Here is a 57,441-nt window from a genome sequence, read left to right as displayed (position 1 = left end):
TCGCCCGCCCCGGCGTCGCTCCACAGCCGCTTGGGCTTACGGGAGGTGTTCCGGTCGATCACCGCGTTGGCCGCGTTGAGGATGGTCTGGGTGGAGCGGTAGTTCTGCTCCAGCAGGATCGTCCGGGCGTCGGTGAAGTCCCGCTCGAACTCCAGGATGTTGCGGATCGTCGCGCCCCGGAACGCGTAGATCGACTGGTCGGCGTCGCCGACCACGCACAGCTCGGCCGGGGCGATCCCCTCGGTGCCGGCGACCAACTCCTTGATCAGGGTGTACTGCGCGTGGTTGGTGTCCTGGTACTCGTCGACCAGGACGTGCCGGAACCGGCGGCGGTAGCTCTCCGCGACGTGCGGGTGCGACTGGAGCAGGTGCACCGTCGTCATGATCAGGTCGTCGAAGTCCAGCGCGTGCGCCTCCCGCAGCCGCCGCTGGTAGAGCGTGTACGCCTCGGCCAGCGCCCGCTCGTTGGGGCCCTTGGCCCGGCCGGCGAACTCCTCCGGGTCGACCAGCTCGTTCTTCAGGTTGGACACCTGGGCGGCCAGCCCCCGGGCCGGGTAGCGCTTCGGGTCGAGATCCAGCTCCCGGGCGACCAGTTGCATCAGCCGGCGGGAGTCGTCGGCGTCGTAGATGGAGAAGGTCGACTTCAGGCCGGCGTGTTCGTGCTCGGCGCGCAGGATGCGCACGCAGGCGGAGTGGAACGTCGACACCCACATCAGCCGGGCGCGCGGGCCGACCAGGTGGGCCACCCGCTCCTTCATCTCACCGGCGGCCTTGTTGGTGAAGGTGATCGCGATGATCTCGCCGGGGTGGACGTCCCGCGCGGCGAGCAGGTAGGCGATCCGGTGGGTGAGCACCCGGGTCTTGCCGGACCCGGCCCCGGCCACGATCAGCAGTGGCGAGCCGGCGTGGGTGACGGCGTCCCGCTGGGGACCGTTCAGGCCCTCCACCAGGGCCTGCGGGTCGAGGCGGTGGGTCGGGCCCGGCCGGCGCGGCGGAACCGACGCGGACTCGGGCGCGGGCGGGGACGCGGGGATGTCGAAGAGAGGATGCATCGCACGGCGAGTCTATGCCGTCGGCCGGACACTTCCCGCCCGCGCGCGCCCGACGGGACACCGAGCACGCACCCACCAGCCGGAGTCCGCCCACCACCGCACTCCGCCCACCACACCACCGGGCCACGGACCGGGCCGGGGCCCGTACCGGGGCCGGAGCGGTCTCCTTCGTGGGAAACACATCCAGCGACGTCTTCCCCAATTATCCCATGAGCACAGTTTGCGACAGCCAGGGGTTACGGCAGCGACCCGGCCCGGCTGTCGCTACGGTGCCCGGCATGCCCGCTGGTGACGAAGAGAACGTGGTGATCGTGGGGGGCGGCCCGGTCGGGCTGTTGCTGGCCGGTGAACTGATGCTCGCCGGCGTGCGCCCGGTCGTGCTCGAACAGCTACCCGAACGCAGTACCGCGTACAAGGCCAATGCCCTGATCGGCCAGGTCGTCCGCTTCCTCGACCACCGGGGGTTGTACCGGTCCCTCGGTGGTCGCGGCGACCGGCCGCAGCCCGCTGCGGCGTTCCTGTTCGGTGCGTTGCCGTTGGACCTGTCCGGCCTGGACGGGAATCCCCTCCACGGCCTGCAGATCCGTCAGGAACTCCTCGAATCGTCGCTGGAACAGTGGGCGCGCGATCTCGGTGTGGAGATACGACGCGGGCACCGGTTGCGGGAACTGCGGCAGGACGACGATGCGGTGACCGTGCGGGTACAGGGCCCCGGCGGCGGTTACCAGCTACGCGCGGGATATCTGGTCGGCTGCGACGGTGCCCGCAGCGAGGTGCGCCGGACGATCGGTGTGCCGTTCACCGGCCACACCGATCCGAACGTCGTCTCGCGTGCCGCACACGTCACCGTGCCCGGGTCGTCGGTCGACGCCGAGACCGCCGAGATCGTCCTGCCGGACGGTGACCGGATCGGCCTGTACGCCTGGCACCGCACCGAACGCGGCACCTACGTCGTGGTGCCGCACGGGCCCGGCGTGTCGATGGTGTCGGTGATCGAGTGGGACGGGCCCCCGGTCGCCGACGAGATCCCGGCCGGCGTCGAGGAGGTGCGCGCCAGCCTGTGCCGGGTCCTCGGCCGGGAGCTAGCGCTTGCCGCACCGGCCACCGCGGGGCCGCATCTGCTGCGTCGCCGGTACGCCGCGAACGCCCGGATCGCGGACTCCTACCGACGCGGCCGGGTGTTCCTCGCCGGAGATGCCGCCCACGTGCATCCCGCGGTCGGCGCGCCCGGCCTCAACCTCGGGCTCCAGGACGCGGCCAACCTCGGGTGGAAACTCGCCGCGCAGGTGCACGGTCGGGCGTCGCCCGGACTACTCGACAGCTACCAGGCCGAGCGCCGTCCGGCCGCCGAGCGGGTCACCATGCAGACCCAGGCCCAGTTGGCGCTGATGGCCCCCGGCCCGGCGGTCACCGCCCTGCGTCAGGTCGTCACCGAACTGCTGGAGAACCCCGCCGTCACCGGACAGCTCGCCGACCTGCTGGCCGGCGCCGACGTCCGGTACCTGATGCACCCCGGCCCCCCACATGCGCTGACCGGCCGGTTCGCCCCCGACCTCACGCTGCGGGTCGGGTCCTCCGACACCCGGCTGGCCGAACTCCTGCGACCGGGCCGGCCACTGCTGGTGGACCTCACCGGCGGCGGCCGCCTCGCCGCACCGACCGGCCCGTGGCGCGACCGCGTCGACCTCGTCACCGGCAACGCACCCGCGTCCCCCGCCGACGCCCTGCTCGTCCGACCGGACGGCTACGTCGCGTGGGCGGGCCGGGCGGACGGTGACGACCTGCTCGTCGCCGCGCTGGAAACCTGGTTCGGCGCACCGCAGGGCCACCACCCGCCAGCCGGAGCGCTTCCGCCGAGGGCCGACGACAGCGTCGGCCGGGACTGAGACGAAGCTGTCACGGCAGCCCCACTGGCATCTTCCGCCCCGAGGCGCGACGATGACCCGGGAAATCCCCGCCTGCTCCCCCGTAGACGACTTGGGAGAACAACCATGAGTCAACCGCGCTCGCGCGGTCGGGCCGTGCTGCGTCACCTCGCCGCGCCGGCCCTCGCCCTGGCCGTCGTGGCCAGCCTGCCCATCACCGGCCGCGCCACCACGCCGCCCGCCGACGCCGCCCCCGGGGCCGGCCTCGCCCCGGTCGCCGTCTCGTACGCCACCGCGACGGGTGGCGAGGTCAAGGGCCAGTTCCTCTCGTACAACGACTTCCACGGCGCGATCGACCCGCCCGGCGGCAGCGGCGCCACCGTCAACGGCACCCCGGCCGGCGGGGTGGAGTACCTCGCCACCTGGCTGAAGAAGCTGCGGGCCGAGGCGAAGGCCGAGGGCCGGGTCACCACCACCGTCGGTGCCGGCGACCTGATCGGGGCCACCCCGCTGGTCAGCGCCGCCTTCCACGACGAGCCCACCATCGAGCTGATGAACCAGGTCGGCCTCGACGTCAGCTCGGTCGGCAACCACGAGTTCGACGAGGGCGTCAAGGAGCTGCTCCGGATCGACAAGGGCGGCTGCCACCCGGTCGACGGCTGCCAGGACGGCGACGGCTTCGCCGGCGCGAAGTTCACCTACCTGGCCGCCAACACCATCAACAAGAAGACCAAGCTGCCGATCCTGCCCCCGATCGACGTGAAGTTCGTCGGCGGCGTGCCGGTCGGCTTCGTCGGAGTCACCCTGGAGGGCACCCCGGGCATCGTCAACCCGGCCGGCATCAAGGACGTCACCTTCACCGACGAGGTGCAGACCGCCAACAAGTGGGGTGGCCTGCTCAAGCTGTTCGGCGTCAAGGCGATGGTGCTGCTGGTGCACGAGGGCGGCGCGCAGTCCGCGCCGCCGGCCACCCCGGGCGTCTCCGACTGCGCCAACTTCTCCGGCCCGATCGTCGACATCGTCAAGGGCCTGCGGCCGGAGTTCGGTGTGGTGGTCTCCGGGCACACCCACCGCTTCTACTCCTGCTCGCTGCCGAACTCCTCGGGCAAGCCGAGCGTGGTCACCAGCGCCGGCAACAACGGCCAGCTGGTCACCGACATCGACTACTCGCTGGACCGGCGTACCGGCCGGTTCACCGGCATCACCGCGAAGAACGTGATCGTGGAGAACGGCGTACGCAACGCCGACGGGACCTGGCAGCAGACCGGCGGGGTGTTCGCCAAGAACCCGGCGCTGGTCGACGCGGGCGCGAAGGCGCTGGCCGACAAGTACCGCACCGCGGTCGCCCCGATCGCCAACCGGGTGGTCGGGAAGATCAGCGCCGACATCGTGCGGGACGCCCGGCCCAACGGGGAGAGCCCGCTGGGTGACGTCATCGCCGACGCGCAGCTGGCGTACACGAAGGGCGACGGGGCGCAGCTCGCGCTGATGAACCCGGGTGGCGTGCGGGCCTCCCTGGCGTACGCGGCGTCGGCCGGTGGCGAGGCGCCGGGCGAGGTGACCTACGGCGAGGCGTTCACCGTGCAGCCGTTCAACAACCTGGTGGTCACCCAGACGTTCACCGGCGCGCAGCTCAAGGACGTGCTGGAGCAGCAGTTCGTCGGCTTCAAGGGGCAGACCACCCAGCGCATCCTCCAGCCGTCGGCCGGGCTGACCTACTCCTACGACAGCACCGCGCCGGCCGGCTCGCGGGTCAGCGCGCTGGCCCTGAACGGCGTCCCGGTCGACCCGGCGGCCAGCTTCCGGGTCACCACGAACGACTTCCTCGCCAACGGCGGGGACGGGTTCACCGAGCTGGCGGGCGGCACCGGCCGGACCACCGCCCCCGGCTTCGACGTGGACGCCCTGGTGGCGTACCTGGGTGCCGGCGCGCCGGTCGCCCCCACGGCGGCGGACCGCATCACCCGGCTGGGCTGACCGGAGGGAAGGGCCCCCGTCGGCGCGTGGACGCGGCGACGGGGGCCCTTCCCTCCGCCGTCCGGGTGCTTGCGCGGCCGGTCACCGGTCGGCATACTCGACGACGTGATCGAGCGGCGGTTCTTCTTTTACTACGGCACCGGGAGTCCGGCAGCCGTGGGTCGCGCCTGATCGACAGACCTACGAAAGCCCCGGGCTCGGAGAGCCCGGGGCTTTTTCGTCCCGGGATCCGAACACCGGGCCCGAGACCCGAGGGGTACGACGATGATGACTGACGTGGTGGAGTCCAGCGGTGGCCCCGCGCGGCACGACGATCCGGCCGGGGCGGACCCGACCGGGGCGGCGGCCGCCCGTACCGGCACCGGCGACACGGTGGCGGCGGAGCGGATCGTGGCGATCAGGGAACGGATCGACGAGATCGACCGTACGCTGATCGCGCTCTGGCAGGAGCGCGCGGCGCTGTCCCAGGAGGTCGGGGTGACCCGGATGGCCTCCGGGGGCACCCGGCTGGTGCTCTCCCGGGAGCGCGAGATCCTGGAACGTTTCCGCAGCGAGCTGGGGGCCGACGGCACCCAGCTGGCGCTGCTGCTGCTGCGGGCCGGGCGCGGGCCGCTGTAACGGCGACCCGGCGGGCGTGGGCCGTGGCGGACGACGAACCGCCTGCCGCCGTCGGGTGGACGGTGGCAGGCGGCCCGGGTCGTGTCACGCCTCGTGCGTGGCGACGATCTCCCGCTTCTCGGCGAAGTGGCAGGCGCTCGGGTGGTCCGAGCCGGGGCGGATCTCCAGCAGCGGCGGCTGCTCGGCGCAGACGTCCTGTGCCTTCCAGCACCGGGTGCGGAACCGGCAGCCCGACGGCGGGCTGATCGGCGAGGGCACGTCACCGGTGAGCCGGATGATCGCCTTGCTCTCGCGCAGCGTCGGGTCCGGCACCGGCACCGCCGACAGCAGCGCCTGGGTGTACGGGTGGGTCGGCCGCTCGTAGATCTCGTCCTCGGTGCCGATCTCGACGATCTTGCCGAGGTACATCACCGCGACCCGGTCCGACAGGTGCCGGACCACCGACAGGTCGTGCGCGATGAACACGTACGACAGGCCCAGCTCGTTCTGGAGCTTTTCCAGCAGGTTCATCACCTGGGCCTGGATCGAGACGTCCAAGGCGGAGACGGGCTCGTCGCAGACGATCACCTCGGGACGCAGGGCGAGCGCGCGGGCGATCCCGATGCGCTGCCGCTGGCCGCCGGAGAACTGGTGCGGGTACCGGTTGATGTGCTCCGGGTTGAGGCCGACCAGGTCGAGCAGTTCCTTGACCTTGTCCCGGCGGCTGCCGCGCGGCGCGGCCTCCGGGTGGATCTCGAACGGCTCGCCGATCAGGTCGCCGACGGTCATCCGCGGGTTCAGCGAGGTGTACGGGTCCTGCATCACCAGCTGGATCTGCCGGCGCAGCCGCCGCAGCGCGCCACCGGAGAGCTTGGCGATGTCCTGGCCCTTGTAGTGCACCGTGCCGGCGGTGGGCTTCTCCAGGTTCATCAGGACCCGGCTCAGCGTCGACTTGCCGCAGCCCGACTCGCCGACCACGCCCAGCGTCTCGCCGGCCTTGAGGTCGAACGAGACGCCGTCGACGGCCTTGACCTGGCCGATGGTCTTCTTGAACACGATGCCCCGGGTGACCGGGTAGTGCTTGACCAGGTCACGGACTTCGATGATGTTGTCAGTCACGGTTCACCAGCTCCTCGGCGAAGTGGCAGGCGCTGGCCCGACCGGTGCCGATCTGCAACAGCGGGGGGACGGTCTCCCGGCACACCGGCTGCGCCATGGGGCAGCGCGGGTTGAACGGGCAGCCCGGCGGGATGTTCATCAGGTTCGGCGGGAGGCCCTTGATGGTGCGGAGCTGCTGCCCCTTCTCGTCCAGCCGGGGGATCGAGTTGAGCAGGCCGAGGGTGTACGGGTGCGCCGGCTTGGCGTACAGGTCGTAGACGTCGGCTTCCTCGACGATCCGGCCGGCGTACATGACCGCGATCCGGTCCGCGACGTCGGCGACCACGCCGAGGTCGTGGGTGATCAGGATCATGCCCATCTGGCGTTCCCGCTGGAGTTCGCCGAGCAGGTCCATGATCTGGGCCTGCACGGTCACGTCCAGCGCGGTGGTCGGCTCGTCGGCGATCAGCACCTCGGGGTCGAGCGCCAGCGACATCGCGATCATCGCGCGCTGCCGCATGCCGCCGGAGAACTGGTGCGGGAAGTTGCTGAACCGGCCCTTGGCGTTCGGGATCTTGACCTGGTCGAGCATCTCGATCGCGCGCTTCTTGGCGTCGGAACGGCTCATCCCGCGCCGGACCCGGAACTGCTCGGCGATCTGGAACCCGACGGTGAAGACCGGGTTCAGGGCGGAGAGCGAGTCCTGGAAGATCATCGCGATGCCCTCGCCACGGATGCGGCGACGTTCCTCGGCGGACATGGTGAGCATGTCCTTGCCGTGGAAGCGGACCTGGCCACCGGTGACGAAGCCGGGCGGCATGTCCAGGATGCCCATGATGGTCTGCGCGGTGACGCTCTTGCCGGAGCCGGACTCGCCGAGCACGGCGAGGGTCTCCCCCGCGTCGACGTGGTACGTGACCCCGTTGATGACCTTGGCGACGCCGTCCCGGGTGCGGAACTCCACCCGCAGGTCGTCGACCTCGAGCAGCCGACCGGAGGGGCGGCCGGATCCGTCGGCGCCGGGCGCGGACTGCTCGGACACGAGAATGTCGGACACTTCGGTCTCCCCTATCGGAGCTTCGGGTCGAGGGCCTCGCGGACCGCCTCGCCGAGCATGACGAAGCTCAGCACGGCGGTGACGAGGAACGCGGAGGGGAAGAAGAGCAGGAAGGGCGAGACCCGGAGGTAGTTCTGCGCTTCATTGATCATGATGCCCCAGGAGACCACCGGGCTCTGCAGGCCGATACCCAGGAAGGAGAGGGTGGCCTCGGCGCCGATGAAGGAGCCGATCATGATCGTCCCGTAGACCAGCAGCGGTGCCAGGCAGTTCGGCAGCAGGTGCTTGAAGATGATCCGACCGGTGCTGGCACCCATCGCGCGGGCCGCCACGATGTAGTCGGCCTCCTTGGTGGCGAGCACCGAGGAACGCATCAGCCGCATCACCACCGGCCAGCTCAGCAGCACCAGCGAGCCGATCACCAGGAACTTGATCTCCCACTCGCTGTTGTTGGAGCCGGCGCCGTTGAACGTGGTGAGGATGACGATCGCGCCGAGTACGAACGGCAGGCCGAAGAAGATGTCGGTGATCCGGGAGAGCAGGCCGTCGATCCAGCCGCCCTTGTAGCCCGCGATGATGCCGATCGTGCCACCGATCAGCAGGGTGCCGATCGTGGAGAGCAGCGAGACCACGATCGAGGCGTTGGCACCGTAGATCACCCGGGCGTAGACGTCACGGCCCTGCACGTCGTAGCCGAACCAGGCGTCGGACGACGGCTCGACCCGGCTGCGGGCCAGCACACCGTCGGTCGGGTCACCGGAGGTGAACAGCGACGGGAAGGCCGACATCACCACGAAGAGCACGATGAAGGTGGCGGAGATCCAGAACAGCGGCTTGCGACGCAGGTCGATCCAGGCGTCGCCGAGCAGGCTGCGCGGCTTCTCCTTCTTGCCGGCGGGGCCGGCGGTGGCCGGAGAGCTTGCCTCGGTCAACTGCTCGGGACGGGGCGTGCTCACGATCGAAGCGGCACTCGGGTCGCTCATGCCTGCACCTCGCTGCGCTCGGCGCCGGCCTGGTTGCCCGCGCACACTGCAATGACGGTTCGTTCGCTGCTGCGCTCACTCATAGCGGATCCTCGGGTCCAACGCGGCGTAGAGCAGGTCCACCAGCAGATTCATCACCAGGTAGACGAGCACCAGCACGACCACGATGGAGACAACGGTAGCGCTCTCCTTGGTGACGATCGCCCGCAGCACGGTGCGGCCGATGCCGTTGATGCCGAAGATGCCCTCGGTGATGATCGCGCCGCCCATCAGGGCGCCGAGGTCGGTGCCGAGCAGGGTCACCACCGGGATCAGCGAGTTGCGCAGCAGGTGGATGCCGACCACCCGGCGCATCGGCAGCCCCTTGGCGATCGCGGTACGCACGTAGTCGGCCCGGCGGTTCTCCGCGATGCTGGTGCGCGACACCCGGGCGATGTACGCCATCGACGCGCTGCCCAGCACGAAGCCCGGTAGGAGCAGTTCGGAGATCCGCATCTCGTTGGAGACGGTCGGCTTGACGATGCCCAGCTTCACACCGAAGAACCACTGGAGCACGAAGCCGACCACGAAGACCGGCAGCGCGATCAGGAAGAGCGTGGAGACCAGGACCAGGTTGTCCAGGAAGCCGTTGCGGCGCAGGCCGGTGAGCACACCGGCGGTGAGGCCGATGACACCCTCGATGATCAGGGCCACCAGGGCCAGCTTGAGGGTGTTCGGGTACGCGGTGGAGATGATCTCGCCGACGTCGCGCCCCGACCAGGTGGTCCCGAAGTCGCCTTGCAGGAGGTTCTTCATGTAGGTGGCGTACTGCACGAACCAGGGCTGATCCAGCTGGAACTTCTCGGTCATCATGGCCCGGTAGTTGTCCGGGCAGCCACGGTCACCGCACTTGCCGGCGAACGGGTCCCCGGGGACCTTCCACACCAGCAGGTAGATCATCAGCGTCGTCCCGATGAACACCGGGACGAGTTGGAGCAGCCGTCTCACCAGATAACGGCCCATGGGGTGGTCCTCCTGACAAGGGGTGTGCCGGGGGCGGGGGTGCGGCCGACACGGGTGGCGACAACGTGGCGAGGGGTGGGGTGCACCCACTCGCGGAACGGCCCCGGGTCGGGCTCACCGGTAGGCGAGCCCGACCCGGGGTCAGACCGTTCGGATCAGAGCTCGACGGAGGTGATGTCGAGCTCGCCGACGTTGGTCAGCTCCATCTTCTTGATCTTCTCGGAGTGACCGGACTGCTGGCCACCGAAGTAGATCGGCATCGACGGAACGTCCTGGTCGATCTTCTCGACCGCCTTGGCGAACAGCTCGTGCGAGGCCTCCAGGCTCGGGGCGGAGCTGGCCTGCTTGGCCAGGGCGTCCACCTCGGGGTTGCTGTAGAGACCGTCGTTCGAGGAGCCACCGGTCACGTAGAGCGGGTTGACCCAGTTCTCGACGTCCGGGTAGTCCTGCTGCCAACCGGCGCGGTAGGCGCCGTCCATCTTGTGGGCGTTGATGTTCTGCCGGAAGACCGCGAAGGTCGGCACACCGACGGCGACCGCGTCGATACCCAGGTTGGTCTTGATCTGCTGGGCGACGGCCTCCATCCAGTCCTTGTGGCTGGCGTCGGCGTTGTAGTACATCTTCATCTGCCCGGTGAAGCCACCGGCCTCGGTCAGCAGGGTCTTGGCCTGGGCCACGTCGAAGGCGCACGCGGTGCAGTTGCCCGGCTTGGCACCCGGGGTCAGCGGGTTGGCCCAGCTGTCGGCCGGCTTGCGGTTACCGAAGAAGATCTTGTCGGTGATCTCCTGCCGGTTGATCGACAGCGAGATCGCCTTGCGCAGCTTGGCGTTCTGGAAGCGCTTGTCGTAGATCGGGAAGGCGATGATGCCGGTGGACGGCGTGGTCGACGGGATCGCCCGGTCGGCCAGGTCGGCCTTCCACTTGTCGCCGGCCAGCGAGGAGACCGGAACCTGCTGCTGGAAGTCCAGGTTGTTGGAGACCAGGTCGTTGTAGGCCGCCGTGTCGTCCTGGTAGATCTTGACGGTGACGTCCTTGATCTTCATCTTGTCGCGCAGGTTGTAGTCGTCGAACCGCGTCAGCTTGATCGCGACGTTGTTCTCCCACGAGACGAAGCTGACCGGGCCGTTACCGATCGGCTTCTTGCCGAAGGCCTCGGCACCCTGCGAGAAGAAGGCGTCCGGCAGCGGCATGAAGGTGCTGTAGCCGAGCTTGGTGGGGAACACGGCGGTCGGCGCGGCGAGCGTGACCTCGAAGTTCCAGTCGTCGACGACCTTCAGGCCGGACATCTCCTTGGCCTTGGGCTCGGGGGCCTTCTTCGGGCCGTCGCCGTCCGGGTCGGAGGTGTTGACGTCGGCGAAGCCGGCGATGTCGGCGAAGAAGCTGGCGTTCTGCGCGCCGTTCGGCGAGTACGCGCCCCAGTTCCAGGCGTCCACGAAGTTCTTGGCCTTGACGACGGTGCCGTCGTGGAACTTCGTGTTCTGCTTGATCTTGATCTTGTAGACCTTGGAGTCGCTGGTCTCGATCGACTCGGCCAGCGCGTTCTGCGGCGCGCCACCGTTGTTCGGGTACTCGACCAGGCCGGTCCAGAGCCAGTCGATGATCTTGCCGCCACCGGTCTCGGTGGTGTTCGCCGGAACCAGGGGGTTCTCCGGCTCGGTGCCGTCGACGACGATGGCACCGTCCGAGCTGCTGGCGCTGCCGCCTTCGTCGTCGTTGCCGCTGGAGCAGCCGGACGCGATGAGCGCGAACGCCGCACCCATCGCGATGGCGCCGCTCGCCCGCTTCGAGACTCTCATTCCGAGGGGCCTCCTCTTTCTAACCTGGTTCCGTCGTGGGTTTCACGCACGTTGGGGGGTGACACCGCACGGCGATCCTGTGTTGCGGATCACCGGTTACCGCAGAGAAATCGGGACACCCCAGGGGGACCGATCCGCCGGGCCACCACACTCCCGCACTCGGCCCCCGGGCAGGCTCGACGACCACGATCCGCGCCATGGGCAGCGGTGACGTGGTCGGTCGGGACACACGGGTGCCTCACGTCAGGGGTGAGGTGCTGCCACTGTGACACCCACCGGCCCATTACGTGAAGGTGCCGTTATCAAGCCGTTAGTTGCCCGCCATGTTGCCGATACTTGAGAAAAGATCATGAGATGCCCTGGTCGTACCGCTCTGAGCAGGAAAGACAGCAAGTCCGCCGCACCGGGTGGTGACCGGCGGGTAGCAGGTGTGAGCTTTCCCGCCGTCCGGTCGAGGCGGTTCGACGTCCACCGAGAGTTGGCCGATTTCGACCATCCGGATGATGGCGACTTCCGCCGGGCGGAGCCAAGTCCCGCCCGGCCGGCCGACGACACCGGCTCGCCGGTGCGCGCCGGCCCACCCACGGCCGGGTGAGATCGGGAAGGACCGGCGGAGACGGGCCGGCCCCGGCACCGTCGCGGTGCCGGGGCCGGAGGTACCCGTACCTCAGACGGTGAAGCGGATCCGGCGGCGGCGGACCAGCAGCACGGCCACCGCGCCGAACGCGAGCAGCGCCATCCCGGCCAGGGCGGCCAGCGCGATCGGCGACCCGGTCAGCGGCAGACCACCGCCGTTGCTGGCCGGCGAGGTCGACGGCGCCGGGCTGGCCGGCGGCGACGAGGACTCCGCCGGGGTCGACGGCGACGGGGACACCTCCGACGGCGACGGCGACGGCGTCGGCGACCCGGACGGCGAGGCCGACGGCGACGGCGAGGCCGGGGCGGCGGCGAAGGTCGCCGCCGCGTCGGCGGTGACCGAGGTGCCGGTGCTGCCGCCCAGGATCAGCTTCTGCTTGGCGTTCTTGCCGCCGGAGAAGAGGAAGACCCGCCCGAAGGAGACCGAGTCCGGGGCGGAGACGGTCACGGTGACCCGGCCGGCGGCGGTGGCGGTCAGCCAGAACCGGCCGCCGTTGGTGGTCGTGCCGACCGGACGCCCCTCGGCGTCGACGGCGCTGCCGCCCTCGACCTTCAGCGCGATCTCCCCGGCCGGCCCGTGCACGGTGAACGGTCCGGCCCGCCCGCCGGTGGTCGCGGTGGCCGAGGCCGGGTCCAGGCTCAGCTCGGCCTTCGGCTCCGGCTGGTCGGTGGCGTTGCGCACCAGGTAGTCGTGCACCCGGCGGATCACGTCGTACTCGGCGGCGGCGGTCAGCCCCCGCTCCCAGTCGCCCAGGGTGACGCCGTCGCTGAAGTGCCAGACGGCCGTCTGGGTGCCGAAGTAGAGCAGCGTGTCGCGCCGGGAGTCGGGCAGCCCGGCGGGCAGGGTCGCCCCGGCCGCGGCGAGCAGCTTCGCCCGGTCGGCGTTGGGGTAGCCGTGGGTGAGCACCCACTGCACCCGGCCGAGGTTCTTCACCTCCGACTCGTCCCAGCTGCCCTCGGCGTACTCGCCGTTGCGGGCCACCGGGGTGTGGAAGTCGATGCAGAAGACCGGCACGGTGCCGTCCTTCAGCTCCAGGGCCAGCGCCGAGGTCTTCTGCGCCCGACCGTCCAGCTTCAGCGTGACGCTGGTGCCCGGCACCGCCCGCGCCACGCCCTTCGTCGCCGGCTCGGCGGCGGCCGGACCGGCTGCGGCGAGCACCAGCGCGCCACCGGTGACGAGCGCCGTGGCGATACCCGCCCAGCGTCGTCCTCGTTCTCCGAACATCAGTTCCGTGCACCTCTCCCCAGGGGTTGGCCCGCTCCCGGCGGGCCGGTGTGCGTCGCCCCCGGGCGGGGTCGTGACACCACCCGCACGCGCGAAGGCGACGGGGCATTATGCGACACGAATTGATCTCTTGTCAGCCCTGGGGTGATGCTCCCGGAATGGGAGGTGTCAGACGAGTCGTCGGTCCGCCGCCCAGCGGGACAACTCGTATCGGTTGGACATCTGGAGCTTGCGCAGCACGTTCGACACGTGCGTCTCGACCGTCTTGATCGAGATGAACAGCTCCTTGGCGATCTCCTTGTACGCGTACCCCCGGGCGAGCAGGCGCAGCACCTCGCGCTCGCGGTTGGTGAGCTGGTCCAGCTCGGGATCGGCGACCGGGGCGTCCGGCCGGGCGGCGAAGGCGTCCAGCACGAACCCGGCCAGCCGGGGGCTGAACACGGCGTCCCCGTCGGCCACCCGGCGGATCGCGTCGGTCAACTCATCGGGGGAGATGGTCTTGGTCACGTAACCCCGGGCACCCGCCCGGATCAGCCCGATCACGTCCTCGGCGGCGTCGGACACGCTCAGCGCGAGGAACTTCACCTGCGGGTGGGTACGGCGCATCGCGTCCAGCACCGCCCGCCCGCCGCCGTCGGGCATGTGGACGTCGAGCAGCACCACGTCCGGCCCGGTGGCGGCGATCCGGGCGACCGCCTCGGCCACCGTGCTCGCCTCCCCCACCACCTCGACGTGCGCCCCCAACTCGGCCCGGACCCCGGCCCGGAACATGGCGTGGTCGTCGACCAGGAAGACCTTCAACCGTTGCGCCCGGTCCGCCGAGCCCGTCCCCGGTTCCATCGACTGTTCCGCCATCTCAGCTGTCCCTTTCCGCCGTGGAGCCGGTGCCGGTGATGGGCAGCATCAACCGGACCTCCGTCCCCTCTCCGGGCTCGGAACGGATCTCCGCCCGGCCACCGTGCCGCTTCATCCGCCCGATGATCGACCCTCGGACCCCGTGCCGGTGATCCTCCACGGTATCCGGGTCGAAGCCCTTACCCCGGTCCCGGACGAAGACGCTCACCTGCTCCGACTCGACCTCGGCATAGAGCGACACCGTCTGCACCCCGGCATGCCGGGCCGCGTTGACCAGCGCCTCCCGGGCCGCCGCCACCAGCGCGCCCACCCGTTCGTCGGTCTCCCGGTCGCCCACCACCACCGCCTCGACGGTGATCGCGAAGGTGTCCTCCACCTCGGCGGCGGCCTGCTCCAGCGCCGCCGCGAAGCGCTCGGTCGGCGAGGCGGTCGGCTTGTAGAGCCAGTTGCGCAACGACCGCTCCTGGCCCCGGGCGAGGCGCTGCACCGTCTTGACGTCGCTGGCGTTGCGCTGGATCAGGGCGAGGGTGTGCAGCACCTGGTCGTGCACCATGGCGGCCAGCTCGGCACGCTCCTGCTCGCGGATGCGCCCCTCCCGTTCCGAGCGGAGCTGGTTCCACGTCCGCCACAGCACCGGCCCGGTGACCACCCCGACGCCGGCCAGCCCGACCAGGGCGAAGATCACGCCGTTGACGACCGCGTCGAGGTTCTGCACCGGGGAGTAGACCGCCGCCACGCCGATGATGCCCACGGCCACCAGCACCGCGCCCCCGGCGAAGCGGAGCACGAGGGCCCGCCGGTCGGTCTCCTCCACCACCGCGCCGAGCCACGGCACCGACATCGACCCGCTCCACTGCCGGCGGCGCTCCGGCGCGGACTGGTGCCAGATCACCCCGGCACCGACCGCGATGATCGCCACCAGCCAGCCTGCGGTGCCCGCCGCGCCGACCGAGTCGAAGAGCATCACCTGGACCAGCAGCACACCGAGGCCGATCGCCACGAACGGCAGGAGCTGCCCGGGGTCGCGCCGGGGCGGCGTGGCGGTGTCACCCGGTCGCAGCGGCACCACCGCCCAGAACGCCGCGTACAGCAGCAGGCCCAGGCCGCTGAGCCCGAGCAGCACCATGAACGCGACGCGCACCCGCAGCACCGAGATGCCGAGGTGGTCGGCGATGCCGGCGGCCACCCCGGCGGCCAACCGGTGCTCGGGCTCCCGGTAGAGGCGGGGTGGCGGCGGGGTCACGACGCTGATCGGAGGCTCCCTGGTCACGGTGGGTGGTGGCGGGACACCGGGCGGTACGGTGCCGCTCCGATCGTCACACGCCCGGGACGTCGCCGACCACGGGGACGCCCCCGACATCCGCCCGCCGGGATCTCAGGGTGGGGTCAGGGTCGGTTCCGGAGGCAACCCGGCCCGACGACGGCGCAGGATCGAGTCATGACCGAGGACCCCGCCCTGCCGCCGTACCCTCCGGTGGCCGCACCGGGTGGTACGCCGCCGCCCGGTCCCGCCGCCGGGCCGGACCCCACGGCGTCCGCGTCGCCCACGGGGGGCGACGACGCGCCACCACCGCCCGGTGGCTACCCCCCGCCGTCCGGCGGGGCCAGCTTCACCTCCCGGTACGGCCTGGTCCGGCCCCGCGACGGCCGTTACCTCGCCGGGGTCTGCGCGGCGATCGGCCGGGCCACCAACACCGACCCGGTGCTGTGGCGGGTACTGCTCGCCGTGCTCGGGTTCTTCGGCGGGGTGGGCATCCTGGTCTACGTCGCCGCCTGGTTGATCATCCCGGGCGAGGGCGACAGCGCCTCCCCGCTGGAGTCGATGCTCGGGCGGGGCCGGTCGAGCATGTCCCCGGTCACCGTGATCATGCTGACCATCCTGGTCGCGGTCAGCTTCGGCTACATCGTCACCGACGCGTTCCGGGCGGTGCTGCTGGGCGCGGCGATCCTGATCGGTGGCGCGCTGCTGCTCAACCGGGACGGCCGGTCCGGCTTCGCCGCCGCCGTGCCGGCACCCGCACCGGCCGGGCCGCCCGGACCGGTGCCCCCGGTCGGCTACCCGGCGCCCGCCCCGTTCACCCCGCCCGCGCCCGCCGTGCCGTTCCCGGCCGGCGTCCCGGCGGCCCCCCGGGCCGGCGGTGCGGCGGGCTGGCCCGCGCAGGGCCCGACCGCTGCGCTGCCGCCCTGGCCGCCGGCCCGGCCGATGGAGATCACCGCGACCCGGTCGGAAGCGCCGGGCTGGCCGCCCCGCCCACCGGTGCCCGGTCGACCGGCCGCCGCACCGGCCGTGGTCCCGCCGTCACCCGGTACGGGCTACCGGCCGCCGTTCGCCCCGCACGGCCCGTACGCCCAGGCGGGCCCGCCGCCCCCGCCCGCGCCCCGGGTCAGGCCGCCGAAGAAGCCGAAGGAACGCTCGGCGCTGGGTGCCGCGACCTTCTCGCTGATCTTCCTGGTCCTCGGCGTGGTGGCCATCCTGGACCTGCTGGACGTCTTCCCGATCGGCGCGGCCGGCTACTTCGCGGCGGTGCTCGCCACCATCGGGCTCGGCCTGCTGGTGGGCACCTGGTTCGGGCGGGCCCGCTGGCTGATCGCCCTCGGTCTGGTCGCCGCCGCCGCGCTCGCCGTCGCCACCGTCGCCGAGTCCTACGACCGGGTCCGGGGCGTCGACGGGGCGGTCACCTGGGCACCGACCAGTTACCGGGAGCTGGCCGACCGCTACGAGAACAGCTTCGGCGACACCACCCTGGACCTGCGCGCGGTGGACTTCGACAAGCGGGACACCGACCTCACCGTGGTGGTCAACTTCGGAGAGGCCACCATCGTGGTCCCGCCGAACGTGGACGTCACCGTGGTGACCAACGTCAAGGCCGGGGAGGCGACCGTGTTCGGGCGACGTAGCGCCGGATTCGAGGGACAGGCACGGCAGGTCACCGACCTGGGCCCGGACGGGGCCGGCGGCGGCACGCTGCGGCTCACCGTCCAGGTCAACGCCGGCAACCTGGAGGTGACCCGGTGAAGGCCCACCGCACCGACCTGGTGTCGTTCGTCTTCGGGCTGCTCTTCGTCGGCCTCGCCCTCTGGTGGCTGCTGGCCCAGATCCTCGGGTTGGCCCTGCCCGCGGTGGGCTGGTTCCTGGCCGGCGCGCTGGTGCTGATCGGGCTGCTCGGCCTGGTCGGCGCGGTGCGGTCGGCGCGGACCACCGACGTCGGGCCGCCGGCCGGCGGCAGCGGCCCGACCCCCACGCCGGCCGAGGGTGGCGGCCCGACCCCCACGCCGGTCCCGGCCGGCCCGACGACCGACCCGGCGGGTCGGTCGGTGAGCGGCCCGACGGGCAGCCCGCCGGGCGGACCCGCGGGCGGGTCCGACGACCGGGCCGGCTGGCGGGACACCGCCGAACTGCGCCTCGGCGACCCGGCCGACGAGCCGGGACGGCCGGGCACCGTGGAGCGTCGCCCCGGGCAGGACGAGCCGACCCGGATCGGCGACGGGAACACCCTGCGGCGGCCGGCCGACGACCCGGTCACCGGCCCGCCCGGCACCCCATCCCGGCCGCCGAGCTGACCGCGCCGGTGCGGGCGGCCTCCGCCGGCTCGTATGCTGGCCGGGGAGAATCCGCCTCCGTCGGCCGAGCCCCGCCGGTGGCCGCGCGCCGGGCGGCCGGCCCGGGTACGCCTCGTCCGGGCACCCGAGGCGGTCCCGCCGCGAGTCCGTCTACCCCGTCAGGAGCCCGCCCGACATGACCCAGTCCCCCGCCGTGCGCCCCTCCGGTCCGTCCGGTCCGGTCCGCATCGGCGAGCGTGCCGCCCGTACCCTCGTCGCCGAACTCGCCCGACGCAACGACCCGAAGGCCGCCCTGCTGGTGGGTGCGGTCCCCGGGGCCGCGGTCCTCGCCGCGGCGATCGACGCGCTGCTGCCGGGCGACACGCTGACCGTCGTGCCGGACCCGACGACCGACGCCGCCACGCTGCGCGACCACGTGACGGCCCAGGGCCGCTGGGTCGCCGACCGGGTACGGGTGGTCGACTCGCTGGCCGAGGCGGACGCCGCCGAGCTGGTCATCGCCGCCGAGCCGTTCACCGGCACCGGTGAGCAGACCCGCGACGCCATCGACGGCCTCACCAAGTACCTGACCGACGGCGCGGTGCTCAGCGTCGCCGCGCCGGTGTTCCGTACCGAGGGGGCCGCCGCCGAGCTGGACCGGCACGGCGTGCTGCACGGTGTGCGTTCCGACCTGGTGCTGCGCAACTCCCCGCCGGTACGGGTGCACCACCTGCGGTTCACCCCGGCCAGTGCCGCGTCGGCCGCCCGGCTCGCCCCGGCGTACCGGCCGTCGAGCGTGCCGCTGACCCGGGGCATGCACATCGACTCGAACGGGGTCGCCGCGGCAGGCATCGCGCTCGGTCTGGCCGCCGTCGCCCGGGTCGCCCGGCCGAAGTCGAAGCTGTGGCTGGTGCCGGCGCTGGCCGCCGCACCGGTGGCCGCGTTCTTCCGGGACCCGCAGCGGGACGTGCCGGAGGACCCGTCCGCGGTGGTCGCCGCCGCCGACGGTCAGGTGCTGTCGGTGCAACGGCTGCACGACGAGCGGTTCGGCGACGGCGAGTGGCTGCGGATCGCGGTCTTCCTGTCGGTGTTGGACGTGCACGTCAACCGCTCGCCGGTGGCCGGCAAGGTGGTCGACTACTTCGTCGCCGACGGCGGCTTCGTCAACGCGATGAAGCCGGACGCGGAGCACAACGTCGCCGCCTACACGGTGTTGGACACCGCCCACGGCACGGTGGTGGTGGCGCAGCGGACCGGGTTGATCGCCCGGCGGATCGTGCAGCGGGCTCCGGTGGGGGCGCTGCTGGCCCGGGGCGAGCGGTTCGGGCTGATCCGCTTCGGCTCCCGGACCGACGTCTACCTGCCGGCCGACGCCGCCGCCCCGCTGGTCGGCCCCGGCGACAAGGTGGTCGGCGGTTCCTCGGTCATCGCCCGCTGGAGCTGAGCCGACCCCGGCACCGACACGGAACAGGGGCGCCGCGGTCGCGGCGCCCCTGTCGTGTAGCTGTTGGACGGGTCAGACGGTACGGCGCTGGTGCAGCCAGAGCAGCGGCCCGCTGACCAGGTAGCCCACCACCACGAGGGCGAAGGTGAGCCGGATGTCGACAAGTGCGCCGACGGCCGGGGCCAGCCACAGCCACGGCGGCAGCTTGACCAGCCGGGCCAGCTTGGCGTACGGGAAGCTGGAGACCATCGCGAAGGCGAGCAGCGCCACCCCGCCGATCTGCACGGTCGCCGGCAGCGGCAGTTCGATGGCCACGCCGAGCGCGAGCACGGCCGCCGCCATCGTGGTGGGCACGCCGCAGAAGAACCGGCCGTCCTTGGGGGAGACGTTGAACCGGGCGAGCCGGATCGCGGCGCACGAGGCGACCAGGGCTGCGGCGACCGCCGCGGCGGCGGTGGGTGCCGATCCGGCCAGCGAGGCGTAGACCACCACCGGGGCGGCCAGGCCGAAGGAGCACATGTCGGCCAGCGAGTCCATCTGGGCGCCGAACGGGCTGGCCACGCCGAACCTGCGGGCGAGCGCGCCGTCGAGGCCGTCGAACACGACGCAGGCGATCAGCAGCAGGGCCGCGATCCGGGGCTGGCCGTTCATGGCGATGAAGATGGCGTTGATGCCGAGCACCAGGCTGGCCAGGGTGCAGGCGTTGACCAGCGCGAACTTCATCCGCCGGGCGGGGGTACGCGCGCCGGGGAGCAGCGGGATGGCCATCGCGGGCGACTCGTCGACTCCGGCGGTGGGGCCCAGGACCGGGCTGACCGGGGCGACCGCCTCGATCTCGGCGCGGTCGAGGGTGATACCGCGACGGTCGAAGCCGTACCGGCGACGCTGGCGGTCGACGCGGTGCTCGGGAAGGACCAGATCGGTGCCGCTGAGCTGGTCACCGTCCCGGCGACCCACCCGGACCAGCAGTACCTGGCGGGCGAATGTGCTGCTGCGGCGCAACCGGCCGGCCCAGCGACGCCCTGCGGGGCGCGGACTGTCAGTCGTACGACGCCGGCGCCATGGGGCTCTCGGCACGTTTCCTCCATCACCGGATCGGCTGGCCGCCCGTGCGGGCGGGTGTCCGGCTGTCTCGTGCCGGACCGCTCTTGGCCCGGCAGCCGTTCAAGCGGAGTACACCATTGCACAGCGGCGTGGTGGTTGGCGATAGCTGCCGGCGGTACTTATAACCTCGTTAACCGCGCAAACCGCTGTCTTGTTCCCATCTCGGACTTCTGGGTCCGTTTTTCGGGCTTCCCCGCCCGTTTTCTTCGCCAACCGCAGGGCCGACTTTACCGGAGCACCACCAGGTCGGCTCGGCGAGCGTCCGTCAGCCGACCGCCCACCCGGTCGCCAACACCGCCACGTCCGTCATCGCCAGGCCACTGAGCTGGGAATACGTGAACCAGGCAGCGCTGGCCGTCGATCCGCCGGCCTGCTCGGTCACCACCGGCCCGGTCGGCTCGTCGACCAGCACCCGGTAGATCACCCGCACGCCGTGCCAGTCCAACGGACGCCCCTCGGGGCCCACCGCGCCCGGATTGTGCAGATTGTCGGCCAGAATCAGCCGGTCCACCCGACCCCGCTGACCCGTTTCCTCGACCAGTTCCCGTAACAGACCGTCGACCGGCTGCTCACCGTGATCGGTCCCACCGCCGGGCAGGTGCCAGAGTCCGGCACCCGGATAACCGGGCGCGATCATCGTGAGCAGCACCCGCCCGTCGGGATCCGTGACCAGCCCGTACGCGGCGAACCGCTGCCGCCGGTCGGCCGACTCCGGCACCGCCGGCTCCACCGGCACCCCGGAGGGCGGGCCGGCGGGAGGCGGCGGGACGGGCAGGCCGAGCAGCTCGGCGGTGAACGGCACCAGCGGCAGCGTCGCCGCCTCCTGCGGGGTGCACCAGGCCAGCTCACCGGGGCCGTCCCCGCCGCAGGCCCCCGACGGGGGCGCTCCCCCGGCCAGCGGCAGGTCGCCCGGGACCGTGACGTCGAACACCAACCGGTCGGTGTGCACCGGCCCGGCGGCGTCCGCCGGGTCCACAGCGGTCAGGTCGGCGACGGCGGCGCGTATCCCGGCGACCGCCACGGCCAGCCCGGTCCGCCCGGCGCACTCGCGGACCACGGTGTCGGCCGGATGCTCCGCGTGCCGCACGACGCCCCCGGGCAGCCGCCAGAACCCCGCCGCCGGATCGGACGCCGGATCGCCGGTGGGGTCGCCGGCTGCACGCCGCCCGCGTACCAGCAGCACCCGGCCGGCCTCGTCCGCACACCAGCCGTACGCCGCGATCCGTCGTCGCTCCTGCACGTCACTCCCCCGCCCGCGCGATCCGCCGTCGATCATGAGGCTAGCGGTCGTCCGGGCGGGGCGGGTGCCGTCGTGCCGGGCCGCCGGTGGTGCCACCGACGGGCCGGCGGGCAGGCCCGGTCAGGCGGTGAGCCGGGCGGCCTGGACGGCCTCGGCGGTGACCTCGGTGAGCCGGTCGGTGGGCAGCGCGCCCAGCTCGTCCCGGGCGAACCAGCGGGCCTCGCAGGTGGAGCCGCCCACGTCGGTGACGGTCGGCGGGGCGGGCTGGTCGACCATCACCCGGTAGAACGCGCGCACGCCGTGCCAGTCGATCGGGTAGCCCTCCGGGCCGAGCGAGGCGGCGTCGCGGTGGCTGGCGACCCCGAGCAGCTCGACCAGCCGGCCGGTCTGCCCGGTCTCCTCGACAAGTTCCCGGATCAGCGCCGCGCCCGGCTGCTCGCCGTAGTCGGTGCCGCCGCCGGGCAGGTGCCAGCAGCCCGCGCCCGGGTAGCCGTCGGAGACCCGGGTCAGCAGCACCCGGCCCTCCGGATCGGTGGCCACCGCGTACGCGGCGAAGCGCTGCGCCCGGTGCAGCCCGTCCGGGCCGGGCACGGCGTAGAAGGAGGGGAACTCGGGGGCCTCGTCGGGGACCACGTCGGCCGAGGACGCCGGCAGTCCGAGCGCGCGGGCGGTGAACGCCCGCAGCGGCAGCTCCCGCGCCTCGTCGAGGGTGTACCAGCGGGCCAGGTCGGTGGAGCGGTCCACCCGGTCGGTGAGGGTGCCGCCGCGCACCGACACCTGGTAGATCAGGCGGTCGGTGTGGATGGTGATGCCCCGCTCGGGCAGGGCGCGCATGTCGGCCAGGACGTCCGCCAGGCCGGCGACGGCGACCGAGAGGCCCGTCTCGGCGGCGGTCTCCCGGACGACTGTGTGGTTCGGGTCCTCGCCGTGGTCGACCGCCCCACCGGGCAGGGACCATACGCCGGGGGTGCCGGAGCGCTCCGATGCGCGGACCAGCAACACTCGGCCGACTGAATCTGCACAGACTGCATATGCCGCGATCCTGCGGAGCGGCTCCAGCAAGGTGGTCACGGAGCCAAATTCTCCCCGGGTCGCGTTACCGACGCGGAAAAGAGTCGGATTCCTGACTCAGGGCTGGCCACTCAGGGATCGATCAGGGTAGGACTCCGGGCGGTCACCGAGGTCGACGGGGCGGCCGGCGCGGACCGTGGAGACATGACCTCGACGAGCACCCCCCACGCCCCGTACAAACAACTCCGCAGGCCGACCACCGACCGGATGGTGGCCGGCGTCGCCAGCGGCCTCGGTCGCTACTTCGCCGTCGACCCCACCCTCGTCCGGGTGCTGTTCGCGGTGGCGACCCTGGTCACCGGCGGTGTCGCCGCGCTGGCGTACCCGGTCATGTGGTTCCTGATGCCCGAGGAGCCGGCCGGCGCGCCGGCCTGGCCGCACCCGGCCGACCCGACGGCGCAGCCCCGGCCGACCTGGCCGCAGCAGGCGGCCCCGACGGCCCGGCCGACGTCGGCGGAGCCGGCCACCTGGCCGCAGCCGAGTGGACCGCAGGCCGGTGCGCCGACGTCGCAGCCTCAGCCGCCGGCGACCCCGCCGACGGCCGGCTGAGCCCCGCTCACTCCCACTCGATGGTGCCCGGCGGCTTGCTGGTCACGTCCAGGACCACCCGGTTGACCTCGGCGACCTCGTTGGTGATCCGGGTGGAGATCCGGGCCACCACCTCGTAGGGCAGCCGGGACCAGTCGGCGGTCATCGCGTCCTCGCTGGAGACCGGGCGCAGCACCACGGGATGCCCGTAGCTGCGCCCGTCACCCTGCACCCCGACGCTGCGCACGTCGGCCAGGAGCACCACCGGGAACTGCCACACGCCCCGGTCCAGGCCGGCGGCCGTCAACTCCTCCCGGGCGATCAGGTCGGCCTGGCGCAGCAGCGCCAACCGCTCCCGGTCGACCGCGCCGATGATCCGGATGGCCAGCCCCGGCCCCGGGAACGGGTGCCGCCAGACCATCGCCTCGGGCAGCCCCAACTGGAGCCCGAGCGCCCGGACCTCGTCCTTGAACAGCGTGCGCAGCGGCTCGACCAGGGCGAACTTCAGGTCCTCGGGCAGCCCGCCGACGTTGTGGTGGCTCTTGATGTTGGCGGTGCCGGTGCCGCCGCCGGACTCGACCACGTCCGGGTAGAGGGTGCCCTGCACCAGGAACTCGACGTCGCCGTGCGCGGCGATCTCCCGGGCGGCGGCCTCGAACACCCGGATGAACTCCCGGCCGATGATCTTCCGCTTCTGCTCCGGGTCGGTCACCCCGGCCAGCGCGCCGAGGAACCGGTCGGCCGCGTCGACCACCTTGAGCGTGATGCCGGTGGCCGCGACGTAGTCCTTCTCCACCTGCTCGGCCTCGCCGGCCCGCAGCAGGCCGTGGTCGACGAAGACGCAGGTGAGCTGGTCACCGACCGCCCGGTGCACCAGCGCGGCGGCGACCGCCGAGTCGACCCCGCCACTCAGGCCGCAGATGACCTCCTTGTCGCCGACCTGGGCCCGGATCCGGGCCACCTGCTCGTCGATGATGTTCTGCGGCGTCCAGGTGGGCTCGATGCCGGCGATGTCGTAGAGGAAGCGGCGGAGCATCTCCTGCCCCTGCGCGGTGTGCCCCACCTCGGGGTGGAACTGCACACCGGCCCGGCGGCCGGCCAGGTCCTCGAACGCGGCGACCGGGGCACCGGCCGACTCGGCGGTCACCGTGAACCCGGCGGGGGCCTCGGTCACCGCGTCGCCGTGGCTCATCCAGACCGGCAGGTCCGCCGGCAGGTCCCGCAGCAGCACCCCCGGGTCGAGCAGCCGGGGACGCAGCGGGGTGCCGCCGTACTCCCGGTTGCCGGTCCGGGCGACCGTGCCGCCGAGCGCCTGGGCCATCGCCTGGAAGCCGTAGCAGATGCCGAAGACCGGCACGCCCGCGTCGAACAGCCCGGCGTCGATCTGCGGGGCGTCCGGGGCGTAGACGCTGGACGGGCCGCCGGACAGGATGATCGCGGCCGGGTCCTTCGCCAGCATCTCGGCGACCGGCATGGAGTGCGGGACGATCTCCGAATAGACCTTCGCCTCGCGCACCCGGCGCGCGATGAGCTGGGCGTACTGGGCTCCGAAGTCCACCACGAGGACGGGGCGAGGCGTGCTCATGTGGGCAAAGCCTACCGACAGTCACACCCGCCCCCGGCACGGGCCGCCCCCGGGCGTGCCGCGCCCGGTCAGCGCCGGTCAGCCGCGCAGCGCGCCGGGGGCGTCCGCCGGGACCGCCGGGTGCCGCGGGGGCACCGACGCCACCGGGGTGTACGCCGACCCGAGCGGCGGCCGGGGGTCCGCCTCCCCCCGGTTCGGCCAGTACGACATCGCCCGCTCCGCCTGCGCGGTGATCGTCAGCGACGGGTTCACCCCGAGGTTCGCCGACACCGCCGCCCCGTCGACCACGTGCAGCCCCGGGTGGCCGTACACCCGGTGCCAGGGGTCGACCACGCCGTCGGCCGGGGTGGCACCGATCACCGCTCCGCCGAGGATGTGCGCGGTCATCGGGACGTCGAACGGTTCGGTGAGCGCCCCGCCGGGGGTGCCGCCGATCTCCTCGGCGAGCAGCCGGACCGCCCGGTTGCCGGCCGGGATCCAGGTCGGATGGGGTGCGCCGTGCCCGGGGCCGGACACCAGCCGCCGCCGGCCCAGCGGCCCCCGCCGCCAGTGGGTGGTCAGCGAGTTGTCCGCCGACTGCATCACCAGGGCGATCACCGTCCGCTCGGACCAGTGCCGCACCGAGAGCATCCGGGCGGCCAGCCGGGGCTGCCGCACGATCGCGCCCAGCCAGCGCCGGACCCGGTGCGGGCCGCCGTCGACCAGCAGCGACTGGAGCAGCCCCATCGCGTTCGCGCCCCGGCCGTAGCGGACCGGCTCGACGTGGGTCTGCGGGTCGGGATGGAACGAGCTGGTGATCGCCACCCCGTCGGTGAAGTCCAGCCCCCGCTGCCGGGCCTGCCGGCGGTCGACCGACGCGCCGAGGATCGCCTCCGAGTTGGTCCGGGTCAACGCGCCGAGACGGTCCGACAGGTGGGGCAGCGCGCCGGTCTGCCTCATCGCGTGCAGCAGCCGCTGGGTGCCGAGCGCGCCGGCCGCGAAGACCACCTGGTCGGCGTGGAACACCTGACGACGTCGGCGCAGCCAGGCCCCGGTACGCCCGGCGTGCACCAGGTAGCCCCCGCCGTCGGCCGGCCGTACGGCGGTGACCGTGGTCAGCGGGTGGACCCGCGCGCCGAGCCGTTCGGCAAGCCACAGGTAATTCTTGACCAGGGTGTTCTTGGCGCCGTGCCGGCAGCCGGTCATGCACGACCCACAGTGCGTGCAGCCGGTGCGTTCCGGCCCCGCCCCGCCGAAGTACGGGTCCGCCACCCGTTGCCCGGGGCGGCCGAGGTGCACCCCCACCGGGGTCGGCCCGAAGGTGTGCCCGACCCCCATCCGCTCGGCCACCGCCCGCATCGCCCGGTCCGCGCCGGTGTGCCGGGGGTACGGGGTGACCCCGAGCATCCGTCCGGCCTGGTCGTAGTGGCTGGCGAGTTCGGCCCGCCAGTCGGTGACGTCACGCCACTGCGGATCGGTGTAGAAGGCGTCAGGCGGCTGGTAGAGGGTGTTCGCGTAGACCAGGGAGCCACCGCCGACGCCGGCACCGGAGAGCACCAGCACCCCGCTCGCGGCACCCCGGGCGGCCGGACGGAGCAGGGTGATCCGTTGCAGCCCGTAACAGCCCAGGCGGGGGGCCCAGAGGAATCGGCGCAGCCGCCAGGAGGTCTGCGGGAACTCGTCGTCGGCGAACCGCCGGCCCGCCTCCAGCACGCCGACCGTGTAGCCCTTCTCGGCCAGCCGCAGCGCGGCGACGCTGCCGCCGAAGCCGGACCCGATGACGAGCACGTCGTACCGCATGACCGCATCATTACCGGCGGGTAGCCATCGCGCCAGTGCCGGATTTCGCGCGATCATGCTGACCGTCGCCGACCGCAACCCGCAGGGCCGGTCGAAGCGTTGTGCAGACGGGGGTGGCGAGCGATGACTCAGGAAACCGGAACAGGACGACCACGCTGGGTGTGGGGGCTGGCCGCCCTGGCCGTGGTCGTGCTGGTGGGGGTGGCCGCCCTGGTGGTGACCCGAGTGGTCCGCGACGACGAGCCACGGCGTACGGCCGGGCCGGCCGCCACCACCACCGGCCCGACGCCGACGCCGAGCCCCACCCCCAGCCCGACCCCGCCCCCCGGGGCCTCGATCACCGGCCCGCTCAACCTGCTCCTGGTCGGGGTGGACACCCGGGTCAGCGTGCCCGGCTGGGAACCGCACGGCGACGCGGTGCTGATCCTGCACGTGCCGGCCGGGCTGGACCGGGCGTACCTCTTCTCGCTCCCCCGCGACCTGGTGGTCGACATCCCGAAGTTCCCGAAGTCGGGCTACCGGGGCGGCCGGACGAAGCTCACCCACGCGATGAGCTACGGCAGCCGGGTGCCGGGCAAGCCAAAGAATCCCAGCGCCGCCCAGGGGTACGAGCTGCTGCGCAGCACGGTCAGCGGGTACACCGGGCTGCGCTTCGACGCCGGTGCGGTGGTCACCTTCAACGGCTTCGACCGGCTGGTCGACACCCTCGGCGGGGTCGACCTCTACGTCGACCAGCGGGTCCCTTCGCTGCACCGGCGGCCGGACGGCAGGTACCGCGAGCCGGCCCCGGGCGGCGGCGGGTACACCGGCCCGCAGATGGTCTACGAGAAGGGCGAGCGGCACCTCAACGGCTGGCAGGCGCTGGACTACGCCCGGCAGCGCTACATCGCCGGCGGCGACTACGCCCGGCAGCGCCACCAGCAGCAGCTCCTCCGGGCGCTGGCCGCCAAGATCCTCAACGAGAACCTGGCCCGCCAGCCCGACCGGGTCGAGCAGGTGGTGTCCGCGCTCGGCGACACCCTGGTCTACGCGGGCGGCCCCCGCATCGTCGACCTGGCGTACGCCCTCGGCGGGCTGAGCGCCGACCGGATCACCCTGGTCGGGCTGCCCGGCGACGGGGTGGGCAAGGGCAGCAGCTACCGGGGCGAGCAGCTCACCGGCGTCGGCAAGGGCTTCCTGCCCGCGCTCAAGGCCGGTGACGCCGAGGAGTACCTGGACGCCCACCCCGAGCTGCGGGTGAAGAACTGACCGTCTTGGGACGTGATCAGCGGCGGGTGGGTGGCGCTGGACGTTCGGTGCCGTACAGCCAGCCGGCGAAGAGGTCGTCGAGCTGCTGCCCGCAGACCCGCTCGGCGGTCGCCACGAACTCGGCGGTGGTGGCGTTGCCGTTGCGCTTCTCGGCCGCCCAGGTCCGCAGCAGGCGGAAGAACGCGTCGTCACCGACGGTCACCCGCAGCGCGTGCACCGCCATCGCGCCCCGCTGGTAGACCGACTCGCTGAACAGGTTCGCCGCCCCGGGCGCGGCCGGCGGCACCCGCCACACCCCGTCGTCGGAGGCGGCGTACTGCTGGTCGAAGGTGGCCTGCGCGCTGTCCCGGCCCTCGTGCTCGGACCAGAGCCACTCGGCGTACGTGGCCAGCCCCTCGTTGAGCCAGATGTCCTCCCAGCGGGCCACCGAGACGCTGTCGCCGAACCACTGGTGGGCCAGCTCGTGCGCGACCACCCCGGTGTTCTCACCGCCCCGGAAGAAGTTGGCCGAGTAGACCGGCCGGCTCTGCGTCTCCAACGCGTACCTGATCCGGGGCTCGTCGACCACCACCCCGCCGTACGCCGCGAACGGGTACGGCCCGAAGACGCTCTCCAGGTAGTCGGCGACCGTCACGGTGCGGGCGATCGACTCGTCGGCCGCCCCCCGGGGCAGGGTGTCGGCGACCGCGCTGAACACCGGCCGGCCCCGGTGCTCGCCGGTGGTGGTGCGGTACTTCCCGATCACCACAGTGCTCAGGTAACTGGCCATCGGGGCGGCCTCCGACCAGCGCCACGTGGTGTAGCCGCCGGCCGCCGGGCGCTGCCCCCTCGGCACCCCGTTGGCGACCGCGACCAGCCCCTTCGGCACGGTGATCTCGAAGTCGTAGGCGGCCTTGTCGGAGGGGTGGTCGTTGACCGGGAACCAGGTGCTCGCCGACTCGGGTTGGCCGAGCGCGACCGCACCGTCGGCGGTGTGCAGCCAGCCGCCCTCGCCGATCGTCTCGTTACGCAGCGGCTCCGGCCGGCCGTCGTACCCGACCTGGACGGTGAAGGCCGCCCCGGCGCGCACCGGCGCGGCCGGGGTGACCACCAGCTCGGTGCCCTCGCGGGTGTGCCGGGCCGGGTTGCCGTCCACGGTCACCCGGCGCACCGTCAGCCCGGCCAGGTCGAGGTGGAACAGCGGCAGGTCGGCCCCGGCGGTGGCCCGGACGGTGGCGTCGCCGCGCAGCTCGTCGCTGGCCGGGTCGTAGCGGACCTTGAGGGTGTACCGCTCGACGTCGTATCCGCTGTTGCCGGCGGTCGGGAAGTACGGGTCGCCGACCCCGGCCGGGCCGGGGGTCACGCCAGGGGTCGCCCCGGGCGTCGGGGTCGACCGGGGTTCCCGCCGGGGTTCCGGGTCGGCGGTGCAGCCGGCCAGGGCGAGCGCCACGGTGACGAGCAGCGCGAGGCCGCGCCGGTTCCGGCTCATGGCCACCTTCGTCCCCCGTTCGCCGCCACCGTCCGCGCAGCCTACCGAGCCGGCCGGCCCCGCGTGCCCGCAACGCCGCACGACGAGCGGGGCGACGGTACGGCCGGCCGGCCCCACGGTGGTGGAGCCGGCCGGCCGCAGCGGACCCGGGTCAGCGGTCGAGGACCAGCCCGACCCGCTGGAACTCCTTCAGGTCGCGGTAGCCGCACTTAGCCATCGCGCGACGCAGCCCACCGAACAGGTTGAGCTGGCCGTCCGGCTCGTCGGCGGGGCCGAACAGCAGCCGCTCCATCGAGCCGAGTGGCTCACCGGCCACCTCGAACGCGCCACGCGGCAGGGACGGGTGGCTGGCCGCCGAGTGCCACCAGGCACCGCCGGCCGGGGCCTCCTCGCACAGCGACAGCGGTTCGCCGAGCATCACCGCGTCCGCGCCGCAGCCGAGCGCCTTCGCGATGTCGCCGGAGGTCTGGATGTCGCCGTCGGCGATGAGGTGCACGTAGCGTCCACCGGTCTCGTCGAGGTAGTCGCGGCGGGCCGCGGCGGCGTCGGCGATCGCGGTGGCCATCGGCACCCGGATGCCGAGCACCGACTCGCTGGTCGACCAGTCGTCACCGCCGATGCCGACGATCACCCCGGCCGCGCCGGTACGCATCAGGTGCAGCGCCGTCTTGTAGTCGGTGCAGCCGCCGACGACCACCGGCAGGTCGAGGTCGGCGATGAACTCCTTGAGGTTCAACGGCTCGTCGGTGGTCGAGACGTGCTCGGCCGAGACGATGGTGCCCTGGATGACCAGGATGTCGACGCCCGCGTCCAGGATCACCGGGGCCAGCGCGAGGGTGTGCTGCGGGGACACCCGGACGGCCACCGTGCTGCCGCCGGCCCGCAGCTCGCGGACCCGCTCGGCGATCAGGTCGGGTCGGATCGGCTCGGCGTAGACCTCCTGGAGCCGCTTGGTCGCGCGGGCGTCCTCGCCCAGCCCGGCCAGCTCCTCAAGCACCTTGGTCGGGTTCTCGTAGCGGGTCCAGAGGCCCTCGACGTTGAGCACGCCGAGGCCGCCGAGCTGCCCGAGCCGGACGGCCGAGGCGGGGCTCATGGTGGCGTCCGACGGGTGGCCGACGCAGGGGATGTCGAACTGGTAGGCGTCGAGCTGCCAGCCGGTGGAGACGTCGTCGACGTCCCTGGTCCGCCGGCTGGGCACGATGGCGATGTCGTCCAGGTGGTAGCCGCGCTGCGCGGTCTTGCCCAGCCCGATCTCGACCACGTCACGCATGAGGGACTCCAGGTGGTTTGGGGTGGTGGGTCAGCGGGTGTGGTAGTTGGGGGCCTCGACGGTCATCTGGATGTCGTGCGGGTGGCTCTCCTTGAGCCCGGCCGCCGTGATCCGGATGAGCTGGCCCCGGTGGTGCAGGTCGGGGATGTTCTCCGCCCCGGCGTACCCCATCGCCAGCCGCAGCCCGCCGACGAGCTGGTGGGCCACCCGGGACAGCGGCCCCCGGTAGGGCACCTGGCCCTCCACGCCCTCCGGCACCAGCTTGTCGTCGCTGAGCACGTCCTGCTGGAAGTAGCGGTCCTTGCTGTACGACTTGGCCTGCCCCCGGGACTGCATCGCGCCCAGCGACCCCATCCCCCGGTACGCCTTGAACTGCTTGCCGTTGACGAAGATCAGCTCGCCGGGGCTCTCCTCGCAGCCGGCCAGCAGGCTGCCGAGCATCACCGTGTCGGCACCGGCCACCAGGGCCTTGGCGATGTCGCCGGAGTACTGGATGCCGCCGTCGCCGATCACCGGGACGCCGGCCGGCCGGGCCGCGCGGGCCGCCTCCATGATCGCGGTCACCTGCGGCACCCCGACCCCGGCGACGATCCGGGTGGTGCAGATGGCACCCGGGCCGACCCCTACCTTGACGCCGTCGGCACCCGCGTCGACCAGGGCCTTCGCCCCGGCGTAGGTGGCCACGTTGCCGCCCACGATGTCGATCGTGACGTCGGCCTTGAGCCGGCGGACCATGTCCAGCACGGCCCGCTGGTGGCCGTGCGCGGTGTCCACGATCAGCACGTCGACACCCGCGTCGACCAGGGTCCGGGCCCGCTTGTAGGCGTCCTCGCCGACCCCGATGGCGGCGGCGACCCGCAGCCGGCCGGCGTCGTCCTTGGTGGCGTCCGGGTACTGCTCGCTCTTGGTGAAGTCCTTGACGGTGATCAGGCCGCGCAGCCGACCGGAGTCGTCCACGATCGGCAGCTTCTCGACCTTGTGCTGGCGCAGCAGCGTGAGCGCGTCGTCCTTGCTCACCCCCACCGGGGCGGTGACCAGCGGCGTCCGGGTCATGATCGCGTGGACCGGGGTGGCCGGGTCGGAGACGAACCGCATGTCCCGGTTGGTGACGATGCCCACGAGCTGGCCCTCGCCGTCGACCACCGGGACGCCGGAGATGCGGTAGCGGCCGCACAGCTCGTCGACCTCTCGCAGGGTGTCCTCGGGGCTGGCGGTCACCGGGTTCGTGATCATGCCGGACTCGGAGCGCTTGACCAGGTCGACCTGGAGCGCCTGGTCCTCCAGGGAGAGGTTGCGGTGCAGCACGCCGATGCCGCCCTGGCGGGCCATCGCGATCGCCATCCGGGCCTCGGTGACGGTGTCCATCGCGCTGGACAGCAGCGGGATGGACAGCTCCACGTTGCGGGTGAGCCGGGTGCGGGTGTTCACCCGGCTGGGCACCACGTCCGACTCGCCGGGCTGGAGCAGCACGTCGTCGAAGGTCAGGCCGAGCGGCACCACCCGCGCCGACCCGGCCGGCAGCTCCGGCAGGTGGCCGCCCCACTCGCCGCTGTCGACGCCGGCCGGAAGATCGGTGCTGGGCGAATTCTCCACGATTGCTCCCCTGAGCTGCTCGGACGGGATTCAGCGAGGCGGCGCGCGCGGCACCGGCGCACGCCGGGGTGACGGCGAGTCGTCTCATCGTACCCACTGAGCAGGGCGACCCTCGTCGGCGACCGGTCGGGGTCGGCGACGCCACAGCGACCGCCGGGGGGCGCGTGCGGCGAGGGTTGGGTCTACGGTGAGGGGGTGCACGACGAGCCCATCGACCCGTTCAACGGCGACCCGGCCGATCCGGCTGCGGGGCTGGACGATCCGGGCGACGACGCCCCGCTCGACCCGCTGACCGAGGTCGAGCGGCAGGACGTGCTGGAAGACCTCGCCGACCTGGAGATCTACCAGGCCCTGCTGTCCCCGATCGGGGTACGCGGGCTGGTCATCGAGTGCGAGGACTGTCGCGAGCCGCACTACTTCGACTGGGACCTGCTCCGGGGCAACCTGCGGCACCTGCTCAGCTCGGGCCGACCCCGGGTGCACGAGCCGGCCTACGACCCCGACCCGGACCACTACGTCACCTGGGACTACGCCCGGGGCTACGCCGACGGGGTGCACGACACGCTCACCGAGTCCGCGGGCGACGACACCGACTCCGACGACTGACCCCCGGGGAGACCCGACTCGCCACCGCCGGACCGACCGGGTCGGGGACGGGAGCGCTCAGGCGACCAGGCCGGCGCGGAAGCCGGCGGCCACCGCGTGCGCCCGGTCCCGCGCGCCGAGCTTGCGGAACAGCCGCCGGGCGTGCGTCTTGACGGTGTCCTCCGAGACGAACAACTCCCGCCCGATCTCCGCGTTGCTCTTGCCCTCGGCCATGCCGAGCAGCACCTGCAGTTCGCGTTCGGTCAGCCCGACCGAGGTCCGGCCGGCGCGCGCGCCGGGGGTCGGGCGCGGCAAGCCGGCGGCCGGGGTCGGCTCGGCCGGTGTGCCCTCCGGCTCCCCCTCGACCTCGTCGTCGCCGCGTTGCACGGGCACCACCGACGGCGCGCCGGGCGTGCCGTCGGCCGGCGGCGGTGACCAGCCCGGCGCGGGTGGGCGACCGGGTCGCGGGGGCGCGCCTACCGCGGCGGTGTCCCGGGCGGGGTCGGCGACCCGGTGCCGGGCGGGGCGGCCGGGCGCTGCGAGCAGCAGCAACGCCTTCGCCACCGCGCTGGTCAGGTCGTGGTCGGCGCCCTGGATCAGGCCCCGCGCCCCGGCGCTGATGGTGGCCGCCGCCGCCTCCGACTCCTCGGTGCCGAGCAGCAGCACCGCGGCCTGCGGGGCGCGGGCGAGCACCCGGCGCACGAAGCCGGCGCTGTCCGGCCGGGTGAGCGCCGTGTCGGCCAGCACCACGTCGACCGGGCGCTCGGCGAGCCGCAGCATCACCTCGGGATCGGAGACGGCTGTCCGGACGACCGCGGCCAGGCCGAGTCGCGCCGCCGCATTGGTCAACTGCTGCGCGGCGATCGGTGTCCGAACGCATACGAGAACGGTACGCACGGTGGTCTCCTCTCCGGACACGAGCAGACCATGACGGGGTCCACCGGGGAGGAGGTTCCGGGCAATCCTCTGAACTTTTCCGACATTTGGGTCATATGCCGCAGGAGGCTTCGGGTTTTCGATCTCAACACGTGTGAGTCGGCGAGGGTTCGGGTACCGAGGCTCCACGCCGGAAACGGGGTACGCCAGCGCGGACCACAGCCCGGACGCCGGTTCAACGAGGATCTCCGCGGTGCCGCGCGGGAGGAGGGGTGCTGATGTCGAACGTACGTAGACTGCCCGGACCCATCGTCGACCTGTGGGACTGGCAGCGTCTCGGCGCCTGTCGGGGCCGGGACAGCGCGCAGTTCTTCCACCCGGACGGCGAGCGCGGTTCGTCCCGACTGCGCCGGGAGTCCGGCGCGAAGTCCGTCTGCCAGGCCTGCCCCGTGCGGGCCGAGTGCGCGGCGCACGCCCTGTCCGTGCGGGAGCCGTACGGCGTCTGGGGCGGCCTCAGCGAGTCCGAGCGGCTGCGGCTGCTCGCCCTGGGCTGGGAGGACCTGGCCGACCGCCGGCAGACCCGGGTGGACATCGCCCGCATGGAGGCCCGGCTCGGCGCTTCGCACAAGACCGCCGTACCGGCCCAGCGCAAGATCGCCTGACCGACCCACCACACCTCGACGAGGCCGCACTCCGATCTCCGGAGCGCGGCCTCGTCGTTTCCCGGCCCATGGTCACGACGCCGGGCCGACCGGGTACGAGAAGCGGGGCGGGCCCGGCATGGCCGGACCCGCCCCTTCATTCCACCCGATCCTGCTCCGAGCCGTCGCGCGGCTCAACCGGTACGGCGTTCGCCGCCGGTCGCGGGAGTCAGGAACAGCGGGGTCGCACCTGCGTCACGCCGTCAGCGCTGCAGGGTCAGCAGACCCGGCCGGTACGGCAGGAGGCCGTAGTCACCGCCCGAGTTCGTGGCGCGGCCCTGGTACAGCAGCTGCAGGTTGCACGGGTCGATCGTGTTCGTCTGGTCCGCGCTGGTGCGCAGCAGCTCGCCGTGGCTGATGTCGTTGGTCCAGGTGGCACCGCTGTTGGCCTTGCCCGCGAACGGGTTGTTGTAGGTCGTCGCGTTCGGCGTCCAGGTGCCGCCCAGGCTGGTCGCCGTGAACGAGCGGAAGTAGCGCTCCCAGCCGCTGGTCCTGGCCTCGATGATCATCAGGTACTGGTTGCGGCCCGCGACCTTGTATACCTGCGGCGCCTCGAAGATGTTCTCCGAGGTGTCGCTCATGATGGTGGTGTAGTTGGAGCCGAAGCTGCCCGGGAAGTTCCCGATCGGCATGATCTGGCGGTAGATCTTGCCGTTGTCGCCGGCGAAGAACAGGTACATGTTCTGGTCGTCGCCGATGATCGTCTGGTCGATCACGCCGGTGCCGGAGTCGGTGATCTTCGCGGTCGACAGGGTCTGCGCGGCCGACCAGCCGTTGGCGTTGGCCGGGTTGGTCGACGTGCGGTACGAGAACGACGTCGGGCCCCACTGGTGGGCGAGAATCCAGATGTTCTTCGGCGCGAAGTAGAACAGCGACGGCGCGACGGTGCTCTGGCTCATGGTGTTCTGAGGGGCCGTGGCGAGCTGGTTGAGGTTGTCGACCAGGCCGAAGTTCATCGAACCCCAGCCGCCGGTGGCGCTGCTGCTGTGCGTCGTGGCGTACACCAACTGCTTGCCCTGGTAGGGGGCGATGGTGAAGTCCTTGAGTGACGCCCAGCCGGCCTTCGGCTGCGCCAGCGGGCCGGTCGACGACCAGCGGTAGGTCGTCGGCAGGGAGCAGTTGCCCGTCGGCGGCGGGGTGGTCGGCGGCGGCGTCGTCGGCGGCGGGGTGGTGGGCGGCGGCGTGGTGGTGGGGGGCGCGGTCGTCGGCGGCGTGGTGGGCGGGTTGGTGGGCGTCGTGCCGCCGTTGCAGGCCACCCCGTTGAGCGCGAAGCTCGTCGGGACGGGGTTGCTGGACGTCCAGGCCCCGTTGAAACCGAACGACACCGAGCCGTTGGTCGGGATCGCGCCGTTGTAGCTCACGTTCTTGGCGGTCACCGCCGAACCGCTCTGCGTCACGGTGGCGTTCCACGCCTGCGTCACCGACTGCCCGGAACCGAAGGACCAGGTCAGCGTCCAACTGCTCAGCGCGTCGCCCAGGTTGGTGATGGCGACGTTGGCGCCGAAGCCGCCGCCCCACTCCGAGGAGACCGTGTAGTTCACCGAGCAGCCCGCCGCCGCCGCGCCGGCCGGCAGCGCGGTGACCACCGACGCCGACGCCAGCAACGCGACACCGGCCGAGATCAGGCCAACATTGGCCGATCTGGATCTGGACATAAAGCACCCTCCTGACGGGATGGCGACCTGCACATTGGTGGTGGCCGTTGTTAGGTTAACGTTAACAGTCGCGTCAGGTATGTTACGGGAGCGCTCCCACAGCCTCAACCCTCGATATCACCGTGGAATTTTCGGCTATCCGAACATTGATCACTCTTGATGACTTGCGGTTGCCGGAAATTAGCGCACGGTGACTGTGACGCTGTGCCAGCCGGTCGCCCCGTCCGGGGCCACCGGGGCGGTCAACGGGGTCTGCGTCCCGCCGTCCCGGTCGGTCGCCCGCACCTGGAGGGTGTGCTCACCCGGGATCGCCGGCCACCGCCACGACCACTGCACCCAGGTGTCCACCGACACCGTCGGGGCGAGGGTCGCCTCCTGCCACGCGCCACCGTCGACGCGTACCTCGACCCGGCTGATCCCCCGGTGCTGCGCCCAGGCCACCCCGGCCACCGTCACCTCGCCGGCGGTGAGCCGATTACGTGCGCGCGGGGTGTCGATCCGCGACTGCGTCTTCACCGGCCCCTGCGCCGACCAGCCACGCGGCACCCAGTACGCGTCGAAGTCGGCGAAGCTGGTCAATTCCAGCTCGGTCACCCACTTGCAGGCCGACACGTACCCGTAGAGGCCCGGCACCACCATCCGCACCGGGAAGCCGTGCTCGACGGGCAGCGGCTCGCCGTTCATCCCCACCGCCAGCAGGGCGTCCCGCCCGTCGCGCAGCGCCGCCGTCGGGGTGCCGCAGGTCCAACCGTCGACCGACCGGCCGACCACCTGGTCGGCCCCCTCCTCCGGCCCCGCCTCGTCGAGCAGCTCCTTGATCGGCACGCCCAGCCAGCGGGCGTTGCCGATCAGGTCACCGCCCACCTCGTTGGAGACGCAGGCCAGGGTGACGTACCGCTCCACCATCGGGCGGGCGAGCAACTCGGCGAAGGTCAGCTCGATCGGGTTGCGCACCCGACCGTGGATGCGCAACCGCCAGGTCTCCGGGTCGACCTGCGGCACCACCAGCGCCGTGTCGATCCGGTAGAAGCCGCCGTTCGGCGTGGTGTAGGGGGCGAGCTGGGCCAGGGACAGGTCCGCGCCGGCCGGCACCGTGGGCGCCACCGCCGACGGGGTGGGCAACGCCACCGCCTGCCGGGCCGCCGACACCCCCCGTCGCCCGGCGAGCCAGTGCCCGCCCAGCCCCACCACGGTCGCCGCGCCCGCGAGCAGGCCCGCACCGCGCAGGAACCGCCGCCGGGACTCCGGGTCGGTCGACTCCAACGGCTCCCACCCGGCCGGCGGCCCGTCGTCCGGACCCGCCGGCACACCCGGCCCGCCGCCCGCCGCCGATCCGCCGGCCGGCGCACCACCGGCCGCGGAGGACCCGACGGCCGGCGCGGTACCGGCCCCGAGCGGCCCGGCGGCGGGCGACGTCTCCGCCGGGGACGGCCCGGTAGAGGCCGGCGGGGTGGCGGGCAGCGGGGTGGGCGGCTGCCAGGGCCAGGGGTCGAGCTGCCAGGGACCGGCCACGAAGGCCCAGAGCACCAGCCCGCCCAACCCCCCGCCGACCAGGGCGGGGAGCGCGTCGGCGGCATCCGCGCCGGCCCGGGTGAGCGCGGCGGCGACACCGAGCCCGGTGAACGCCGCGATGCCCACCAGCCCGACCGCGAGCCGACGCACGGCGAGCACACCGATCCCGGCGGCGAACGCCGCCAGCAGCACCGCCGTGCCGACCAGTAGGGCGATCTTGTCGTACCTGCCGAAGACGTCGATGGCGAACTGCTTGAGCGGCTCGGGGACCGTGTCGACGACCACCCCGCCGACCGCGATCAGCGGGGCGGAGCGGGGACCGGTGAGGACGGCGACCGGCTCGGCGACACCGATGGCCACCACGGCGGCGGTGACCCCGGCCAGCGCGGCGAAGCCACGGGGGGTGGTGCTCATCCGGCCAGTGTCGTCGATCGACCGGTCCGGCCGCCAACCACGTCACCGTTCCGTAAGCAGCGGTCACCGTACGCGTCAGGGCGCACCGCCGACGTCGACGGTGCGCCCTGAGCTAGGCGTACTACCGGGTCAGAAACCCGGGCCGTGCTGGTGGCCGTGACCGTGGCCGTGGCCGTGCCCACCGGCGGCGGCCGGCTCCGGCTGCTCCGGCTTCTCGACCACCAGGCTCTCGGTGGTCAGCAGGAGACCGGCGATCGACGCGGCGTTGGTGACCGCGTTGCGGGTCACCTTCACCGGGTCGATGATGCCGGACTTCACCAGGTCGACGTACTCGCCCTTGGCGGCGTCGAGGCCCTGGCCCCAGTCCTGGCCGGCGACCTTCTCCACCACCACGTAGCCGTCGTGGCCGGCGTTCTGGGCGATCCAGCGCAGCGGCTCGACCAGCGCCTTGCGCACGATCGAGACACCGACCTTCTCGTCACCGGTCAGGCCGAGGTCGTCGTCGAGCACCGAGCGGATCTGGGCCAGCGCGGCACCGCCGCCGGGAACCGTCCCCTCCTCGACCGCGGCCTTGGTGGCGGCGATCGCGTCCTCGATGCGGTGCTTGCGCTCCTTCATCTCGACCTCGGTCGCCGCGCCCGCCTTGATGACCGCGATGCCGCCGGACAGCTTCGCCAGCCGCTCGGCCAGCTTCTCCCGGTCCCAGTCGGAGTCGGACGCCTCGATCTCCTTGCGGATCTGGGCGACCCGGTCGGCGACCTCGGCGGACTTGCCACCGCCGTCGACGACCGTGGTGTTCTCCTTGTCGACCACGACGCGCCGGGCGGTGCCGAGCGCCTCCAGGCCGACCTGGTCGAGCCGGTAGCCCAGCTCCGGGGCGACCAGCTCGGCGCCGGTCATGATCGCCATGTCCTGGAGCATCGCCTTGCGGCGGTCACCGAAACCGGGGGCCTTGACCGCGCAGACCTTGATGGTCTTGCGGATCGCGTTGACCACCAGGGTGGACAGCGCCTGGCCCTCGACGTCCTCGGCGACGATCAGCAGCGGCTTGTTGTTCTGGAGGACCTTCTCCAGCAGCGGCAGCAGCTCCTCGATCGCCGAGATCTTCTGCGTGGTGATGAGGATGTACGGGTCCTCCAGCACCGACTCCTGCGACTCCGAGTCGGTGACGAAGTTCGGCGAGATGAAGCCCTTGTCGAACTGGAGACCCTCGGTCACCTCCAGCTCGGTGGTGAGGGTGGAGCCCTCCTCGACGGTGATGACACCGTCGCGGCCGACCCGCTCCATCGCCTCGGCGATCAGCTCACCGATGGTGGCGTCCTGCGCCGAGATCGTCGCGACGTGCGCGATCGACTTCTTGTCGGCCACCTCGACGGCCCGGCCGAGCAGCGACTCGGAGACCTTGGTGGCCGCCGCGTCGACGCCCCGCTTGAGGCCTGTCGGGTTGGCCCCGGCGGCCACGTTGCGCAGGCCCTCGCGGACCATCGCCTGGGCCAGCACGGTCGCGGTGGTGGTCCCGTCGCCGGCGACGTCGTTGGTCTTCGTCGCCACCTCCTTGACCAGCTGCGCGCCGAGGTTCTCGTACGGGTTGGTGAGCTCGATCTCCTTGGCGATGGTCACACCATCGTTGGTGATCGTCGGCGCACCGAATTTCTTGTCCAGGACGACGTTGCGCCCGCGCGGGCCGAGGGTGACCTTGACCGCGTCCGCGAGGGCGTTGACACCGTGCTCCAGCAGGTGCCGGGCGTCGTCCGAGAAGCTCAGGATCTTCGCCATGAATGTCCCTTCGAAGCGTCGTCGCCCCGGCCCGGCGAGCCGGACCGGGGCGACGACACGGGAATCGGTTGGTTACTTCTCGATGACCGCGAGAACGTCGCGGGCGGAGAGCACCAGGTACTCCTCGCCGGCGTACTTGATCTCGGTGCCGCCGTACTTCGAGTAGAGGACGGTGTCGCCGACCTTGACGTCGAGCGGCACGCGGTTGCCCTTGTCGTCGATCCGGCCGGGGCCGACGGCGAGGACGGTGCCCTCCTGCGGCTTCTCCTTGGCGGTGTCGGGGATCACGATGCCCGACGCCGTGGTGGTCTCAGCCTCGTTCGCCTGGACCACGATCCGGTCCTCGAGCGGCTTGATCGCAACCTTGGTCGCGGTAGTCACGGGCATACCCTCCTGGGGTACTTGGTTTCGTTGCCGGCCGAGAGTCCGACCAGCGTCAATCTGCCACATGCCACCGGGCGGGGCCGTCGTCGCGGGTGCCGGTCCGCCTGGCGTTCAGCACCCGGACCGGATGGCCCGGACGCTGGCACCCTCGGGGTGAGAGTGCTAATCGCAGGTTATTCCTCGGCTAGCACTCCGTCAAGGAGAGTGCCAATCTGCCGCCCTTCGTGTCGCCCGACGGAGCCATGATCAGCTCAAGGGTGGCGATGTCGCGGTGACCACACCGCTCCGACACCGCAACCTCGGCCCACCCGGTTCGATCGGCCGGGAGGACCGGACAATGGGCGGGTGGATCTCGACCAGTTCGCCGCGCTGCGTACCGCCGAGGGGTCGGCCGCGCTCGCCGCGGCGGCCGGGCTGGCCGGCGGCGACCCGCTGGTCGCGGCGGCGGCGCTGCGCTCGCGCGGGGTGCCCGCCGGGCTGGCCGCCGCCGCGCTGACCCAGGCCGAGCTGCGCCGCCGCGCGGTCGGCAAGTTCGGCCAGGAAGCGGCCGGGATGTTCCTCACCCGACCCGGCCTGGAGCAGGCCACCCGCCTGGTGGTCGCCGACCGGCGGGCCGCCCGGCTCGCCGCCGCCGGGGTGCGCACCCTCGCCGACCTGGGTTGCGGCCTCGGCGCCGACGCGCTCGCCGCCGCCCGCGCCGGCATCCGGGTGTACGGGGTGGAGGCCGACCCGGTCACCGCCGCGCTGGCCGCCGCGAACGGCGAGGCCACCGGGCTGGCCGGGCGGTTCACCGTGGAGTGCGGCGACGCGACGGCGTTCGACGTGACCCGGGTCGACGCGGTGTTCTGCGATCCGGCCCGACGGCGGGCAGGAACCGGACGGCGGATCTTCGACCCGGACGCCTACTCGCCGCCGTGGGACTTCGTCACCGGGCTGGCCGCACGGGTGCCGCACACCGTGGTGAAGGTGGCCCCCGGCATCGACCACGCCCGGATCCCGGCCGACGTCGAGGCGGAGTGGGTGAGCGTCGACGGCGACCTGGTCGAGGCGGCCCTCTGGGGCGGCCCGCTCGCCGGGGTGCCCCGCCGGGCGACCGTGCTGCGGGCGGGGCCCGACGACGCCGCACCCCGGGCCCACCTGTTGACCGGCACGGGTGAGGTCGAGGCGGGAGTCGGGCCGGTGCGGCGCTACCTGTACGACCCGGACCCGGCCGTGGTCCGGGCGCACCTGGTCGCCGAACTGGCCGACACCCTCGACGCGACGCTTGCCGACCCCAGCATCGCCTACCTCTACGCGGACACCCCGCGCCCCACCCCGTTCGGCAGGTGTCTGGAGATCGTCGACGTGCTGCCGTTCTCGCTGAAGCGGCTGCGCGCGCTGCTGCGGGAGCGCCGGGTCGGCCGGGTGGAGATCCTCAAGCGGGGCTCGGCGTTGTCGCCCGAGCAGCTACGCCGGGACCTGCGACTGGCCGGGGAGAATCCGGCCAGCCTGGTGCTGACCCGGGTGGCCGGCGCGCCGACGGTGCTGGTCGGCCGACCGGTCGCGGACGGGGGCGCGCCGGGCTAGCGTGTCCGGCATGGCGGGACAGGCCACCGCGGCGACGGCGCTGCTGACCAGGCGCGGGATCGCGTACAGCACCCACCCGTACGACGTCGCGCCGGACGCGCCGAACTACGGCGCGCTGGTCGCGGCGGCGCTCGGGGTGCCGCCGGAGCGGGTGTTCAAGACGCTCGTCGCCGAGGTCGACGGGGCGCTGGCGGTGGCGGTCGTCCCGGTCACCGGCGAGCTGAACCTCAAGGCGCTGGCCACGGCGCTGGGTGGCAAGCGGGCCGCGCTGGCCGACCGGGCCGCCGCCGAGCGGAGCACCGGTTACGTGCGGGGCGGGATCAGCCCGCTGGGCCAGCGGCGACGGTTACCGACGGTGGTCGACGTCTCCGCGTTGGACCACGACACCGTCTACGTTTCGGCCGGCCGGCGGGGCTTGCAGCTCCAGCTCGCCCCGGCGGACCTGGTGGCCCTCACCGACGCCGGTACCGCGCGGATCGCCGCCGGCTGACCCGGCGTCAGGAACCGGTCGCAGACCGGACACGCAGCGTGATTGCGGGGCGGGTGTCCCGGGGGTGACAACCGCGTTGCTGAATTGTTACCGCCGCCAACAAACTTCTGACCTCGGCAGTCTTGCGCCCGACTCGCGGGCGGGAATACGTTGCCGGACACAACAAAACACCGACCACTCCTCCCCCACCCTCGAAAGGACCCGTGCAGATGCGCAAGGGCTTCCTCACCTTCGCCGCCGTGGGCCTGCTGGCCACCGGCAGCATGGCCGCCTGCGGCGACGACTCCAGCAGCAACGAGGCCGGCGGCGACACCGCCAAGAAGCCGAAGATCGGCGTGATCCTGCCGGACAGCAAGTCCTCCGCCCGCTGGGAGACCGCCGACCGCAGGTTCCTCAAGGCCGCCTTCGACGCCGCCGGTGTCGAGTCGGACATCCAGAACGCGCAGAACGACAAGAACGCCTTCCAGACCATCGCCGACCAGATGATCACCAGCGGGGTCACCACCCTGATGATCGTCAACCTGGACTCCGGCACCGGCAAGGCCGTGCTGGACAAGGCGAAGTCGCAGGGTGTCGCCACGATCGACTACGACCGGCTCACCCTGGGCGGGTCCGCGCAGTACTACGTCAGCTTCGACAACGAGGCCGTCGGCAAGCTCCAGGGCGAGGGCCTGGTCAAGTGCCTGACCGAGAAGGGCGTCAAGAACCCGACGGTCGCCTACCTCAACGGCTCGCCGACCGACAACAACGCCACCCTGTTCAAGAACGGCTACGACTCGGTGCTGAAGCCGAAGTTCGAGTCGAAGGAATACACCAAGGGCCCGGACCAGTCGGTGCCGGACTGGGACCCGGCGCAGGCCGCCACGATCTTCGAGCAGATGCTCACCCAGACCGGCGGCAAGATCGACGGTGTGCTCTCCGCCAACGACGGCCTCGGCAACGCGGCCATCTCGGTGCTGAAGAAGAACAAGCTCAACGGCAAGGTCCCGGTGACCGGCCAGGACGCCGACGTGACCGGCCTGCAGAACATCCTCGCCGGTGACCAGTGCATGACCGTCTACAAGGCCGTCAAGAAGGAGGCCGACGCGGCCGCCGAGCTGGCCATCGCCGTGGCCAAGGGCGAGCGCAAGGAGACCGGGCAGACGGTCAAGGACCCGGAGAGCGGCCGGGACGTCCCGTCCGTGCTGCTGGAGCCGAAGGCGATCGACAAGGCCACCGTCAAGGACGTCGTGGCCGACGGCTACGTCGACAAGGCGAAGCTCTGCACCGGCGCGTACGCCGCGCTCTGCACCGCCAACGGCATCAGCTGACCGTACGACGAGCGTCGTACCCCGTCGACGCGACGCCGCCCGGCACGGAACCTCGTGCCGGGCGGCGCTCGCCGCCGGACGGGCTCCGAGATCTTCCCTCCGTCCGAAGGAGACCCCCGTGTCCGCGACCCCCCTGCTGGAACTGCGCGGGATCGACAAGAGCTTCGGTCCCGTCCAGGTCCTGCGCGACGTCGCCCTCGCCGCTCACGCCGGAGAGGTGACCGCACTGGTCGGCGACAACGGCGCCGGCAAGTCCACCCTGGTCAAGTGCATCAGCGGCATCTACCCGGCCGACGCCGGCGAGTTTCTCTTCGACGGCCGACCGGTGACCATCAACAGCCCCCGGGACGCCGCCACCCTCGGCATCGAGGTCGTCTACCAGGACCTCGCGCTCTGCGACAACCTCGACATCGTGCAGAACATGTTCCTCGGCCGGGAGAAGCACAGCGGGCTGGTGCTCGACGAGCCGACCATGGAACAGATGGCGGCCGAGACCCTCGCCGGGCTCTCCGTACGGACGGTGAAGTCGCTGCGCCAGCACGTCTCCAGCCTCTCCGGCGGGCAGCGGCAGACCGTCGCCATCGCCAAGGCGGTGCTCTGGAACAGCAAGCTGGTCATCCTCGACGAGCCGACCGCCGCGCTGGGCGTGGCACAGACCGCCCAGGTCCTCGAACTGGTCCGCCGGTTGGCCGACAACGGGCTGGCCGTGGTGCTGATCTCGCACAACATGAACGACGTCTTCGCGGTCTCCGACCGGATCGCCGCGCTCTACCTTGGCCAGATGGTCGCCCAGGTGAAGACCACCGACATCACCCACTCGCAGGTCGTCGAGTTGATCACCGCCGGCCGTTCCGGCAATCTCGGTCTCACCGGCGAGCCGGTCACCGCCGGCAACGGCACCGGCGCGGGACCCGCCGACACCACTCCAGGAGGCGTTCGATGACCACCACCGCCGTGCGCAAGGAAGGCCCGGCGGCGGTCACGCCGCCGCCGACCGTCGGCAGCCACCTGCGCGGCTACTGGGGCCGGGTACGCGGCGGCGACATCGGCGCGCTGCCCGCCGTGCTCGGGCTGATCGTGCTCTGCACGGTCTTCTCGATCATGCGGCCGTCGTTCCTCACCGCCGGCAACTTCGCCAACCTGTTCACCCAGGGCGCGGCGGTCACCCTGATCGCCATGGGACTGGTCTTCGTCCTGCTGCTCGGCGAGATCGACCTCTCCGCCGGCTTCGCCAGCGGGGTCTGCGCGGCCATCCTGGCCAACGTCGCCACCAAGGCCGGCTACCCCTGGTACGTGGCCGTGCTCGCGGCGATCCTCACCGGCGTGGTCATCGGCACCGTGCTCGGCTTCCTGGTCGCCAAGATCGGTATCCCGTCGTTCGTGGTCACCCTGGCCGGCTTCCTCGCCTTCCAGGGCATCGTGCTGATGCTGATCAGCGGCGGCGCCAACATCTCGGTCAACGACGAGGTGCTGGTGGCGATCGCCAACCGCAACCTGCCCCCGGCCGTCGGCTGGGCACTGGCCGCCCTCGCCATCGGCGGGTACGCCGCCGTGCAACTGCTGCGGCACCGCAAGCGGCTGTCCCGGGGCCTGACCACCGACCCGATGGCGGTGGTGCTCGCCCGCATCGGCGGCCTGACCCTGATCCTCGGCATCGCGGTCTACATCCTCAACCAGGAACGCAGCCGCAACGTCCTGATCAACTCGCTCAAGGGCGTGCCGATCGTGGTGCCGGTCATCGCGGTGCTGCTGATCGTCTGGACCTTCGTGCTCCAGCGCACCAGCTACGGCCGGCACGTCTACGCCGTCGGCGGCAACAAGGAGGCCGCCCGCCGGGCCGGCATCAACGTCGACAAGATCCGGATCTCGGTCTTCGTGATCTGCTCGTCCATGGCGGCGGTCGGCGGCATCGTCGCGGCCAGCCGGGCCAACTCGGTCGACCCGAACACCGGCGGCAGCAACGTGCTGCTCTACGCCGTCGGCGCGGCGGTGATCGGCGGAACCAGCCTCTTCGGCGGCAAGGGCCGGGTCCTCGACGCGGTGCTCGGTGGCGCGGTGGTCGCCGTCATCGACAACGGCATGGGCCTGATGGGGTACAGCGCCGGGGTGAAGTACGTCGTCACCGGTGTGGTGCTGCTCCTCGCGGCCAGCGTGGACGCGCTGTCGCGCCGCCGCGCCGCCGCCTCCGGAACGCGCTGACCCGCGTACTCCGGCGGCGGGACATGGGGTGCCAGTGACGATGCGGGTAGGACCGAGCCAGGACGAGATCCGGCGGCAGAACCTGGGGGCGCTGCTCCGGCACGTCCACGTGCACGGCGCCACCTCCCGCGCGGAACTCACCACCGCCCTCGGGCTCAACCGCAGCACCATCGGCGCGCTCACCGCCGACCTGGCCGGGGCCGGCCTGGTCAGCGAGGGGACACCGAAGGAGACCGGCCGGGCCGGACGACCGTCGCTCGTCGTCCGGCCCGAGTCGGCCCGGGTCTACGCGTACGCGTACTCGATCGAGGTGGACCGGCTGCGGGCCGCGCGGGTCGGGCTCGGCGGCGAGGTGCTCGACCGCCGGGACCTGGACCGGCCGCGTGACCTGGACGCCGGGGAGACCGTCCCGATGCTGGCCGGCGCCCTCAAGCAGATGCGGGAACGGGTGCCGCCGGAGTCCATCTGCGTCGGTGCCGGCGTCGCTGTCTGCGGCATGGTCCGCAAGGCCGACGGGCTGGTCCGGCTCGGCCCCACCACCGGCTGGGTGGACGAGCCGATCGGAGCCGCCCTCGCCGTCGAACTCGGCGTCGAACTGCCCGTCACGGTGGGCAACGTGGCCGACGTCGCCGCCTTCGCCGAACACGCCCGGGGCGTCGCCGCCGGCTGCGACAACGTCATCTACCTGTACGGGGACGTCGGCGTCGGCGCCGGCATCATCGCCGGTGGCCGCCGGCTGACCGGCCACGGCGGGTACGGCGGCGAGGTCGGACACATGGTGGTGGTGCGCGACGGCACCCCCTGCGAGTGCGGTTCCCGGGGCTGCTGGGAGACCCAGATCGGCGAGTACGGGCTGCTGCGGGCCGCCGGCCGGTCCGACGCCCGGGGCCGCGACGCGCTGCTGGCCGTGTTCGACGCCGCCGATCGGGGTGACGCCCGCGCCCAGACCGCCGTCCGGCACGCCGGGGACTGGCTCGGCTTCGGGGTGGCGAACCTGGTCAACATCTTCAACCCCGAGATGGTCATCTTCGGCGGCACCATGCGGGACCTCTACCTGGCCGCCGCCGCCCAGGTCCGCAGCCGGCTCAACGAGACCGGGCTGCCCGCCTGCCTGGAACACGTCCGGCTGCGTACCCCGAAACTCGGCGACGACGCGGCCCTGATCGGCGCGGCCGAACTGGCCTTCGAACGGCTCCTCGCCGACCCGCTCGACGCCGCCTGAGCCCTCGACCTGCGCCGACGGGCGAGTTGGCCGGCCCGATGAACTGATCGGCCCGACGGTCCGTACCAGTGGACGGACGGGCAGCCGGCGGGTCGCTGCCCGGCACGACAGGTCGGCCCGGATCGAGGAGGCACCGCAGCATGGCACCGCTGGATTCCGTACGTCGTCGGCGAGGGCACCGGACCCACCGGGTGGCGGTGCTGATCGTCACCCTCCTGGCCGGGCTGGTCGTCCTACCCGGCATGGCCGTCGCCGCACCCGGCAACCAGATGAACGCCGCCGACATGACGCTGCTCAACGGCGTCCGGTTGGCCGGCCTGTGGGAGATGCCGGCCGGCACGATGGCCGCCGAGAAGGGCCAGTCCGCGCGGGTGCGGGAGGTCGGCGCGGAGATCGCCAGGCAGCACGGCGTCCTCGACGAGCTGGTGGTGCAGGCCGCCAACAAGCTGGGCGCGACGCTGCCGAGCGACCCCACCCCCGAGCAGAAGGGGTGGCTGACCGAGATGCAGAACGCCTCCGGTGCTCAGTTCGACCAGATCTTCGTCACCCGGCTCCGGGTGGCCCACGGCAAGATCTTCCCGGTGATCGGCGCGGTCCGGGCCAGCACCCGGGACAACACCGTCCGCAAGCTCGCCGACGAGGCCAACAAGTTCGTCAACGACCACATGGCCATGCTGGAGAGCACCGGGCTGGTCCGCTGGCAGCAGATGCCGCCGGCCGCGATCCCGGCCGCGCAGAACGACTCGCTGGTCGCCGCCGCCCAGGCCGGGGCCGCCGGCCCGTCGGTCGCGATCAGCACCACCGTCGTCTGGGCCGTCTTCCTGCTCGCGCTCGGCGCGGGCGGCTACGCCACCTGGCGGATCACGCGCCGCAGTTGACCCGGCGCAGTTGACCCGGCGCAACTGACCCGGCGGCCCGCAGGCGGCACCACCGCCGGCGGGCCGTCGGGCTTTCCGGTCCCCGCGCCGGGGACGGGTCGGTCAGCGGTCCACCTGGGTGAAATCCCAGGTGTGCGGGGGGCGGGCGACCAGGGTGGCGGGCGGTTCGGGCAGCGACCGGGGGCTGCTGCGCCACTTCGAGACGACCACCACCCGGTGGTCGGTGGAAGAGAAGACCTCGCTGGACAGGTGCAGCGGATCGTGCTCGAACTCCGGCAGCGCCGTCTCGCACACCCAGGTGATCAGGTCGGCGAAGCCGTACGACTCCGCCCGTGCCTCCCACATCCGTACGATCACGTCGGCCCCTCCCCTCACACGCTGACCGTGGTCAGCGGCAACGCCGAGTCGGCGGGCAGGTCCAGCCGGCTCGGGCGTACCCCGGCGGCCACCAGGTGCGCCCCGAGCGCGGCGACCATCGCCCCGTTGTCGGTGCACAGCCCTGGCCGGGGCGTCCGGACCCGGATGCCGTACCGCTGCGCCCGCTGCCCAGCCATCGCCCGCAGCCGCGAGTTCGCCGCCACGCCCCCGCCGATGACCAGGGTGTCGATCCCGTGTTCCCGGCAGGCGGCCAGCGCCTTGCCGGTGAGCACGTCGCAGACCGCCTCCTGGAAGGCGGCCGCCACGTCGGCCACCGGCACCGGCTCACCGGCCCGCCGCCGCCCCTCCACCCAGCGGGCCACCGCCGTCTTCAGCCCGGAGAAGGAGAAGTCGTAGCGGTGGGCGACGAGATCCTTCGCGGCGGTCAGGCCGCGCGGGAAGGCGATCGACGCCGGATCACCGGCCCGCGCCTCCCGGTCGATGTACGGGCCGCCCGGGAACGGCAGGCCGAGCAGCCGGGCCACCTTGTCGAACGCCTCCCCGGCCGCGTCGTCGATGGTCGCGCCCAGCGGGGTCACCCCCCGGGCCAGGTCGTCGACCCGCAGCAGTGAGGAGTGTCCACCGGAGACCAGCATGGCGATCGCCGGCGCGGGCAGCGGACCGTGCTCCAGGGTGTCCACCGCGACGTGGGCGGCCAGGTGGTTCACCCCGTACACCGGTTTCTCGGCGGCCAACGCGTAACCCTTCGCGGCGGCCACCCCGACCAGCAGGGCCCCGGCCAGGCCGGGACCGGAGGTGACCGCGATCGCGTCGATGTCGGCGAGGGTCACCCCCGCCGCGCGCAGCGCCCGGTCCATGGTCGGCACGATGGCCTCCAGGTGCGCCCGGCTGGCCACCTCGGGCACCACCCCGCCGAACCGGGCGTGTTCGTCCACGCTGGAGGCGAGCGCGTCGGCGAGCAGGGTGTGCCCGCGCACGATGCCCACCCCGGTCTCGTCGCAGGAGGTCTCGATCCCGAGGATCAGCGGTTCGTCAGCCATGGTCCGTCCCGTCCGCGCCCGGTTCCGCGTCGCGCCGCATGACCAGCGCGTCGGTGTTGCTCGGTTGGTAGTAGCCCCGCCGTACGCCGATCGGCTCGAACCCGTACCGGGCGTAGAGCCGCTGGGCGGGGGCGTTGTCGACGGCCACCTCCAGCAGGACGCTGCCGACCCCACGCCGGGCGGTCTCCGCGAGCAGGTCCTCCAGCAGCGCCCGGCCGATCCCGCGCCGCTGGGCGTCCCGGCGGACCGCGATGTTCTGCACCCACGACTCGCCGCCCGGGTCGACGGCCAGGCCCGCGTAGCCCAGCAGCGACCCGTCGCCGTCCAGGGCGACCCGGTAGTGGTGGCCGCTCGCCAGCTCGTTCCAGAACATCGCCGGCGACCACTGCTCGGGGCCGAACAGGTCCGCCTCGATCGGCAGCACCTCGGCGATGTGCCACCAGCGGAACCGGTCCACGCGCACCGTCACGGCAGCACCGACTTGCGGCTGGTCGCCGCGACCGCGTCCGGCCGACGCAGGTACAGCGGGGTGAGCGTCTCGCCGGGGGCACCCGCCCGGACCCGGGCGGCGGCCAGGGCGACCAGCGTGGCGGCGTCCGGATAACGGGGTTCGGCGCGCAGCGGTAGGCCGAGCACGTCGACGTACCGGTGGGCGCCGTCCCCGACCGCCTCGGTGACGGCCAGCTCCCGGGCGCGGGCGGCGGCGACCGCCGGGGCGTCCACCTCCGGACCGACGATCCGCCGGCCGTCGCCGTCGTAGACCGCCCAGTAGACCTCCTTGCGCCGCGCGTCGGCGGCGACCAGCACCCGCCGCTCCCCCACCGCCGTGCCGCCGGTAGGGCCGGGGTGGCCGATGCCGTCGAGCGAGCAGACGCCGTACGTGGGGATGCCGAGCACCTGGCCCATGGTGGCAGCGGTGACCAGCCCGACCCGCAGCCCGGTGAAGGGGCCGGGGCCGAGCCCGGCGACGATCGCACCGAGGTCGGCCGGCCGGGCGTCGACGTCGGCGAGCACCGCCTCGACCTGTGGGGCGAGCAGTTCGCCGTGGGCGCGGGCGTCGACCGTGCACCGGTGCGCCCGCAGCGCGACGCCGTCCGCCGTGACCTCGGCCAGCGCCGCGGTGACCGCGGGGGTCGAGGAGTCCACCACCAGTACGAGCACGGTAAGCCAGCCTAGCCGTCCACCCGCACCGCCCGGCCACACCCCGCCCGCCCTCGCCAGCATCCCCTGCCCCTGCCAGGTGTCCTCGCGTCCCCGCCCGCGCGCTCGCCCCGCTCCTTGCCCTCGGAATCGCCCCGGTCCCGACCCCGCGCCGCTGCCTCGGACAGCCCCCAGCTCCGCCCTCAGGTCCACGCCCCGCTCTCGGGCGACCATCCTGTCCTCTCCCCGACTCCGTCCTCACCCCTGCCACCGCCCCTGGGCTCCGGCCGTCGGTGCTGCCCCGGTTTCTGGCCTTCGACAGAAGATCCTTGGCTCCTGGCCTCGTCGGCGGACCGCCGCACGGGGAGCCGGCCCGGCTGGGGAGTGGTATCCGACGTGGAGCGGTATGCCTGGGAGTCATAAACATGACTCCCAGGCATACCGCTCACCGCCGGCACATCATCATGCCTGGATGACTGAGAGTGGTCGGCTCGCCACGGAGATCGCCGCACTGCTGCGCCGGGAACGCAGCGCCCAGCGGCTCACCCAGCAGCAACTGGCGGACCGGGCCGGGACGAGTCAGAGCGCGGTGGCCCGCGTCGAGGGCGGTGGTCGGGTGCCGAGCCTCGACCTGGTCGAGCGCCTTCTCGCCGCCCTCGGCCGGCAACTCGCCGTCACCACCGAGCCCCTCGACAGCCACCTCGACGCCGAGATGGACGCCCTGGCCGGGCGGTCACCCGCCGACCGGATCGACGAGCTGGGGCTGGACCGGCTGCTCGACCGGCTGGGCGCGCTGCCCCACCTGCTGACCGGCAGCACCGCCGCGCTGCTGCAGGGTGCGCCCGTACCCGTCGACGCGGTCGAGATCGCCGTCCGGTGGCGCGACTCGGCCCGGTTCACCGCCTGGCTGACGGCCGCCTACGGCCAGCGCTGGAATGCCAGGTGGGGTGAGTTCGGTGGCCTGTACCTGGAACCGGAGGAACCCGGCGAGCACCGCTGGACGACCCGGTACGGCGAGATCCGCGCGCAGATGTGCGACGAGTTCCCGGCGGCGATCGAGGTGCGGCACGGGGAGCGCAGCTACCGGGTGGTCCCGCTGGTCGCCGTGGAGCTGACCGACCCGCGGGCGGCCGCCCTGCTGCGCCGGCACCGGCAACGCGCCGCCGACGGCCGCACCCCGGACGGCGGCCCGACCGCTCGGACCGGGCGGTGAACGCCGCGCACCGCCGCCGTCACCCGGCGGTGCGCGGCGGTGTCCGCCAGGGTCAGCCGGCCGAGCGCTCCCAGTCGATCGGGGGCAGGCCGGCGTCGGCGAGGGCCTTGTTGGTGGCGCTGAACGGGCGGCTGCCCAGGAAGCCACGCGGGTTCATCGGGCTCGGGTGGCCGGCCTCCAGCACCACGTGCCGGGGGTTGGTGACCAGGGCCGCCTTCTTGCGGGCGTAGCCGCCCCAGAGCAGGAACACCACCGGCTCGTCCCGGGCGTCCAGGGCGCGGATGGTCGCGTCGGTGAACTCCTCCCACCCCTTGTTGCCGTGCGAACCGGGGCTGGCCTGCCGGACCGTGAGCACCGCGTTGAGCAGCAGCACACCCTGCGCCGCCCACCCGTCCAGGTTGCCGCTGCGCGGCTTGGGCACCCCGAGATCCTCGCTCAGCTCCTTGAAGACGTTGCGCAGCGACGGCGGCACGGACACCCCCTCACGCACGCTGAAGCTCAGCCCGTGCGCCTGCCCCGCCTTGTGGTACGGGTCCTGGCCGAGGATCAGCACCCGGCACTGCTCCGGGCCGCACAGCCGGTAGGCGGAGAAGAGATCCTCCTGCGGCGGGAAGACGGTCTGGGTGGCGTACTCGCGGGCGACGAAGTCGGCAAGCGCCGCCGTCCGGGCCGGGTCCAGGTGCGGGGTGAGCACGGCACGCCACGCCTGCGGCAACAGCGCCAGCAGGTCGAGGGTGGGGGTGTCGTCGGGCATCGGCAACCTTTCGCAACGAAGTCCCCGGCACTCTAGGCAGCGGGTACGACACCCCGCGCCCCCGGGGCCGGGTCAGCCCAGCGCGGTCAGGCGGTCCGCCCAGTCCCCGCCCACCGGCTCCAACTCGACCACCCGGGTGTCGTCGTCGCGCCGGTCGATGCGTACCCGCAGGTGGGTGTCGACGAGCTGCTCGACCAGTCCCTCGCCCCACTCGACCACGGTCACCGAGGCGTCCACCGAGGCGTCCAGGTCCAGGTCGTCGATCTCGGCGCGTGGGTCGGCGGCGTCACCCAGCCGGTACGCGTCGGCGTGCACCAGGGCCACCGTGCCGCCGCGCGCCGGGTCGGGCCGGTGCACCCGGGCGATCACGAAGGTCGGCGAGGTGACGTCGCCGCGTACCCCCAGACCGGCACCGAGGCCCCGGGTGAGCGCGGTCTTGCCGGCCCCCAGCGGGCCGGTGAGCAGCAGCAGGTCGCCGGCGCGCAGCACGCCGGCGAGCCGGCGGCCGAAGGCGTGCGTGTCCTCGACCGTGGGCAACGTGACGCGCACGCTCACAACGCCTCCAGGAAGCGTTCCAGCGCGGCGTTGACCTCGTCGGCGTGTTCCAGCATCACCACGTGCCCACTGTCCTGGATCTTGAGGTACTCGGCGTGCGGCAGCCGGCGGACGATCTCGTCCGAGTGGACCACCGGCGTGATCATGTCCTTGTCGCCCACCACCACCAGCACCGGGGTGCCGCTCAACGCGGCCAGCGCCGGGAACCGGGAGTGGGTGGCCAGGGTCCGCAGGTAGCGGGTCACCGTGTCGGCAGACGTGCGGGAGTTCATCCGCTCCACGTACGACACCAGGGCCGGGCTCGGTTTCGGGGTGCCGAAGCCGTAGCGGCGGGTCAGCAGCCAGGCCACGTTGGACGTGGACCTGCGGGCCCGGTCGATCACGAGCCCGCCGTACCGGGTGGCGTTGCTCATCATGAACAGCACCGGCGAGCCGACCCGGCCGAGCAGGGCCGGCGCGACCAGCTTCGTCTCGGCCAGCAACCCGCCCGACGTGGCCATCAGCACCGTGCCGACCACCCGGTCACCGAACAACTCCGGGTACGCCTCGGCGAACGCCATGATGGTCATCCCGCCCATCGAGTGCCCGACCAGCACCAACGGCCCCTCCGGGGCGGTCGCGTCGATCACCCGGCGCAGGGTGTGCCCGAGCGCGGCGAGGTCGTACTCGCCGGTCTCCAACCGCCCCGACCGGCCGTGCCCCGGCTGGTCGTACGCGACGATCCGGTGGTCGCCGCGTTCGGCGAGCAGCTTGCGCTGGAAGTGGAACGTCCCCATGTCCAGGCAGAAGCCGTGCACCAGCACCACCGTCGGACGCCCCGGCACCGGCCGGGTCGGCTCGACCACCTCGACGTGGATGTCGGTGCCGTCCGGCAACTCCAGCCGGTACGCCTCGTCGTACCGCTGCGTGCCGAAGTCCTCCCCGGCGTACGGGTCGGCGGGGTCGGCCTTGAGCCGGCGGACCAGGGCGCGTTCGGTGGCCACCCCGGCGGCCAGCCCGGCGGCGGCCACCCCCACCGCGGCTCCGACCACGCCGGCGACCCGCCCCGCGGCGGTCCTCGGCCGGGGCACCCGGAACCGGTTCACCGCGCTCACGGGCGCTCCCCGTCGTAGACCCGGGGCACCCGGACCCCGCCGAACCGGGTGACGATCTCGTAGTTGATCGTGCCGACCGCCTCGGCCCAGTCGTCGGCGGTGGGCATACCGTCGTCGCCGCTGCCGAACAGGGTCGCCACGTCACCGGCGGCCACCTCGTCCGCGCCGCAGTCGAGCACGAACTGGTCCATGCAGACCCGGCCGGAGATGGTCCGCCGCTTCCCGCCGAGCTGCACCGGCCCCACGTTGGAGGCGTGCCGGGGCACCCCGTCGGCGTAGCCGAGCGGCACCACGGCCAGGTTCGCCTCCTCGGCGGTGGTGTACGTGTGGCCGTACGACACGCCGGTGCCGGCGGGGACCCGCTTGGTGAGCATCACCCGGGCCCGCGCGGTCATCGCCCGGCGCAGCCCGAACTGCTGCCCGGCGATCGGCGACAGCCCGTAGACGGCGATCCCGGGCCGGACCAGGTCGAAGTGGGTGTCGGGGCGGGTCAGGGTGGCCGCCGAGTTGGCCAGGTGCCGGTAGCGCGGGCGCAGCCCGGCCCGCTCGACCATGGCCAGCCCCTCGTGGAAGACCGCCAACTGCCGGTCGGTGGTGGGGTGGCCGGGCGAGTCCGCGTACACGAAGTGGCTCCACACGCCGACCACCTCGACGAGGCCGTCGGCCTGGGCCTTCGCGGCGGCCTCCAGCAGGGTCGGCCAGTCGGCGACGGTCGCGCCGCCCCGGGACAGCCCGGTGTCGATCTTGAGGTGCAGCCGGGCCGGCCGGTCGGCGGCCCGCCCCGCCGCGACCATCTCGTCGAGCTGGGACAGGCTCGCGGCGGCCAGGTCCACCCCGGCGGCCACCCCCTCGTGCAGGGGCAGCCCCGGGTCGAGCAGCCACGCCAGCACCGGCACGGTGATCCCGGCCCGGCGCAGCGTCAACGCCTCGTCCAGGGTGCACACCCCCAGCCAGTCCGCCCCCGCGTCGAGTGCGGCCCGCGCCGACGGGACCATGCCGTGGCCGTACCCGTCGCCCTTCACCACCGCCATCAACTCGGCGCCGGTGCCCGACCGGAGCCGGGCCACGTTCTGACGGATCGCGTCCAGATCGACACGTACCTCGGCCTGCCACATACGCCCAGCCTACTGGCGTCGGTGATCACCGGGTCGGTGGACGCCGACCCGGCCGCCGGTCAGAGCAGCGGGGCCGCCACCGTACGCAGCGCGGTGACCACGTCCGGCGCGGTCACCGGGCCGCCCCGGGTCGCCTCCCGCCCGGCCAGCCCGTGCAGGTACGCCGCCCCGACCGCCGCCCGCTCCGGGGCCAGCCCGGCGGCGAGCAGCGAACCGAGCAGCCCGGCCAGCACGTCCCCGGTGCCCCCGGTGGCCAGCGCGGGACTCCCGGTCGGGTTGACGTACGCCCGGCCGTCAGGCGTGCCGACCACCGTGCGGTCCCCCTTGAGCAGCACCGTCGCGTTCATCCAGGCGGCCAGCCGCAGCGCGGCGGCGACCCGGTCGGCCCCCGGCTCCTCGCCGCACAGCCGGGTGAACTCCCGGTCGTGCGGGGTGACCACGATCGGGGCGTCCCGGTCCCGCAGCCGACCGGCGAGCGAGCCGTCCACCAGCAGGGTCAACGCGTCCGCGTCGAGCACCACGGGCACCGGCGCGGCCAGCACCGCGCGCAGCTCCGCGCCGGCCTGCTCGTCGGTGCCCAGGCCGGAGCCGCAGACCCAGGCCTGCACCCGGCCGGCCCCGGCGACCCGGTCGGTGGCGATCACCGACGGGTGCTGCCGGACCACCTCGTCCCGGGCACCACCGGCGTACCGGACCAGCCCGGTGGGGCCGGCCAGCGCGCCACCCACCGAGAGCACCGCCGCCCCCGGGTAGGTCCGCGACCCGGTGGCCACCCCGACCACGCCCCGGCGGTACTTCTCCGAGGACGCGCCGGTGCGGGGCCACCAGTCGCGCACGTCCGACCACTGCGTGACGTGCAGCGCGGGGGTGCCGCGCAGCCACGGCCCGAGCCCGATGTCGACCAGCTCGACCTGCCCGGCGAGCGGGGCAGCCGGGCCGACCACCAGGGCCGGCTTGAGCGCGCCGAACGCGACCGTCACGTCGGCACGTACGGCGCGGGGCCGGCCCGTCCCGTCCGTCGGCACGTCCCCGGTGTCCACCGCCACCCCGCTGGGCACGTCCACCGCGACGACGGTGGCCCGGCCACCGTCGCGGCCCCGCAATTCGGGCAGGCCGGCGACGAGTTCGTCGGCGGCGTCCCGCAGCCCGCCGGTGCCGCCGATCCCGACGATCCCGTCGAGCACCAGGTCGACCGTGGCGGGCGGGGCGTCGACCAGTCGTCCCCCGGCGGCCCGCAGCGCCGCCAGTCCGTCGGCGTGCGCCCGCCCGGGGGCGGTCGGCAGCACGGCGACCTGGGCGCCCCGGCGGGCCAGCCGCTCACCGGCGTACAACGCGTCGCCGCCGTTGTCGCCGCTGCCGACCAGCAGGAGCACCCGTGCGCCGTACACCCCGCCCCGGTCGGCGAGCAGCAGGGCGCACCGCCGGGCCAGCCCGGCCGCCGCCCGCTGCATGAGCGTCCCGGGGGGCACGGTGGCCATCAGGCCGGCCTCCGCCGCGCGTACGTCCGACACCCGCCACACCGATCTCATGCCACCCCCGTCTTCGCCGCCGGGCGGCCGTCCCGCCCGTCCCGGCCGGGCGCGTCCGCCGTGGTCGGGATCACCCTACCGGCGGTGGAGGCGGCAGATTAGCCACCGGCGTCACGGCCGGCAAGACCTGTGGACAACCCGGGGGTACGACCGCCGCCCGTCGTCCACAGGGCCCGCCGGCCGGCCGCCCCGCCACCTAGCGTCGGCGGCACGGTCACGGCGGCGGGCCGGGCGAGGGGCGGGGAGGCGGACGATGACGACGGACGAGCCGGTGCGGGTGGACCTGCCGGTGCTGCGGGCGGCGGCCGGTGGGCTGACCGACGAGGCGTACGCGCTGGCCCGGGGGCTGGCGGGTCACCCCGGGCTGGTGCCGTCCGCGCCGGGTTGGCGGGCCGGGGCCGCCCTGGCCGGGCTGGAGTCGGCGGTGCACGCCTGGCACGGGGTGCTCGGGGTACGGGTCGCCGAGACCGGTACCGCGCTGCGCGACGCCGCCGAGGCGTACGCGGCGGCCGACGACCGGGCCGCCGGGCGGCTGGCCGGTCGACCCCGATGATCGGGTACGCCCAGCTCTGGGCGGCCTCCCCCGGCGACTGGGTGGCCGCGGGGGTGGCCTGGCGCGGGCTGGACGCGCCGATCACCCGACGGCGGTCCGGGCTGGCCGAGCGGGCCGCGACGCTGCGGACGGGCTGGTCGGGCGGGGCGGCCACCAGGGCCGGCAGTCGGCTCGACGGGCTGCGCGCGCAGCTGGGCACCATCCTGCCGGCGCTGGTCGAGACCGATCAGGTGCTCGCCGAGTTCGCCGGCCGGCTGCGGGTGGCCAAGGCCCGGCTGGCCGAGGCGGTGGCGCTGGCCGACCGTAGCGGCGTAGCGGTCGACCGGCGCGGCGGCCTGCGGGCGGTCCCCCCGACCTGGCGCGGCCCCGAGTCGGGTGTGCTGCCGGCCGGGATGGGTGCCCGCCCCGCCCCGGCTGGCGGTGCCGGCGCGGCCCACTCCCCCGGTCCCGCCCCCGACCCCCGCGCCGGCCCGGGCGTGACCGGCGGCG

General features: G+C 73.0%; 48 protein-coding genes and 4 pseudogenes (1 of these 52 only partly in view). 20 read left to right on the top strand and 32 right to left on the bottom strand.

Annotated elements, in window-relative coordinates:
* Positions 1–1,052, bottom strand: the 5' end (the start) of a protein-coding gene (gene pcrA, locus B5D80_RS21975; protein ID WP_088645806.1) for a DNA helicase PcrA. Its footprint begins 1,351 nt before the window's first position; the window shows 1,052 of its 2,403 coding nt (coding positions 1–1,052); its start codon is at positions 1,050–1,052; its stop codon lies off the left edge, out of view.
* 278 nt (positions 1,053–1,330) lie between these two features.
* Between pcrA and B5D80_RS21970 the strand changes: the two genes are divergently transcribed.
* From B5D80_RS21970 to B5D80_RS21960, 3 genes are all read left to right on the top strand, one after another.
* Positions 1,331–2,938 carry an FAD-dependent monooxygenase gene (locus B5D80_RS21970; protein WP_088645805.1) on the top strand — a complete coding sequence of 536 codons (1,608 nt, stop codon included), beginning with the start codon at positions 1,331–1,333 and terminating at the stop codon, positions 2,936–2,938.
* Positions 2,939–3,043: 105 nt separating this feature from the next.
* A complete protein-coding gene (locus B5D80_RS21965) occupies positions 3,044–4,894 on the top strand; it encodes a bifunctional metallophosphatase/5'-nucleotidase (RefSeq protein WP_088645804.1) in 1,851 nt (616 codons plus the stop codon).
* A 264-nt stretch (positions 4,895–5,158) separates the two neighbouring features.
* On the top strand, positions 5,159–5,512 hold the full coding sequence (locus B5D80_RS21960; RefSeq protein ID WP_088645803.1) for a chorismate mutase: 354 nt from the start codon (positions 5,159–5,161) through the stop codon (positions 5,510–5,512).
* Positions 5,513–5,596: 84 nt separating this feature from the next.
* Here B5D80_RS21960 and B5D80_RS21955 read toward each other — a convergent pair whose 3' ends face one another.
* From B5D80_RS21955 to B5D80_RS21920, 8 genes are all read right to left on the bottom strand, one after another.
* The gene (locus tag B5D80_RS21955; RefSeq protein ID WP_088645802.1) at positions 5,597–6,610 is read right to left on the bottom strand and encodes an ABC transporter ATP-binding protein; all 1,014 of its coding nucleotides are present in this window, start codon (positions 6,608–6,610) and stop codon (positions 5,597–5,599) included.
* Positions 6,603–7,631 carry an ABC transporter ATP-binding protein gene (locus B5D80_RS21950; protein WP_088645801.1) on the bottom strand — a complete coding sequence of 343 codons (1,029 nt, stop codon included), beginning with the start codon at positions 7,629–7,631 and terminating at the stop codon, positions 6,603–6,605. The genes B5D80_RS21955 and B5D80_RS21950 overlap by 8 nt, the downstream gene beginning before the upstream one ends.
* Positions 7,632–7,657: 26 nt before the next feature.
* Complete coding sequence (locus B5D80_RS21945; protein WP_088645800.1) at positions 7,658–8,629, bottom strand: ABC transporter permease; 972 nt, start codon at positions 8,627–8,629, stop codon at positions 7,658–7,660.
* 75 nt (positions 8,630–8,704) lie between these two features.
* Positions 8,705–9,631, bottom strand: coding sequence for an ABC transporter permease (locus B5D80_RS21940; protein WP_088645799.1), 927 nt, complete (start codon positions 9,629–9,631; stop codon positions 8,705–8,707).
* Positions 9,632–9,786: 155 nt separating this feature from the next.
* Positions 9,787–11,427: a peptide ABC transporter substrate-binding protein gene (locus B5D80_RS21935; RefSeq protein ID WP_088645798.1), complete on the bottom strand. Its 1,641-nt coding sequence runs from the start codon at positions 11,425–11,427 to the stop codon at positions 9,787–9,789.
* A gap of 667 nt (positions 11,428–12,094) precedes the next feature.
* Positions 12,095–13,288: a thioester domain-containing protein gene (locus B5D80_RS21930; RefSeq protein ID WP_088645797.1), complete on the bottom strand. Its 1,194-nt coding sequence runs from the start codon at positions 13,286–13,288 to the stop codon at positions 12,095–12,097.
* A 168-nt stretch (positions 13,289–13,456) separates the two neighbouring features.
* A complete protein-coding gene (locus B5D80_RS21925; RefSeq protein WP_088645796.1) occupies positions 13,457–14,143 on the bottom strand; it encodes a response regulator in 687 nt (228 codons plus the stop codon).
* A 1-nt stretch (position 14,144) separates the two neighbouring features.
* Positions 14,145–15,413 (bottom strand): ATP-binding protein, encoded by a 1,269-nt coding sequence (locus B5D80_RS21920; RefSeq protein ID WP_088645795.1) that lies wholly within the window; start codon positions 15,411–15,413, stop codon positions 14,145–14,147.
* Between the two features lie 168 nt (positions 15,414–15,581).
* Between B5D80_RS21920 and B5D80_RS21915 the strand changes: the two genes are divergently transcribed.
* The 3 genes and pseudogenes from B5D80_RS21915 to B5D80_RS21905 all read left to right on the top strand — a co-directional run bounded on the left by B5D80_RS21915 (position 15,582) and on the right by B5D80_RS21905 (position 19,127).
* Positions 15,582–17,159, top strand: coding sequence for a PspC domain-containing protein (locus B5D80_RS21915; RefSeq protein ID WP_088645794.1), 1,578 nt, complete (start codon positions 15,582–15,584; stop codon positions 17,157–17,159).
* A pseudogene (locus B5D80_RS21910) lies at positions 17,156–17,398 on the top strand (hypothetical protein); the annotation flags it as partial. The gene B5D80_RS21915 and the pseudogene B5D80_RS21910, both read left to right, overlap by 4 nt.
* A gap of 481 nt (positions 17,399–17,879) precedes the next feature.
* On the top strand, positions 17,880–19,127 hold the full coding sequence (locus tag B5D80_RS21905) for a phosphatidylserine decarboxylase (RefSeq protein ID WP_088645793.1): 1,248 nt from the start codon (positions 17,880–17,882) through the stop codon (positions 19,125–19,127).
* A 72-nt stretch (positions 19,128–19,199) separates the two neighbouring features.
* Here the strand turns inward: B5D80_RS21905 and B5D80_RS21900 are convergent, their stop codons facing one another.
* The 3 genes from B5D80_RS21900 to B5D80_RS21890 form a co-directional block, all read right to left on the bottom strand.
* Positions 19,200–20,129 (bottom strand): CDP-alcohol phosphatidyltransferase family protein, encoded by a 930-nt coding sequence (locus B5D80_RS21900; RefSeq protein WP_088645792.1) that lies wholly within the window; start codon positions 20,127–20,129, stop codon positions 19,200–19,202.
* A 367-nt stretch (positions 20,130–20,496) separates the two neighbouring features.
* Positions 20,497–21,471 (bottom strand): NUDIX hydrolase, encoded by a 975-nt coding sequence (locus B5D80_RS21895; protein ID WP_088645818.1) that lies wholly within the window; start codon positions 21,469–21,471, stop codon positions 20,497–20,499.
* A 120-nt stretch (positions 21,472–21,591) separates the two neighbouring features.
* The gene (locus tag B5D80_RS21890) at positions 21,592–22,542 is read right to left on the bottom strand and encodes an NUDIX hydrolase (protein ID WP_088645791.1); all 951 of its coding nucleotides are present in this window, start codon (positions 22,540–22,542) and stop codon (positions 21,592–21,594) included.
* Between the two features lie 144 nt (positions 22,543–22,686).
* Between B5D80_RS21890 and B5D80_RS21885 the strand changes: the two genes are divergently transcribed.
* Positions 22,687–23,091 (top strand): PspC domain-containing protein, encoded by a 405-nt coding sequence (locus B5D80_RS21885; protein ID WP_088645790.1) that lies wholly within the window; start codon positions 22,687–22,689, stop codon positions 23,089–23,091.
* A 7-nt stretch (positions 23,092–23,098) separates the two neighbouring features.
* On the opposite strand, the gene guaA is transcribed toward B5D80_RS21885, so the two are convergent.
* On the bottom strand, positions 23,099–24,655 hold the full coding sequence (gene guaA / locus B5D80_RS21880; RefSeq protein WP_088645789.1) for a glutamine-hydrolyzing GMP synthase: 1,557 nt from the start codon (positions 24,653–24,655) through the stop codon (positions 23,099–23,101).
* Between the two features lie 78 nt (positions 24,656–24,733).
* Positions 24,734–26,434 carry an FAD-dependent oxidoreductase gene (locus B5D80_RS21875; RefSeq protein ID WP_088645788.1) on the bottom strand — a complete coding sequence of 567 codons (1,701 nt, stop codon included), beginning with the start codon at positions 26,432–26,434 and terminating at the stop codon, positions 24,734–24,736.
* 123 nt (positions 26,435–26,557) lie between these two features.
* Here B5D80_RS21875 and B5D80_RS21870 point away from each other — a divergent pair, with 123 nt between their 5' ends.
* Positions 26,558–27,682, top strand: a complete 1,125-nt coding sequence (locus B5D80_RS21870) for an LCP family protein (protein ID WP_088645787.1) — start codon at positions 26,558–26,560, stop codon at positions 27,680–27,682.
* 16 nt (positions 27,683–27,698) lie between these two features.
* Here the strand turns inward: B5D80_RS21870 and B5D80_RS21865 are convergent, their stop codons facing one another.
* The 3 genes from B5D80_RS21865 to guaB all read right to left on the bottom strand — a co-directional run bounded on the left by B5D80_RS21865 (position 27,699) and on the right by guaB (position 32,013).
* Entirely contained in the window at positions 27,699–29,150 is a 1,452-nt protein-coding gene (locus tag B5D80_RS21865) for a M1 family metallopeptidase (protein ID WP_088645786.1), read from the bottom strand.
* 151 nt (positions 29,151–29,301) lie between these two features.
* Complete coding sequence (locus B5D80_RS21860; protein ID WP_088645785.1) at positions 29,302–30,420, bottom strand: GuaB3 family IMP dehydrogenase-related protein; 1,119 nt, start codon at positions 30,418–30,420, stop codon at positions 29,302–29,304.
* 30 nt (positions 30,421–30,450) lie between these two features.
* Positions 30,451–32,013 carry an IMP dehydrogenase gene (gene guaB, locus B5D80_RS21855; RefSeq protein WP_088645784.1) on the bottom strand — a complete coding sequence of 521 codons (1,563 nt, stop codon included), beginning with the start codon at positions 32,011–32,013 and terminating at the stop codon, positions 30,451–30,453.
* Between the two features lie 195 nt (positions 32,014–32,208).
* On the opposite strand from guaB, the gene B5D80_RS21850 reads away from it, so the two are divergent.
* Positions 32,209–32,619 (top strand): DUF5319 domain-containing protein, encoded by a 411-nt coding sequence (locus B5D80_RS21850; protein WP_088645783.1) that lies wholly within the window; start codon positions 32,209–32,211, stop codon positions 32,617–32,619.
* 57 nt (positions 32,620–32,676) lie between these two features.
* Here B5D80_RS21850 and B5D80_RS21845 read toward each other — a convergent pair whose 3' ends face one another.
* The gene (locus B5D80_RS21845) at positions 32,677–33,495 is read right to left on the bottom strand and encodes a helix-turn-helix transcriptional regulator (protein ID WP_088645817.1); all 819 of its coding nucleotides are present in this window, start codon (positions 33,493–33,495) and stop codon (positions 32,677–32,679) included.
* A 257-nt stretch (positions 33,496–33,752) separates the two neighbouring features.
* On the opposite strand from B5D80_RS21845, the gene B5D80_RS21840 reads away from it, so the two are divergent.
* Positions 33,753–34,136 carry a WhiB family transcriptional regulator gene (locus B5D80_RS21840; protein ID WP_088645816.1) on the top strand — a complete coding sequence of 128 codons (384 nt, stop codon included), beginning with the start codon at positions 33,753–33,755 and terminating at the stop codon, positions 34,134–34,136.
* A 242-nt stretch (positions 34,137–34,378) separates the two neighbouring features.
* Here the strand turns inward: B5D80_RS21840 and B5D80_RS21835 are convergent, their stop codons facing one another.
* From B5D80_RS21835 to groES, 5 genes and pseudogenes are all read right to left on the bottom strand, one after another.
* On the bottom strand, positions 34,379–35,830 hold the full coding sequence (locus B5D80_RS21835) for a non-reducing end alpha-L-arabinofuranosidase family hydrolase (protein ID WP_088645782.1): 1,452 nt from the start codon (positions 35,828–35,830) through the stop codon (positions 34,379–34,381).
* Between the two features lie 180 nt (positions 35,831–36,010).
* Positions 36,011–37,147 (bottom strand): annotated as a pseudogene (locus B5D80_RS21830) (molybdopterin-dependent oxidoreductase); the annotation flags it as partial.
* 144 nt (positions 37,148–37,291) lie between these two features.
* Positions 37,292–37,756, bottom strand: a pseudogene (locus B5D80_RS35145) (molybdopterin-binding oxidoreductase); the annotation flags it as partial.
* Between the two features lie 129 nt (positions 37,757–37,885).
* Positions 37,886–39,532 (bottom strand): chaperonin GroEL, encoded by a 1,647-nt coding sequence (groL, locus tag B5D80_RS21825; RefSeq protein ID WP_088645780.1) that lies wholly within the window; start codon positions 39,530–39,532, stop codon positions 37,886–37,888.
* A gap of 72 nt (positions 39,533–39,604) precedes the next feature.
* On the bottom strand, positions 39,605–39,919 hold the full coding sequence (groES, locus tag B5D80_RS21820; protein ID WP_084261531.1) for a co-chaperone GroES: 315 nt from the start codon (positions 39,917–39,919) through the stop codon (positions 39,605–39,607).
* Between the two features lie 342 nt (positions 39,920–40,261).
* On the opposite strand from groES, the gene B5D80_RS21815 reads away from it, so the two are divergent.
* From B5D80_RS21815 to B5D80_RS21785, 7 genes are all read left to right on the top strand, one after another.
* On the top strand, positions 40,262–41,482 hold the full coding sequence (locus B5D80_RS21815; protein ID WP_088645779.1) for a THUMP-like domain-containing protein: 1,221 nt from the start codon (positions 40,262–40,264) through the stop codon (positions 41,480–41,482).
* A 10-nt stretch (positions 41,483–41,492) separates the two neighbouring features.
* Positions 41,493–41,972, top strand: a complete 480-nt coding sequence (ybaK, locus tag B5D80_RS21810) for a Cys-tRNA(Pro) deacylase (RefSeq protein WP_088645815.1) — start codon at positions 41,493–41,495, stop codon at positions 41,970–41,972.
* A 209-nt stretch (positions 41,973–42,181) separates the two neighbouring features.
* Positions 42,182–43,282 (top strand): sugar ABC transporter substrate-binding protein, encoded by a 1,101-nt coding sequence (locus B5D80_RS21805; RefSeq protein WP_088645778.1) that lies wholly within the window; start codon positions 42,182–42,184, stop codon positions 43,280–43,282.
* A 118-nt stretch (positions 43,283–43,400) separates the two neighbouring features.
* On the top strand, positions 43,401–44,225 hold the full coding sequence (locus B5D80_RS21800; protein WP_088645777.1) for an ATP-binding cassette domain-containing protein: 825 nt from the start codon (positions 43,401–43,403) through the stop codon (positions 44,223–44,225).
* The gene (locus tag B5D80_RS21795; RefSeq protein WP_088645776.1) at positions 44,222–45,481 is read left to right on the top strand and encodes a sugar ABC transporter permease; all 1,260 of its coding nucleotides are present in this window, start codon (positions 44,222–44,224) and stop codon (positions 45,479–45,481) included. Before B5D80_RS21800 ends, B5D80_RS21795 begins: the two co-directional genes overlap by 4 nt.
* A gap of 40 nt (positions 45,482–45,521) precedes the next feature.
* Positions 45,522–46,703, top strand: a complete 1,182-nt coding sequence (locus B5D80_RS21790; RefSeq protein WP_088645814.1) for an ROK family protein — start codon at positions 45,522–45,524, stop codon at positions 46,701–46,703.
* Between the two features lie 140 nt (positions 46,704–46,843).
* A complete protein-coding gene (locus B5D80_RS21785; protein ID WP_088645775.1) occupies positions 46,844–47,581 on the top strand; it encodes a DUF4142 domain-containing protein in 738 nt (245 codons plus the stop codon).
* Positions 47,582–47,683: 102 nt separating this feature from the next.
* Here the strand turns inward: B5D80_RS21785 and B5D80_RS21780 are convergent, their stop codons facing one another.
* Genes B5D80_RS21780 through tsaB form a run of 4 tightly spaced genes read right to left on the bottom strand, consistent with a single transcriptional unit; the run spans position 47,684 to position 50,160 of the window.
* Positions 47,684–47,938, bottom strand: coding sequence for a hypothetical protein (locus B5D80_RS21780; RefSeq protein ID WP_088645774.1), 255 nt, complete (start codon positions 47,936–47,938; stop codon positions 47,684–47,686).
* 14 nt (positions 47,939–47,952) lie between these two features.
* Positions 47,953–48,999 carry a tRNA (adenosine(37)-N6)-threonylcarbamoyltransferase complex transferase subunit TsaD gene (gene tsaD, locus B5D80_RS21775; RefSeq protein ID WP_088645773.1) on the bottom strand — a complete coding sequence of 349 codons (1,047 nt, stop codon included), beginning with the start codon at positions 48,997–48,999 and terminating at the stop codon, positions 47,953–47,955.
* Positions 48,992–49,462, bottom strand: a complete 471-nt coding sequence (gene rimI, locus B5D80_RS21770; protein WP_088645813.1) for a ribosomal protein S18-alanine N-acetyltransferase — start codon at positions 49,460–49,462, stop codon at positions 48,992–48,994. Before rimI ends, tsaD begins: the two co-directional genes overlap by 8 nt.
* Positions 49,463–49,464: 2 nt before the next feature.
* Entirely contained in the window at positions 49,465–50,160 is a 696-nt protein-coding gene (gene tsaB, locus B5D80_RS21765; protein ID WP_088645772.1) for a tRNA (adenosine(37)-N6)-threonylcarbamoyltransferase complex dimerization subunit type 1 TsaB, read from the bottom strand.
* A 451-nt stretch (positions 50,161–50,611) separates the two neighbouring features.
* Here tsaB and B5D80_RS21760 point away from each other — a divergent pair, with 451 nt between their 5' ends.
* A complete protein-coding gene (locus tag B5D80_RS21760; protein ID WP_088645771.1) occupies positions 50,612–51,352 on the top strand; it encodes a helix-turn-helix domain-containing protein in 741 nt (246 codons plus the stop codon).
* A gap of 52 nt (positions 51,353–51,404) precedes the next feature.
* Here B5D80_RS21760 and ung read toward each other — a convergent pair whose 3' ends face one another.
* The 5 genes from ung to B5D80_RS21735 all read right to left on the bottom strand — a co-directional run bounded on the left by ung (position 51,405) and on the right by B5D80_RS21735 (position 56,399).
* Positions 51,405–52,106: a uracil-DNA glycosylase gene (ung, locus tag B5D80_RS21755; protein ID WP_088645770.1), complete on the bottom strand. Its 702-nt coding sequence runs from the start codon at positions 52,104–52,106 to the stop codon at positions 51,405–51,407.
* Between the two features lie 72 nt (positions 52,107–52,178).
* Positions 52,179–52,661, bottom strand: coding sequence for a tRNA (adenosine(37)-N6)-threonylcarbamoyltransferase complex ATPase subunit type 1 TsaE (gene tsaE / locus B5D80_RS21750; protein WP_088645769.1), 483 nt, complete (start codon positions 52,659–52,661; stop codon positions 52,179–52,181).
* Positions 52,658–53,746, bottom strand: coding sequence for an alpha/beta fold hydrolase (locus B5D80_RS21745; protein WP_088645812.1), 1,089 nt, complete (start codon positions 53,744–53,746; stop codon positions 52,658–52,660). Before B5D80_RS21745 ends, tsaE begins: the two co-directional genes overlap by 4 nt.
* Positions 53,747–53,751: 5 nt before the next feature.
* Positions 53,752–54,870, bottom strand: a complete 1,119-nt coding sequence (gene alr, locus B5D80_RS21740) for an alanine racemase (protein ID WP_088645768.1) — start codon at positions 54,868–54,870, stop codon at positions 53,752–53,754.
* Between the two features lie 59 nt (positions 54,871–54,929).
* Positions 54,930–56,399 (bottom strand): NAD(P)H-hydrate dehydratase, encoded by a 1,470-nt coding sequence (locus B5D80_RS21735; RefSeq protein WP_088645767.1) that lies wholly within the window; start codon positions 56,397–56,399, stop codon positions 54,930–54,932.
* A gap of 253 nt (positions 56,400–56,652) precedes the next feature.
* Here B5D80_RS21735 and B5D80_RS21730 point away from each other — a divergent pair, with 253 nt between their 5' ends.
* Both B5D80_RS21730 and B5D80_RS21725 read left to right on the top strand, forming a co-directional pair.
* On the top strand, positions 56,653–56,952 hold the full coding sequence (locus B5D80_RS21730; protein ID WP_088645766.1) for a hypothetical protein: 300 nt from the start codon (positions 56,653–56,655) through the stop codon (positions 56,950–56,952).
* Positions 56,949–57,441 (top strand): annotated as a pseudogene (locus B5D80_RS21725) (alpha/beta hydrolase); the annotation flags it as partial. The gene B5D80_RS21730 and the pseudogene B5D80_RS21725, both read left to right, overlap by 4 nt.

It is taken from the genome of Micromonospora wenchangensis, assembly GCF_002210435.1.
Classification (GTDB): Bacteria; Actinomycetota; Actinomycetes; order Mycobacteriales; family Micromonosporaceae; genus Micromonospora; species Micromonospora wenchangensis.
This window is presented reverse-complemented; position numbering and strand designations above follow the sequence as displayed.

Bases quoted from the DNA above. Each gene is read 5' to 3' on its own strand.
- B5D80_RS21870 (WP_088645787.1), top strand. From the start codon at position 26,558: ATGACTCAGGAAACCGGAACAGGACGACCACGCTGGGTGTGGGGGCTG.
- B5D80_RS21940 (WP_088645799.1), bottom strand. From the start codon at position 9,631: ATGGGCCGTTATCTGGTGAGACGGCTGCTCCAACTCGTCCCGGTGTTC.
- B5D80_RS21840 (WP_088645816.1), top strand. From the start codon at position 33,753: ATGTCGAACGTACGTAGACTGCCCGGACCCATCGTCGACCTGTGGGAC.
- B5D80_RS21965 (WP_088645804.1), top strand. From the start codon at position 3,044: ATGAGTCAACCGCGCTCGCGCGGTCGGGCCGTGCTGCGTCACCTCGCC.
- ybaK (WP_088645815.1), top strand. From the start codon at position 41,493: ATGGCGGGACAGGCCACCGCGGCGACGGCGCTGCTGACCAGGCGCGGG.
- B5D80_RS21905 (WP_088645793.1), top strand. From the start codon at position 17,880: ATGACCCAGTCCCCCGCCGTGCGCCCCTCCGGTCCGTCCGGTCCGGTC.
- B5D80_RS21875 (WP_088645788.1), bottom strand. From the start codon at position 26,434: ATGCGGTACGACGTGCTCGTCATCGGGTCCGGCTTCGGCGGCAGCGTC.
- B5D80_RS21785 (WP_088645775.1), top strand. From the start codon at position 46,844: ATGGCACCGCTGGATTCCGTACGTCGTCGGCGAGGGCACCGGACCCAC.
- groL (WP_088645780.1), bottom strand. From the start codon at position 39,532: ATGGCGAAGATCCTGAGCTTCTCGGACGACGCCCGGCACCTGCTGGAG.
- B5D80_RS21760 (WP_088645771.1), top strand. From the start codon at position 50,612: ATGACTGAGAGTGGTCGGCTCGCCACGGAGATCGCCGCACTGCTGCGC.
- tsaD (WP_088645773.1), bottom strand. From the start codon at position 48,999: ATGGCTGACGAACCGCTGATCCTCGGGATCGAGACCTCCTGCGACGAG.
- B5D80_RS21945 (WP_088645800.1), bottom strand. From the start codon at position 8,629: ATGAGCGACCCGAGTGCCGCTTCGATCGTGAGCACGCCCCGTCCCGAG.
- ung (WP_088645770.1), bottom strand. From the start codon at position 52,106: ATGCCCGACGACACCCCCACCCTCGACCTGCTGGCGCTGTTGCCGCAG.
- B5D80_RS21805 (WP_088645778.1), top strand. From the start codon at position 42,182: ATGCGCAAGGGCTTCCTCACCTTCGCCGCCGTGGGCCTGCTGGCCACC.
- groES (WP_084261531.1), bottom strand. From the start codon at position 39,919: ATGCCCGTGACTACCGCGACCAAGGTTGCGATCAAGCCGCTCGAGGAC.
- B5D80_RS21795 (WP_088645776.1), top strand. From the start codon at position 44,222: ATGACCACCACCGCCGTGCGCAAGGAAGGCCCGGCGGCGGTCACGCCG.
- B5D80_RS21925 (WP_088645796.1), bottom strand. From the start codon at position 14,143: ATGGCGGAACAGTCGATGGAACCGGGGACGGGCTCGGCGGACCGGGCG.
- B5D80_RS21735 (WP_088645767.1), bottom strand. From the start codon at position 56,399: ATGAGATCGGTGTGGCGGGTGTCGGACGTACGCGCGGCGGAGGCCGGC.
- B5D80_RS21865 (WP_088645786.1), bottom strand. From the start codon at position 29,150: ATGAGCCGGAACCGGCGCGGCCTCGCGCTGCTCGTCACCGTGGCGCTC.
- B5D80_RS21970 (WP_088645805.1), top strand. From the start codon at position 1,331: ATGCCCGCTGGTGACGAAGAGAACGTGGTGATCGTGGGGGGCGGCCCG.
- B5D80_RS21860 (WP_088645785.1), bottom strand. From the start codon at position 30,420: ATGCGTGACGTGGTCGAGATCGGGCTGGGCAAGACCGCGCAGCGCGGC.
- B5D80_RS21930 (WP_088645797.1), bottom strand. From the start codon at position 13,288: ATGTTCGGAGAACGAGGACGACGCTGGGCGGGTATCGCCACGGCGCTC.
- B5D80_RS21730 (WP_088645766.1), top strand. From the start codon at position 56,653: ATGACGACGGACGAGCCGGTGCGGGTGGACCTGCCGGTGCTGCGGGCG.
- B5D80_RS21960 (WP_088645803.1), top strand. From the start codon at position 5,159: ATGATGACTGACGTGGTGGAGTCCAGCGGTGGCCCCGCGCGGCACGAC.
- B5D80_RS21790 (WP_088645814.1), top strand. From the start codon at position 45,522: ATGCGGGTAGGACCGAGCCAGGACGAGATCCGGCGGCAGAACCTGGGG.
- alr (WP_088645768.1), bottom strand. From the start codon at position 54,870: ATGTGGCAGGCCGAGGTACGTGTCGATCTGGACGCGATCCGTCAGAAC.
- B5D80_RS21915 (WP_088645794.1), top strand. From the start codon at position 15,582: ATGACCGAGGACCCCGCCCTGCCGCCGTACCCTCCGGTGGCCGCACCG.
- guaA (WP_088645789.1), bottom strand. From the start codon at position 24,655: ATGAGCACGCCTCGCCCCGTCCTCGTGGTGGACTTCGGAGCCCAGTAC.
- B5D80_RS21885 (WP_088645790.1), top strand. From the start codon at position 22,687: ATGACCTCGACGAGCACCCCCCACGCCCCGTACAAACAACTCCGCAGG.
- B5D80_RS21835 (WP_088645782.1), bottom strand. From the start codon at position 35,830: ATGTCCAGATCCAGATCGGCCAATGTTGGCCTGATCTCGGCCGGTGTC.
- B5D80_RS21935 (WP_088645798.1), bottom strand. From the start codon at position 11,427: ATGAGAGTCTCGAAGCGGGCGAGCGGCGCCATCGCGATGGGTGCGGCG.